The sequence below is a fragment of the Providencia sp. PROV209 genome (assembly GCF_028479485.1).
GTDB lineage: Bacteria > Pseudomonadota > Gammaproteobacteria > Enterobacterales > Enterobacteriaceae > Providencia > Providencia alcalifaciens.
This window is the reverse complement of the sequence record NZ_JAMPNR010000008.1, coordinates 1-57,671: the sequence shown is the minus strand read 5'-3', so window position 1 is coordinate 57,671 and position 57,671 is coordinate 1. Positions and strand designations below refer to the sequence as shown.

Annotated in this window: 37 protein-coding genes (1 of these 37 running past the window's edge); 11 read left to right on the top strand and 26 right to left on the bottom strand. The window is 41.3% G+C overall.

Annotated elements, in window-relative coordinates:
- Positions 1-565 carry the end of an MFS transporter gene (locus PR795_RS07450; protein ID WP_006661085.1) on the top strand. Its footprint begins 650 nt before the window's first position, so 565 of the gene's 1,215 nt are visible here — the last part of the coding sequence; its start codon lies beyond the left edge, outside the window; its stop codon occupies positions 563-565.
- A gap of 296 nt (positions 566-861) precedes the next feature.
- Positions 862-2,604: a YbaL family putative K(+) efflux transporter gene (gene ybaL, locus PR795_RS07445; protein ID WP_006661084.1), complete on the top strand. Its 1,743-nt coding sequence runs from the start codon at positions 862-864 to the stop codon at positions 2,602-2,604.
- A 55-nt stretch (positions 2,605-2,659) separates the two neighbouring features.
- On the opposite strand, the gene PR795_RS07440 is transcribed toward ybaL, so the two are convergent.
- From PR795_RS07440 to PR795_RS07425, 4 genes are all read right to left on the bottom strand, one after another.
- A complete protein-coding gene (locus PR795_RS07440; protein WP_006659279.1) occupies positions 2,660-3,013 on the bottom strand; it encodes a DUF1937 family protein in 354 nt (117 codons plus the stop codon).
- 114 nt (positions 3,014-3,127) lie between these two features.
- A complete protein-coding gene (locus PR795_RS07435) occupies positions 3,128-3,904 on the bottom strand; it encodes a DeoR/GlpR family DNA-binding transcription regulator (RefSeq protein ID WP_006661083.1) in 777 nt (258 codons plus the stop codon).
- A 35-nt stretch (positions 3,905-3,939) separates the two neighbouring features.
- Positions 3,940-5,169, bottom strand: coding sequence for an NAD(P)/FAD-dependent oxidoreductase (locus tag PR795_RS07430; RefSeq protein WP_036978644.1), 1,230 nt, complete (start codon positions 5,167-5,169; stop codon positions 3,940-3,942).
- Entirely contained in the window at positions 5,166-6,566 is a 1,401-nt protein-coding gene (locus tag PR795_RS07425) for an NAD(P)/FAD-dependent oxidoreductase (RefSeq protein ID WP_006661081.1), read from the bottom strand. The genes PR795_RS07430 and PR795_RS07425 overlap by 4 nt, the downstream gene beginning before the upstream one ends.
- A 242-nt stretch (positions 6,567-6,808) precedes the next feature.
- Between PR795_RS07425 and PR795_RS07420 the strand changes: the two genes are divergently transcribed.
- Together PR795_RS07420 and eutH are read left to right on the top strand one after the other, a co-directional pair.
- Positions 6,809-8,248 carry an FGGY family carbohydrate kinase gene (locus PR795_RS07420; RefSeq protein WP_272516767.1) on the top strand — a complete coding sequence of 480 codons (1,440 nt, stop codon included), beginning with the start codon at positions 6,809-6,811 and terminating at the stop codon, positions 8,246-8,248.
- Between the two features lie 34 nt (positions 8,249-8,282).
- On the top strand, positions 8,283-9,533 hold the full coding sequence (gene eutH, locus PR795_RS07415) for an ethanolamine utilization protein EutH (protein ID WP_006659284.1): 1,251 nt from the start codon (positions 8,283-8,285) through the stop codon (positions 9,531-9,533).
- Positions 9,534-9,606: 73 nt separating this feature from the next.
- On the opposite strand, the gene PR795_RS07410 is transcribed toward eutH, so the two are convergent.
- The 9 genes from PR795_RS07410 to apt form a co-directional block, all read right to left on the bottom strand.
- Complete coding sequence (locus tag PR795_RS07410; RefSeq protein WP_272516766.1) at positions 9,607-10,920, bottom strand: inosine/guanosine kinase; 1,314 nt, start codon at positions 10,918-10,920, stop codon at positions 9,607-9,609.
- 108 nt (positions 10,921-11,028) lie between these two features.
- Entirely contained in the window at positions 11,029-12,156 is a 1,128-nt protein-coding gene (gene wzz(fepE), locus PR795_RS07405; protein ID WP_036961615.1) for an LPS O-antigen length regulator Wzz(fepE), read from the bottom strand.
- Positions 12,157-12,267: 111 nt separating this feature from the next.
- Positions 12,268-13,242 carry a ferrochelatase gene (gene hemH, locus PR795_RS07400; RefSeq protein ID WP_006661077.1) on the bottom strand — a complete coding sequence of 325 codons (975 nt, stop codon included), beginning with the start codon at positions 13,240-13,242 and terminating at the stop codon, positions 12,268-12,270.
- A 125-nt stretch (positions 13,243-13,367) separates the two neighbouring features.
- Positions 13,368-14,012, bottom strand: coding sequence for an adenylate kinase (gene adk / locus PR795_RS07395; RefSeq protein WP_006659288.1), 645 nt, complete (start codon positions 14,010-14,012; stop codon positions 13,368-13,370).
- Between the two features lie 192 nt (positions 14,013-14,204).
- Positions 14,205-16,079 carry a molecular chaperone HtpG gene (htpG, locus tag PR795_RS07390; protein WP_036972518.1) on the bottom strand — a complete coding sequence of 625 codons (1,875 nt, stop codon included), beginning with the start codon at positions 16,077-16,079 and terminating at the stop codon, positions 14,205-14,207.
- Between the two features lie 318 nt (positions 16,080-16,397).
- Complete coding sequence (gene recR / locus PR795_RS07385; protein WP_006661075.1) at positions 16,398-16,997, bottom strand: recombination mediator RecR; 600 nt, start codon at positions 16,995-16,997, stop codon at positions 16,398-16,400.
- Positions 16,997-17,326 carry a YbaB/EbfC family nucleoid-associated protein gene (locus tag PR795_RS07380; protein WP_006659291.1) on the bottom strand — a complete coding sequence of 110 codons (330 nt, stop codon included), beginning with the start codon at positions 17,324-17,326 and terminating at the stop codon, positions 16,997-16,999. Before PR795_RS07380 ends, recR begins: the two co-directional genes overlap by 1 nt.
- Before the next feature lie 43 nt (positions 17,327-17,369).
- Positions 17,370-19,316 carry a DNA polymerase III subunit gamma/tau gene (gene dnaX / locus PR795_RS07375; RefSeq protein ID WP_036961613.1) on the bottom strand — a complete coding sequence of 649 codons (1,947 nt, stop codon included), beginning with the start codon at positions 19,314-19,316 and terminating at the stop codon, positions 17,370-17,372.
- Positions 19,317-19,434: 118 nt separating this feature from the next.
- Entirely contained in the window at positions 19,435-19,986 is a 552-nt protein-coding gene (gene apt, locus PR795_RS07370) for an adenine phosphoribosyltransferase (RefSeq protein ID WP_006659293.1), read from the bottom strand.
- 143 nt (positions 19,987-20,129) lie between these two features.
- Between apt and priC the strand changes: the two genes are divergently transcribed.
- A complete protein-coding gene (gene priC, locus PR795_RS07365) occupies positions 20,130-20,678 on the top strand; it encodes a primosomal replication protein PriC (protein ID WP_181480158.1) in 549 nt (182 codons plus the stop codon).
- A gap of 10 nt (positions 20,679-20,688) precedes the next feature.
- The gene (gene rsmS / locus PR795_RS07360) at positions 20,689-20,859 is read left to right on the top strand and encodes a pleiotropic regulatory protein RsmS (protein WP_006661072.1); all 171 of its coding nucleotides are present in this window, start codon (positions 20,689-20,691) and stop codon (positions 20,857-20,859) included.
- Positions 20,860-20,865: 6 nt separating this feature from the next.
- On the opposite strand, the gene mscK is transcribed toward rsmS, so the two are convergent.
- From mscK to acrR, 3 genes are all read right to left on the bottom strand, one after another.
- On the bottom strand, positions 20,866-24,249 hold the full coding sequence (mscK, locus tag PR795_RS07355) for a mechanosensitive channel MscK (protein WP_036975266.1): 3,384 nt from the start codon (positions 24,247-24,249) through the stop codon (positions 20,866-20,868).
- A gap of 98 nt (positions 24,250-24,347) precedes the next feature.
- The gene (locus PR795_RS07350) at positions 24,348-24,701 is read right to left on the bottom strand and encodes a DsrE/DsrF/TusD sulfur relay family protein (RefSeq protein ID WP_006659297.1); all 354 of its coding nucleotides are present in this window, start codon (positions 24,699-24,701) and stop codon (positions 24,348-24,350) included.
- A 12-nt stretch (positions 24,702-24,713) separates the two neighbouring features.
- Positions 24,714-25,364: a multidrug efflux transporter transcriptional repressor AcrR gene (acrR, locus tag PR795_RS07345; RefSeq protein ID WP_006659298.1), complete on the bottom strand. Its 651-nt coding sequence runs from the start codon at positions 25,362-25,364 to the stop codon at positions 24,714-24,716.
- A 134-nt stretch (positions 25,365-25,498) separates the two neighbouring features.
- On the opposite strand from acrR, the gene PR795_RS07340 reads away from it, so the two are divergent.
- A complete protein-coding gene (locus PR795_RS07340; RefSeq protein ID WP_006659299.1) occupies positions 25,499-26,689 on the top strand; it encodes an efflux RND transporter periplasmic adaptor subunit in 1,191 nt (396 codons plus the stop codon).
- A 15-nt stretch (positions 26,690-26,704) separates the two neighbouring features.
- Positions 26,705-29,863 carry an efflux RND transporter permease subunit gene (locus PR795_RS07335; RefSeq protein WP_006661069.1) on the top strand — a complete coding sequence of 1,053 codons (3,159 nt, stop codon included), beginning with the start codon at positions 26,705-26,707 and terminating at the stop codon, positions 29,861-29,863.
- A gap of 83 nt (positions 29,864-29,946) precedes the next feature.
- Here PR795_RS07335 and PR795_RS07330 read toward each other — a convergent pair whose 3' ends face one another.
- Positions 29,947-36,258: a TcdA/TcdB pore-forming domain-containing protein gene (locus tag PR795_RS07330; RefSeq protein WP_272516765.1), complete on the bottom strand. Its 6,312-nt coding sequence runs from the start codon at positions 36,256-36,258 to the stop codon at positions 29,947-29,949.
- A gap of 285 nt (positions 36,259-36,543) precedes the next feature.
- Here PR795_RS07330 and PR795_RS07325 point away from each other — a divergent pair, with 285 nt between their 5' ends.
- Positions 36,544-37,155 carry a hypothetical protein gene (locus PR795_RS07325; RefSeq protein ID WP_006661067.1) on the top strand — a complete coding sequence of 204 codons (612 nt, stop codon included), beginning with the start codon at positions 36,544-36,546 and terminating at the stop codon, positions 37,153-37,155.
- Between the two features lie 104 nt (positions 37,156-37,259).
- Here PR795_RS07325 and PR795_RS07320 read toward each other — a convergent pair whose 3' ends face one another.
- The 9 genes from PR795_RS07320 to dgt form a co-directional block, all read right to left on the bottom strand.
- Positions 37,260-38,645, bottom strand: coding sequence for a DASS family sodium-coupled anion symporter (locus PR795_RS07320; protein WP_006659303.1), 1,386 nt, complete (start codon positions 38,643-38,645; stop codon positions 37,260-37,262).
- A gap of 375 nt (positions 38,646-39,020) precedes the next feature.
- Positions 39,021-44,021, bottom strand: a complete 5,001-nt coding sequence (locus tag PR795_RS07315) for a TcdA/TcdB pore-forming domain-containing protein (protein ID WP_272516764.1) — start codon at positions 44,019-44,021, stop codon at positions 39,021-39,023.
- On the bottom strand, positions 44,018-45,784 hold the full coding sequence (locus PR795_RS07310) for a T3SS effector HopA1 family protein (RefSeq protein ID WP_272516763.1): 1,767 nt from the start codon (positions 45,782-45,784) through the stop codon (positions 44,018-44,020). The genes PR795_RS07315 and PR795_RS07310 overlap by 4 nt, the downstream gene beginning before the upstream one ends.
- Before the next feature lie 285 nt (positions 45,785-46,069).
- Positions 46,070-47,371: a phosphopyruvate hydratase gene (gene eno / locus PR795_RS07305; RefSeq protein ID WP_006659306.1), complete on the bottom strand. Its 1,302-nt coding sequence runs from the start codon at positions 47,369-47,371 to the stop codon at positions 46,070-46,072.
- A gap of 64 nt (positions 47,372-47,435) precedes the next feature.
- Positions 47,436-49,073: a glutamine hydrolyzing CTP synthase gene (gene pyrG / locus PR795_RS07300; RefSeq protein WP_006659307.1), complete on the bottom strand. Its 1,638-nt coding sequence runs from the start codon at positions 49,071-49,073 to the stop codon at positions 47,436-47,438.
- A gap of 333 nt (positions 49,074-49,406) precedes the next feature.
- The gene (gene mazG, locus PR795_RS07295; protein ID WP_181480160.1) at positions 49,407-50,201 is read right to left on the bottom strand and encodes a nucleoside triphosphate pyrophosphohydrolase; all 795 of its coding nucleotides are present in this window, start codon (positions 50,199-50,201) and stop codon (positions 49,407-49,409) included.
- A 323-nt stretch (positions 50,202-50,524) separates the two neighbouring features.
- Positions 50,525-52,756: a GTP diphosphokinase gene (gene relA / locus PR795_RS07290; protein WP_006659309.1), complete on the bottom strand. Its 2,232-nt coding sequence runs from the start codon at positions 52,754-52,756 to the stop codon at positions 50,525-50,527.
- Between the two features lie 16 nt (positions 52,757-52,772).
- Entirely contained in the window at positions 52,773-54,104 is a 1,332-nt protein-coding gene (gene rlmD, locus PR795_RS07285) for a 23S rRNA (uracil(1939)-C(5))-methyltransferase RlmD (protein ID WP_181480161.1), read from the bottom strand.
- Between the two features lie 191 nt (positions 54,105-54,295).
- On the bottom strand, positions 54,296-55,825 hold the full coding sequence (gene dgt, locus PR795_RS07280) for a dGTPase (protein ID WP_006661062.1): 1,530 nt from the start codon (positions 55,823-55,825) through the stop codon (positions 54,296-54,298).
- A gap of 131 nt (positions 55,826-55,956) precedes the next feature.
- Between dgt and mtnN the strand changes: the two genes are divergently transcribed.
- Complete coding sequence (gene mtnN / locus PR795_RS07275; protein ID WP_036961586.1) at positions 55,957-56,649, top strand: 5'-methylthioadenosine/S-adenosylhomocysteine nucleosidase; 693 nt, start codon at positions 55,957-55,959, stop codon at positions 56,647-56,649.
- Positions 56,650-56,726: 77 nt separating this feature from the next.
- Positions 56,727-57,560 carry a vitamin B12 ABC transporter substrate-binding protein BtuF gene (gene btuF / locus PR795_RS07270; RefSeq protein WP_036968064.1) on the top strand — a complete coding sequence of 278 codons (834 nt, stop codon included), beginning with the start codon at positions 56,727-56,729 and terminating at the stop codon, positions 57,558-57,560.
- The last annotated feature ends 111 nt before the right edge of the window (positions 57,561-57,671 follow it).

The window sequence follows — 57,671 nt, the reverse complement described above, 5'->3', positions numbered from 1 at the left end:
AGTCCTTCCTCGCAAAATCGTAATTGGGTCTCTCAGTATTTTGCTGATTCTAATTTTCTCAAAATATTTCTATTTAGCGAGTATCAGCAGCTACTACACGTTCTATTTAATCGATAAGTTTGGTGTTTCTGTACAAAATGCGCAAATTCACTTGTTTGTGTTTTTATTTGCAGTTGCCGCAGGCACCATGATTGGTGGACCGATTGGCGATAAAATCGGGCGTAAGTATGTTATCTGGTTTTCTATCCTTGGCGTTGCCCCGTTTACATTGATTTTGCCTCACGCTTCCTTGTTCTGGACGGGAGTTTTAACCGTGATCATTGGACTGATTTTAGCGTCAGCGTTCTCCGCCATTTTAGTTTATGCCCAAGAACTTATCCCTGGTAAGACTGGCATGGTTTCAGGACTATTCTTTGGACTCGCCTTTGGTATGGGTGGTGTTGGGGCTGCTGTGCTGGGCCAGATAGCGGATATGACTAGCATTGAGCAAGTTTACCAATACTGTGCATTTTTGCCGTTATTAGGCATTTTCACCGTATTGTTACCAAATATAAACAACAAATAGATTTATTATCTTATTTTATCCATACTTATGTTTTTATAAGTATGGATATCCCCTCTCTTATTTACCAAAAGATATGCATAAGAATCACTAAAATAAAAATCTTGTAACGATTTAGCTCTATCAGCTCGATTTTTTTTTAGAAACCTGACACTTTTTTAAAGAAATTTGTGTTCAAAACCGTTAAAATAAAAAAACAGGCAATTTGTATTTCAAAATGGTGATTAACGTCATCAACATTTTGAAAGCCAAAGGCATGTACCCACCTTTTTATTCATAAACAAACCAGAGGAGACTTAATGGAGCATTCAACGCCCTTAATTACAACCATTGTTGGTGGTCTCGCCCTTGCATATTTATTAGGCATGCTCGCACAGCGCTTAAAAATTTCTCCACTTGTCGGTTATCTTGCGGCAGGTGTATTAGCGGGTCCTTTTACCCCCGGTTTTGTTGCAGACACCACCCTCGCCCCTGAACTCGCTGAGATCGGGGTCATTCTTTTGATGTTTGGTGTTGGTCTACATTTCTCACTAAAAGATTTATTAGCCGTAAAAGCTATCGCTATTCCGGGAGCCATCGCACAAATAGCCGTTGCTACGTTGTTAGGTCTTGGCTTGTCGATGTTATTCGGATGGAGCGTATTTACAGGTATTGTCTTCGGTCTCTGTCTTTCAACAGCAAGTACTGTTGTCTTACTACGCGCACTCGAAGAGAGACAACTCATTGAAAGCCAACGTGGGCAAATCGCCATTGGCTGGCTGATCGTTGAAGATTTAGCCATGGTTCTCGCCTTAGTACTTTTACCGGCAGCCGCAGGCATCATGGATAGCAATGAAGCCAGTTTTGGCGAGTTAGCGATGAGCCTTGGATGGACGATAGGTAAAGTCGTTGCCTTTATTGTGATTATGATTGTTATCGGGCGAAAAGTTATCCCATGGATATTGTCTCGCACAGCATCCACCGGCTCCCGTGAACTGTTTACGCTGGCTGTTTTAGCACTTGCATTAGGTATCGCCTATGCTGCTGTCGCGATTTTTGACGCCTCCTTCGCGCTAGGTGCCTTCTTCGCAGGTATGGTGCTGAATGAATCAGAGCTTAGCCATCGTGCAGCTCAGGATACTTTACCACTACGAGATGCTTTTGCAGTCCTGTTCTTCGTCTCCGTCGGCATGCTATTCGATCCAGTGGTTCTCCTTGAGCAACCGTTAGGTATCCTCGCTGTTCTCGGTATCATTATCATCGGTAAATCGGCGGCGGCGCTGGTGCTCGTTCGTCTGTTTGGGCACTCACGGCGTACCGCATTAACGATTTCGGTCAGCTTAGCGCAAATTGGTGAGTTTGCCTTTATTCTGGCAGGCATGGGGCTCGCGCTCGGTGTCATGGATAAAGACGCGCAAAACTTAGTGTTAGCCGGTGCGATTGTCTCTATCATGTTAAACCCAGTGTTATTCAGCTTACTGGATAAATATCTGGAAAAAACCGAAACCATCGAAGAGCAACTTCTCGAGGAAACACTGGAAGAAGAAACGCAAATTCCAGTCGATATTTGTGGTCACGCAGTGATTGTAGGCTATGGTCGCGTTGGTGGAATGCTAGCAGATAAACTACGCCGCCGTGAAATTCCTCTGGTTGTGATTGAAGATACCCGCGCACGCTTTGAAGAACTCGCTGAAAATGGCTTCTGCGCAATCTTAGGCAATGGTGCAAGTAAAGACATTCTAAGCCTGGCGCGTATTGAATGTGCAAAATCCCTGTTACTGACCATTCCAAACGGTTATGAAGCCGGTGAAATTGTTGCGACAGCGAAAGAGCTGAACCCTGCTCTTACCGTGGTAGTTCGTGCACACTATGATGATGAAGTGAGCTTTATCAAAGAGCGTGGAGCCGACCATATTATTATTGGTGAGCATGAGATTGCGAAATCCATCACCACATTAATGTGCAATGATGTGGCAGAGTTCGGATGTGCGATCCCAGAAGATAATGATGGCAATAATGGTGAAGGTAAAAATTTAGATGAATATCTAAAACCGAGCCACTAAGACCACATTCTATTAGCACTAAAAAAAGCCGTAACTCATCGTTACGGCTTTTTCATTATGAATTCACGACCTGCTCTGCAAATTCCTTGTCAGTCCATACGGGCAAGCCTTTATCTTTGAAGAATTGAATTTCTGCAGCAACACCACCGCTTTTTTCCCATCCCGCTAGCGTCAGAACAATCAAACCATCACAGCGCTTTAAAAACTCCATATCAATCTCTGACCATGCCACTTTTTGCCCTTGAGAAGCTAAGTACTGGTTGATTGGATGAGTCATGGTAATTTGGCTATAAGTTGCAATTCCTTTAAGCGCTAATTCCGCGGCATATTGGGTACAAGCTTGGAAACGCATTTCCACAACATTACTATCAGGATCAGAGTATGGGCACGCAATAAAATAGAGTTTCATTTTAATTCCTAGTGTCGTATGTAACGAATTTTAAGCAAAGTAATCCTATGAAAAATAAATGAATTATTTTCCATAGGGTATAAATTAAATGAGTAATACTTTGATTTTTATGGCTTACAGAATATCTGCAATGATAATTTTGGTTTTCGGGCGTTTTTTATTTTCAGCTAATTTAAACTCTTTGCTGGTTGTAATGAGGTAATCAATATTTTCCCACCCTGCCACAAAGTTAATCGCATGTTTATGGGCTTTTGTTCCATCAGCTAACACCATTAACTTATCGCTGTTTTCCCGCATTTTTTGCGCAATGGCTGCCTCATCAACGTGTTGATCCATTACACCATGCTGAGGATGAAAAGCCCCTGCACCGATAACTGCATAGTCTGCATAAAATTCAGTAATATTTTTTAATGCGATTGCGCCTAAACAGGCATTTTGCGCCGCATTAAATTGCCCACCAATCAAAATTGTTTCGATAGAAGGGTTTTCCTGTAAGGTACTCGCTAACAATGGTGAGTTGGTGATCACGGTAATGTTATCTATCGATTTAATTCGTTGGCTAAACTCAAATGTTGTGGTCCCAAAATCAATAAACAGCGTGTCTCCAGGCTTAATTAACTCTGCGGCTTTTGCTGCTATCGCTTTCTTTTCATCGACAGCAGCTTGAGCTCGTTCGGTAAAATTACGCTCAAATTTTGACTGAATGTTGACAGCCCCACCGTGAACTTTCTTTAATAATTTTTGAGTTTCGAGTTTACTCAGATCACGACGGATAGTTTCTTGCGCGACATTAAAATGCGTTGCAAGCTCCTGCACATACACCTGACCTTGAGTTGATAACATCTCAATAATGGTTTGGTGTCGTACTTTTGAGGAGCGTCCCTCACACATAGTTTAATCCTTCTGACCATTTAACATTTCCAGCACTATACAACAGTGACAGTAATTTCAGTAGCACTCGCTTGGATTTTTGTTAAATCGATATTTTTCAGCAAAATACGACGCGTCGGTAAGCAACGATGGCGTTTTTCGTACAGCAATGTGTTTCCTGCCATCACTCGGATTGTACCGGTTATCGCCGTGTTGACTTTGATGTTGAAATCCACTTTTTCAGTCATACATTCGGACATATCGATACATGCAGGCACGGTAAAACGAATCGGCTCAGCAAATTGGATTGGTAATCTTTTTCCTTGAGATACACCCATTTGGTGATGATTCGCTAATAAATCATCCGCAATATATCCGCCCGTAATCACGCCTTCTTGGTAACATTGATCCCCCATATCTGCCGGATGTAGCATGTTACCTGCCGCATAATAACTAGCATCAGAGCAGCGGCTACGCTGGTCTGTCACCGGTTTCCCCGTACTGGCATCAAAATTCAAATGGCTCTTACGAATTAACGTATTTTCCCCCACAAACCCGCCAGTAAAAATCACGGAGTCACAAACAATTTTGCGAATTTCTCCTGCAGTTTCTACCATCACATACTCCACTCGATCTAAACCGCCAATTTCGGTGATTTTACTCTTCAGATACACTGGAGTGCCCATGGCTTTGGCAAACAGTGAAGCGGGTTTAAACGCCAGAATTCGTTCGCCACTTTCAATCATCGCTTTGGCTTTTACGCCTGCATTTTTTAATGTCCATAACGCGGAAAAGCTGACTAACTCACTACCAACAATCACGGGATTCAAACACGGTTTTTGCCCTTTCAAATAGACAAATTGCTGTAATGCGCCAGCAGTCAAAATACCTTGGGGACGCAAACCAGAAACCAATCGAGGATGGCGTGGTGTTTCGCGAACGCCCGTCGCAATTAAAATACGCTTAGCACGCATTTCGACAACGCCATCCGGTGTTGTCACCGTCAAGACACCATTCGGTTGTAATTGCGTAACCGTGCTACGTGTCAGTATGGGGGTATCGCCCAAATTTTTGACAATTCGCTCAGCAAACTGGTTGCCTTTCATTGGGCGCTTAAACGCGAGCAAGCCAAATGTCGGATGCTGGCAATGACGAGGAACGCCCCCCGCATGGGCTTCTCGCTCTAAAATCGCGATATTATGAATACCGCGGCGGCGTAACGTTTGTGCCGCCGCCATACCTGCGGGACCGGAGCCAATGATAATCACATCGTAATTTACACTCATTTCACTGCCTCCACCGCTAATGTATTGTCAAAGCGACCATTAATAATTTCAGCAACCTGACTACTACAATAAAAACCATTACAACGCCCCATCATGACTCGAGTTCGGCGACGAAGAGCCCCTAAACATTCAGGCGGAATATCAGAATCAAACGTCGCTTCAATTTCACGTTGAGTGACCAATTCACAATGGCACACAATCCCGCCATTATTTTTGCATTGATAATCGCGTTCTTCATATTCAGAAAGCATTGGCATTTTAGGCCAAATCAAGTCTGTTGGCGGAGATAGCTCAAATAACGCTTCAAAATTCTCTTGATACAGTTTCCCTAAATGATTGGCAACGCCCAGTGCTGCGGTTAAACCTGTTGAGCGAATTCCACCCGCGCAAATCCACTGTTTTTCGGGATAATCATTAATACGATAATATTTTTCTTCTGTTGCAGGGCGTAAGCCTGCATAGGTCGCTGTCACACTGTAGTTATGTAACGATGGCAACATACGGGAGCCTTGGTCAATTAAATCTTGTAGAACGTCCTGCTTCACCTCAGCCTTCCAACGGTCTTGTTGTTCTTCTGCCGTTGGACCTAACAATAAGTTACCGAAAATCGTTTTCGACAATAAAACACCTTTAGTGATCGCTGTCGGTACAGGCAGAATAATCGCATTGATATCCGCTGCCGCCGCTTTGTCATACACCAAAAATTGACCTTTACGCGGTTTAATTTCAAACGGGGAAGGATGGCAAATAGATTCCACAATATCGCCGTTAATACCAGCACAGTTAATCACTAATCGGGCCGAAAACTCACCTTTTGATGTGGATAATGTCCAAATTCCCGCATTTAACTCACCGGAAGTCACTTCACAGTGAAATTGATATTCTGCGCCATGCTTCACGGCTTGGGTTAAATACGCCAGTGGTGTGCTCCATGGGTCAATAACGGACTCCCCTGGAACTTCAACCGCGGCGAGTGCGCCTTGCGCCAAATGTGGCTCTCGACGATAAAGTTCTTCTTTATCTATCATTCCCACATCCATGACATTATTGGTATGTGCTTGGTCTACAATGCTCGGCAGCTTATTGAGCTGCTCTTCGTTCCAAGCCACAACCAACGCACCTGTTTTGAGTAACGGTAAATTCATTTTTTCTCTAATATCAATGAACTCCCGATACCCATCTTGCATACATTCCAATTCTAATGTCCCTGGTGTGGCATCAAAACCAGTATGTAACAACGCGCTATTTGCTTTACTTGCCCCTGATAAAATATCGCCGCCACGCTCTAATAGCAGCGTTTTAGCTCCCATCAATGTGAATTTTCGGGTCACTGCACAGCCAATGACACCACCGCCAATCACAATGACATCCCACATTTTTTTATTATTAGCATTCATGGCTGAAATCCTTAACATAAAACTTGAACACATAAAACCACATAATTCCCACAACCTCAACAAATAAAACAACACAAATCACAGCAACACACCAAAAACTTCTCACATTGTTATCTTATTGTGACAGTTATCACATTCACGAAACTTACTGTGAGTTTTTTGTGGATTTTATTTCCGTTTGAACGATAGTAGGCAAAAAAACAAACCAATTTACAACATTTATAACACTGGGAAATTCAGAGATGCTCAATCAACGTTATGCCGCTATCGATCAGGGAACAACGGGAACCCGGGTCGTCGTCTTTGAAGAAGGCGGTCATTATCACTCCCCGATGAGTATTCCGCACAAACAGATCACCTTAAATAGTGGTTGGGTTGAGCATGATCCAGAAGAGATCTTGGTAAATATCATCAAATGTCTGAATAGCTGTGAAGTCGTTGATGCTATTGGTATTTGTCACCAAGGTGAAAGTATTGTTGCGTGGGATGCTCAAACGAAGCGCCCCCTCTATAACGCAATTGTTTGGCAAGATCTCCGTACTGAAAAAGCTATCCAGCAACTTAAAAATGCGGGGTTAGAGCCCCTTGTACAATCCAAATCTGGCTTGCCATTAGATCCTTACTTTTCTGCCAGTAAGATGGGATGGATCATGGAGAATGTCGTTGGTGCTAAGTCTCTTGCAGATAAAAATCGCCTACGTATCGGCACCATGGACGCTTTTTTCCTTGATCGTTTATGCGACGTTTTCGTGACAGATTATAACTCCGCATCACGTACGTCTCTGCTCAATATTCATACTTTGGAGTGGGATCCCCAACTGTGTGAGATTTTTGGTGTCCCTATCCACTGTTTACCGCCACTACGCGATAACATCGGTGACTTTGGCGCCGTTAATCTCGATGGTCATCTCACCCCAGTGACCGCCATTATTGTCGATCAATTCGCCGGAACCTTTGGGCATGGCTGCCGCCAAAAAGGGGATGCAAAAATTACCTTTGGAACAGGTGCCTTTTTGCAGACATTGACGGGCAGCGATATTCCACAAACCCACCAAAGTGGATTACTACCAACCTTATGTTGGAAATTTCCAGGAGAAGCCCCTGTTTTTGGTTTAGATGGCGGCGTCTATAACGCTGCATCCGCAATCAATTGGGCACGCAAAATCGGTCTATTTGAGGATTTTGATGAGCTGGCTGATTTTCGTGATGAACCCGCCATTAAGCGCGGTTTGGCGTTTGTTCCTGCACTTTCAGGGCTAGGTTGTCCTTATTGGGATCGCAGCGCTGCCGGTCTATGGGCTGGGCTGTCTTTAGATACCGACAAGAAAGACATGATGCAGTCTGTTTTAGAAGGAATTGCCGCGCGTTCTGCCGAAGTTATTTTCGCAATGGAGAAGATATCTCCATTAGGTCAGTCCATTTCAGTCGATGGAGGGTTATCGTCAAATCAGTACTTTAAGCAGTTTTTGGCTAATTTATTGCAAAAAAATATTGAAGCACCAGCAAATCGTGAAGTCACAGCTCTCGGGGCAGCCTTGCTTGCACGTAAAGGTTTGGGAATAAGTCATGAAATGGCGATACGACGTAATACCAGCGTCACACGCCCTGATGGTACCAACATGCAAGGCATAATGGAACAGTATCGCGACATTATTGCCCGTTCTCGCCAGCTAAGAAATTAATTTTCCAACAATAAAAAAGAAAGGAAACCCTACTATGGCCGAATTCGGAAACTACATTATCTACTTAATTATGTGCGGAGCCGTCATCGGTGCCGTCGCATCGATTGTCAGACCTGCCAGTGACCTTGGAAAAGAGTTTGTAAACGGCATTTTTTCTATTGGTCCCGTGTTTCTCGCTCAAGCAGGGATCATGGCTGCCGTCCCGCTACTTTCACAATTAATCTCATACATTTTAGGACCGGTATTCAGTTCCGTCGGCTCTGATGTTTCTATTGCGGCACTGTCAATTATCGCCGTGGATATGGGTGGATATCAGTTAGCCGATGCCTTAACCACGAATCGCGATATGTGGATCACTGCGATGTTGATCGGTTATACCTCTGGCGCAACAATTGTTTACCTGATCCCCGTCGGTTTAACTATGTTAAATCGCAAAGATCACAAATACTTAGCCTTAGGCGCAATGGCTGGATTGATCTCTATTCCATTTGGGGTATTGGCATCATTACTGCTGATCACACTCAATAATATTCCGGTTCGCGATATTATCTCGACTAACTCCCCAGCAACGCATCAGCTAACCCTCGATTTTATGACGATGTTGCAGTATTTAATGCCTCTATTTGTCTTCTGTTTCTTACTTGCTGCGGGTTTAAAATATCGCCCAATGTTAATGGTTACAGGCTTTTTGATCTTCGGTAAGATCATGGATGCTTTCGTTAAACTCGTTTTAGCTTTCTCGATCGTCGAGCATTTTACCGGTGTGTTTAGTAAAGTATTCGGGGCATGGGGTTTCGATCCGTTGTTTGCAGACCAAAATGAGTTGTTCCGTGCCATCGAAATTGCGGGTTATATTGGGATTATGCTCGCAGGGACTTTCCCTATCTGTTACCTGTTCCAACGCTACTGCAAACCGTTAGTTAGTGCGCTTAGCCGTCGATTAAAACTGAGCGACACGGGTTCACTCGGATTTATTATGGTGATGGCAAATATTATTGCGACCTACCACTTATTCAAAGAGATGCGTGCTAGAGACAAGGTGTTGTGTGTGGCTTTCGGGGTATGCGCACAAGCGACGATTGGCGATCATTTAGCCTTTACCGCAAATTTCCAACCAACATTAGTGTTGCCAATCTTGTTAGGTAAATTAGTGGGTGGTTTCTTAGCGGTATTTATTGCGATTAAAATCTCTGTTCCACAAGCTATGCGCTATGAGCAAGAAGATGAGAAAGCGGTTGAGGCTGTTAAAGCTGAGCACCCTGCGGGGATCGCCAAAGAAGCTTAATAGCTCGCATCTTGATAAAAACAAAAACACCTCATTCGAGGTGTTTTTTTATTTCTACATTACCCATTTATATTTAGCGGTCCCAATAGGACTCTTCTAAGCTGTCTTCTTTTTCCGGTAATCCGCGTGTTAAGCGTGGAGAATGCTGGGAAAGGACTTGATAGCTTACACGGTTAGCATACTTACACACCTGCGCCAATGAGGAGTACGTGAGGTATTGACGTTCATGTTTACTGGAGTTAGGAACATTTGAGCGATGGTATGAATTCGCCGTAATATCATGCAGTAATGCCGATAATGCCCCATCGCCGGCCCCATTGGTATTCATGATTTTTTCAGGCCCCCCCATATAAGGCTCTATATGGGAGAAAATGCGACGAGGCTGTTGGCAATCCTGCATACGCATTGCACGGCTAAACTCATACAAATTAAATTCGGCAATCGCCCCTGGTAGTAATGGGTGCTGCGTTTTACGTTTATATTCTTCTTCAGTAAAGCCTGCCATATACAATCCAGAAGCTCCCGCAGTACACAGAACAAGGTCAACCCAATCCAGTGCCATATTGGAGGCTAATAATGGATCGCTAAAACCGGTTAGCTCCAAAGCTTCATCTTCGTTCATCGCAACCACAGAAACATGATCCTTAAGAAAATCACGCCAGAATTGTGGGTCTTGAGCAATAACAAACTTAGTTCCCAATGTTAATACCACGGGAACATTGTGTTTTTTCGCATAATGGATTGCCTGCATAGTGGCATCAGGCATGGTTTCCCCCGGCTTACAACGGACTAAGTAAGCGGTTAATACCAGTGCGGAAGCCCCTGCAATAATATCCTCAGGAATACTATCTGGATGCAAACGATTCATGTGCCCAGGGCTGATCGCAAAGGTACGTTCACCATTTTCAGTGATCAGCGTAAAGCAACGTCCAATTGGACCATCTACCCCTTGCAAGTAATTCAAATCCATACGACTTGAGGTATGACAGAGGTAGCGATATGCGTAGCTACCAATCTGAATGTTGTTGCACATGGTGCCCAATAAAACAGAGCGGTCATCCGCTAAAACAGAGTAATTGTGGAGGGTATTGCCGATTGTTCCACCCGCAAATTCATGGGTAATTAGCTTTTGTTCGGTAAGCTCTTTATAGAGTGCTTCTGCCGCATCATCTTCGATGACTAAGGAATGACCTTTACTTAATTGATAACGTTCAATAAATTCATCATCAATTTTCGCTTCAATATCAACTAGTGTTTGGTCGATACCCACAATATACGATTTGCAGTTTTCATCGTCAGACATCATCTCTTTCATGGGTTGCAAAAGAGGATCTCTCAGAGAGACAGGAAAGTAGTGTTTAGATTTGCGTTGACCGGGGAATTTCATATTGGGAACATTAAAAAAGGAACATTCCGGTATTCTATCACGATAAAAGAAAACCAGCACCCTTCGATAAAAAGGTGCTGGTTAGATATTTATTACACTCTTGAGGGATTACTTATGGCGAATATTTTGCTGATTATAGTTACGGTACAGGTCACGACCTAATACGAATGCACAGCTCATGATAAAGCCTAAAATAGCACCTAACGCAACGATAAGCATGGATTTAGGCGAATCTTTCGCAACAGGCAAATCCGGTGTCAGAATAAATCTAACTGGCTCAAAATCTAATTCTTTGGTAGTCAGTGAGTTTAAGTTATCAATATAAACTCTCGCATTTTGCAGTTTCTCACTGATCAGCGCTAAATCACGATTTTTTAACTCAATACCCAGTTTTTCTTCTAAGGCTTCAGAACCTAATGCAATTGGATAATCAGGGTCATCATTGATTGCGACCGAGTCTCTCGCAATCGGACGAGTAATTCCTGCCGCCTTCGCAATGGTAATTGCACGTTTCAATCGTTCAATTTTCACATCATAAGCAATCTGGATTTTTGTGGTGTCTTGCTTCAACGCTTCTACGCTATAAATCAATTGGCGTGAAATCGCATTATCCACTTCAGTTTTCATTCTTTTACGAACGAGTGTCGCGGTGTAACGAATATACCCATCCATTAAATCTTGCGCTTCAACTGCTGTTGGCGCCGTAAATGATAGAACGATATCGCTATCATCACTGTCTTTTTCTTTTCCGTTATATTTCAGTTTAATGGAATCGGCAATAATTCGATTAACCAAACGCTGAACGTCTAATGGATCATTTTTATTATCAAGCTTATCAAGCATCGCTTTGAAATAATCGGTGCTTTTTACAAATGCTTCTTGGTTAACTTTGGAACGGTATTGAATAATAAATTCGTTGTAAATACGTTGAGAGCCTAGGTCAACATCCATTCCCAGCGCACTTAAACGCGCAGAAAATTCATTGACTTCTTTTAGCTCTTCAGAGGTTGGCGGGATAATAATTGCTTCACTCGTCCACTTTTGAGGAAGCATTTTTACGACCCCAATACTCAATGCGGTAACAATGACTGTTGCAATAATAATCAGGAGTTTATTTTTAAACAGAACCGCGATTAGCGCCATGAGATCGATCTCATCATTTTGCTGTAATTTAAATTGCGGGTCTTGCTCTAACTGCTTTTTTAATTCTGAAGACAAATTGGTTTTTTCAGTCATGTTAATTCCGTACAACAAGCTCTAAATTATACTGTCGAATATTGAGGTCGTAATTATAGTCTAAATTTGAGTTTTGGATATAACCATTAGTCATCTTTATGATATTAATGGCTATACAACGCTTTTTACGTAATTTTTCAGAATTAACTGAATCATATTAATACTAATATCACTGTCATTCAGAGCAGGAATATAACGGTATTGTTCACCACCACTATGTAAAAAGAACTCTTTGTTCTGTTCACTAATTTCTTCTAACGTTTCTAAACAATCCACTGAAAAACCAGGGCAAACAACCTGAACAGATTTAACGCCCTCTGATGGCAGTTTTTTCATCGTCTGATCAGTGTATGGGCTTAACCATGGCTCGCGCCCAAATCGAGATTGGTAAGTCATAAGAACTCGGTCACTTGGAAATTTCAGCGCTTGCTTTAATAGTTCCGTCGTTTGCTCACACTCTTTGTCATAAATATCCCCAGAATCGCAGTAGCGCTGCGGAATACCGTGAAAAGAGAGAATGAGTCTATCCGGCTCACCATGCTCAGCAAAACTCGCCTCTATGGATTCAGCTAACGCTTGAATATACGCAGGGTGCGTCGCGTAGCTACGAATAAACTGCACAGACGGAATAGTCCGCATAGGTTTAAAAGCGCGAGTAATAGCTTCATAAACAGCTGCAGTCGTGGTGCAGGAATATTGTGGATACAGAGGTAAAACCACCAATTCCGTCACATCTTGAGCAATCAAACTGTCGATAGCGCTCTTTATTGACGGCGAGCCATAAGTCATTCCCAGTTCAATCGGCGTATTAGGAAAAAATGCAGATAATTTTTCTTTTTGACGCTGTGAATAAACTAATAATGGCGAGCCTTCATCCATCCAAATTGAGCCATAAAGTTTTGCCACTTTGGAAGCGCGAATTGGCAAAATAGCGCCATGTAAAATAGGCTTCCAGATCAATGGGGAAAGATCAATAACGCGGGGATCACTTAAGAATTCTGCTAAATAGCGTTTAACTGCTGATGTTGTTGGGGCATCGGGCGTTCCCAAATTTACCAATAGTATTCCATATTTTTTTTCTAACATTAGAACCACTCCTAATTGATAATTATTCCCAACAATAACAGATTTTGATAACTAATTTTGCCAACTTGTGGCACAAAAAGAAAGGCAGCGTTTTGCGCTGCCTTTTCAATTTAGCTCAGAGAAAATTAACCTAGAATTTTCGCTAACTCTGCGCTCACTTCAGCCACTTTGCGAGTACCATCTAATTTGAAGTACTGAGTGCTGCTCGCTTTCGCTTCGTTTTGATAGTAAGCAATCAATGGTGCAGTCAGTGCATGGTATTCAACTAAACGCTTACGAACTGTATCTTCTTGGTCATCTTTACGAATCGTTAGCTCTTCACCAGTCACATCATCTTTGTTTTCAACTTTAGGTGGGTTGAAAGTCACATGATATACGCGACCTGATGGTGCGTGAACGCGGCGACCAATAATACGTTCAACAATGATGTCATCTGGCACATCGAATTCTAAAACGTAATCAACATTGATGCCTGCTTCTTTCATTGCATCCGCTTGAGGAATGGTACGCGGGAACCCATCCAACAAGAAGCCATTGCGACAGTCATCTTGTTTGATGCGCTCTTTCACTAATGCGATAACCAGCTCATCAGTCACTAATTTGCCATTATCCATCAGCTCTTTAGCTTGTAAACCTAACTCGCTCCCTGATTTTACCGCGGCACGTAACATGTCGCCGGTTGAAATCTGAGGGATCCCAAACTTCTCCATAATAAATTGAGCTTGAGTGCCCTTACCAGCGCCCGGAGCGCCAAGCAGAATGATACGCATTGCGTAAACCCCTTGCTATTTAGTTTTTTATAATTTGAAAAGAAAACGCTCTACCATACCATTAGCATGGCACCTGACTCAAGAAGGCACGTAAACGTTTTCCCATTTATCTTTTTTCGTAAAAGAAAAAAACCACGCAAAAAATCGCATTTTTACGTGGTTTATGCTCGAAAACGAAAATAACTCAGCGAATTATTTTAAAAGTAATTCGTTGATTTTTTTGATGAATAAGTTTGGATCTTCCAATGTGCCGCGCTCTGCCAGTAAAGCCTGGTCGAGTAGGACATCAACCCAATCCGCAAACACACTTTCCTGTTCCACTTCAGCGGCTTTTTTCACCAGTGGGTGATTCGGATTCAGTTCAAAGTTATATTTTACTTCAGGCGCAGCTTGACCCGCAGCAGCGAACAGTTTCGCCATTTGGGTGCTCATTTCATCCGCATCCGTAGTTACAATCGCAGGAGTATCCGTTAAGCGATGAGTTAATTTCACCTCTTTCACACGGTCACCCAAGAAGGTTTTCACGCGTTCAACGAACGGCTCTAACTGTTTTTCTGCTTCTTCTTGTTCCGCTTTGTTTTCATCTGCTAACTTGTCTAATGACTCGTCCGCTTTGCTGACAGATTGGAATTGTTTACCATCAAATTCAGAAAGGTAGTTCATCATCCATTCGTCAATGCGGTCAGATAACAGCAGAACTTCAATTCCTTTTTTACGGAACAATTCTAAGTGCGGGCTGCTCTTCGCTGCGGCATAACTATCCGCAGTGATGTAGTAAATCTTATCTTGCCCTTCTACCATGCGGCTCACGTAATCTTCCAATGAGACATTTTGCACGTTGCTGTCGTTATGCGTGGTTGCAAAGCGTAGCAATTTCGCAATCGCTTCGCCGTTCCCCATATCTTCAGCAGGGCCTTCTTTCATCACCAGACCAAATTGCTGCCAGAATGTTTGGTATTTCTCAGCATCATTTTTCGCCAGTTTTTCCAGTGTTTGCAGAACACGTTTTGTCAGTGCGCTGCGTAAGTTACGCGTCAATGCGCTATCTTGCAGAATTTCACGGGAAACGTTCAACGGTAAATCGTTGGAATCCAATACCCCACGAACGAAGCGCAGGTAATTAGGCATAAACTGCTCTGCATCATCCATAATAAAGACACGTTGAACATACAGTTTTAAACCGTGGCGCTGGTCGCGGTTCCACAAATCAAATGGGGCTTGAGATGGAATATACAGCAGACTGGTATATTCCTGTTTCCCTTCCACACGGTTATGTGCCCACGTTAATGGATCTGCGTAGTCGTGGGAGATATGCTTGTAGAACTCAATATATTCTTCGTCTGAGATGTCAGATTTGCTGCGCGTCCACAGTGCTTTCGCTTGGTTGATTTTTTCCCAAGTCACAGTGCCGTCTTCTTCGTTTTTCTCTTCGATTTCAACAGGCAGAGCAATATGGTCAGAATACTTGCTGATAACAGAACGTAAACGCCAGTTATCTAAAAACTCTTTTTCATCATCACGTAAATGCAGAGTAATTTCGGTTCCACGATCGGCTTTTTCGATATCTGCGATAGTGTATTCACCTTCGCCAGCAGATTCCCAGAACACCCCTTCGCTCGCATCAGCACCCGCTGCACGGCTGCGTACGGTGACTTTATCGGCAACGATAAATGCGGAGTAGAAGCCCACACCGAATTGACCGATCATTTGGCTATCTTTGACTTGGTCGCTGCCTAATGATTCTAAGAATGATTTGGTGCCTGATTTAGCGATAGTACCTAAGTTTTCAATGACTTCTTCACGGCTCATACCGATGCCGTTGTCACTGATAGTTAGAGTACCTTTGTCTTTGTCTGCGCTAATACGCACACGCAGTTCGCCGTCATTTTCATACAGTTCAGGCTTAGATAATGCACGAAAACGCAGTTTATCCGCCGCATCGGATGCGTTGGAAATGAGCTCACGCAGAAAAATTTCTTTGTTTGAGTAAAGAGAGTGGATCATCAACTGTAGCAGTTGTTTGACTTCTGATTGAAACCCACGAGTTTCTTGTCCTTTCATACTCATTAATCGCCTCTATATCATCAATCTAATAGTTAGGTTTTGACTTATCGATGGAAACTAATCTGGGGACAAAAAAATAGAATTCAACCACTAACCACAAATTAGCAGCCAAATTAATATGAACGAAAGTAAATTATGGAAGACTACGAGAGTTTTGGCTTGAGGGTTTTGCTTTTATAAGGTAGCTACCTACCTTCCTCTAAATAGTTCAAAGTTGTAGGTAGGCGGCAAGCAAGCTTATCCCTAGGAGCATACTGAAGTATGTGACTAGGGTGAGGTTGTGCAGCCAACACCCCTACAATTTGAAATATGACGAGGATGCTACAACTTCGAGCGGCCTGACAACGAATGAGAAAGCGTCGTGCTATCAACCATCTCTAACTCCCCGCCGACAGGCACCCCATGCGCAATCCGGCTCGCCGCCACCCCATACTGCGCGCACATCTGCCCAATATAGTTTGCCGTCGCCTCCCCCTCTACTGTCGGGTTGGTCGCCAAAATCACTTCAGTGATGTTTTCCGATGCCAGTCGCTCTTCGAGCCTATCTAGCCCGATATCCATCGGTCCAATGCCATCTAATGGTGACAGATGCCCCATGAGTACGAAATAGCGACCTGAGAATTGACCAGTTTGCTCGATAGCGTAAATATCTGCGGGGCTTTCCACCACGCAAATCAGCCCATTTTGCTGACGGCGCGGGTTATCGCAGATATTGCAGGTGTCTTGCTCAGTAAATGTGCGGCAATCGCGGCAATGTCCGATTTCAGACATTGCCCGAGTCAGCGACTGAGCCAAACGCATTCCGCCACTACGGTCACGTTGCAGAAGATGAAAAGCCATTCGCTGCGCTGACTTAGGTCCCACACCAGGGAGACAGCGCAGCGCTTCCATCAATGATTCAAGAAGCGGACTCGTTTGCATTAGAATGGCATCTTAAAGCCTGGTGGCAGTTGCATACCGCTAGATACGCTAGCCATTTTCTCTTTTTGCGTCTCTTCGATACGACGCGCTGCATCATTGAATGCCGCAGCAATCAAGTCTTCCAGCATATCTTTGTCGTCTTCCAACAGGCTTGGATCGATTTCAACACGACGGCAGTTATGTGAGCCGTTGATAGTCACTTTGACTAAGCCAGCACCTGATTCACCAGTAGCTTCGAGTTGAGCGATTTCTTCCTGAACTTTCTGCATTTTATCTTGCATTTGCTGGGCCTGTTTCATCAGGTTACCCAATCCACCTTTACCAAACATAGTTTTCTCTCACAACTGAGGCTACAGATTCGCAACTGTAGCGTTAAACGGGGCGAATACTCTCTTCGTCCAACTGCGCATCAAACATTGAGCGCAATTTTTGAATTGTTTTATCCGCGATAATAGACTGACGGGCTTGCGCCAGCTTCTCTTCATAAATCGCCTGACGCCATTCCAACGGCGTTTTCACCGCCGTATTATCATCGTGAACAACGTTCAGTTCAACAGGGCGACCATAATGTTGACTCAACGCATCTTGTAATGCCTTTTGAGCATTCGGTTTGTCAAGATGACGTTGAGCTGAGCGCAAGTGCAATACAATTTGCGACTCGTCCAATTCTTCTTTATATGAATTCAAAGCCAATTGTTCAACTAGCTTAGGAATATTTAATTGTGCAATTTCCCCCGACCAGCTATCACGCTCACGACCTTCTTGCATGATTTTTATCGCTAATTCTGGGGTTTTCTCATATTCCAGCGCTTCTTTGATCTCGGTTGGCGTCGTGGCGGTATCTTTTGCCTCGAGCACCTCTTCATTTTGAGGCTTCCACTGATAAGGCTTTGGCTTCGCAGGTTTGGAACTGTGCGAGGCTTTTTCCATCATATTTTGTTGATGTTTGCTGGTCACCGCGGCCAGCCGCTCAAGTGCTGATACCGCCGGCTTAGCCCTATTGGACGTCACCGGATGAGTCTTTTTTGGACTCGGATCCTCACTTTGTGGTGTTTGTAATGCTTGTCTGGCTTTTAATAGCTGCAATGTGGGGCTATTTTCCGGCAAATTATCTGCGCTCACAGACGGTGGTGCTTGACGCGTCATATTCGACTGCGCTGGCTCTGGCTGAAAAACAGGGGCAGATACGCTCGGGGCTAATTTTGGCGGTAGCTCAACCTCGTCAATCACGCTCTTTGGGTGGAAGGCTAATGCTCTTAAGAGCGCCATTTCCACGCCCATCCGTCTTTCTGGCGCATAGGCTAATTCTTTTCTACCCACCAGCAAGGTTTGGTAGAACAGTTGAAGATCCGCAGGGGAAATCAAGCGAGCAGCTTGCCTTAGACGCCCTTCCGTAGAGGATGGATCGGTTTCTTGCTCCGCTGGTAACAGTTGAATCATCGCGATTCGGTGAAGCAAAGAGAGGATCTCAACCAATAGATTTTCCCAGTCCGCTCCTCGGGAAGCCGCTTGTTCCACTTGCGACATGACGGCAGCACCCTCCGCACGAATTAACGCTTCAATAATGGCGAGTGGCTGTTCATCATCAAGAGTGCCCAGCATTTGGCTCACGATATCCGCAGTTACCTTCCCCTGCCCCATGGCAATCGCTTGGTCAGTTAAGCTCAGCGCATCTCGTAAACTGCCATCGGCAGCGCGTGCGATCAGTTGGCGGGCTCGAGTATCATGCTCAATATTTTCTGCATTCAAGATAAGCTCAAGCTGTTCGCTAATTTGAGCCACATCCAGCGCTTTCAAATGGAATTGTAAGCAACGGGATAAAATGGTGACTGGCAGCTTTTGAGGATCAGTGGTTGCAAGCAGGAATTTGACGTGTTCAGGCGGCTCTTCCAGTGTTTTAAGCAACGCATTAAAACTGTGGCGCGACAACATGTGAACTTCATCAATGAGATAGACTTTAAAGCGACCACGGGCGGGTGCGTACTGAACGTTATCCAGTAATTCTCGCGTGTCTTCGACTTTTGTCCGTGATGCGGCATCAATCTCAATCAGATCGACAAATCGCCCCTGCTCAATTTCCAAACAGTTCGCGCATTTACCGCAAGGTGTTGCTGTGATCCCTGTTTCGCAGTTCAGCCCTTTGGCAAACAAACGTGCGATCGTGGTTTTCCCGACACCGCGGGTACCTGAGAAGAGATAAGCGTGATGAAGCCGTTGGTGCTCAAGCCCATTAGCAAGCGCAGTCAACACATGCTGCTGACCAACAACATCCGAAAATTTTTGGGGGCGCCACTTACGGGCAAGTACCTGATAGCTCATGGATTCCACTGTTATTCAACATGGGACATTGATAAATATAATAATAGTACCATGCTACCACAGCCTCAACCCATTGGGCGAGACTGCAGTAAAAATAGTAAGAAGAGTGCGGAGCAGATTAGTGACCAGGGAACTCAACAAGACTATAGGAAGTAACACCTTCTTTGGCTAAGCGCTCAACACCGCCTAAATCTGGCAGTCCGATCACGAAAGCTGCATCAACAACTTTTGCACCGAGTTGCTTAATCATTTTAACCGTCGCTTCGACAGTACCACCCGTTGCTAACAGATCATCCACGACTAACACATTATCTTGTGCACTAATGCTGTCTTTGTGAATTTCCAGTGTATCGGTACCGTATTCGAGGTCATACGTCATACTTAATACTTCACGCGGCAATTTGCCTTTTTTACGCACAGGTACAAAACCAACGCCTAAGCGTAATGCAACAGGAGCGCCGAACAGGAAACCACGGGCTTCAGTCCCCACAATTTTGGTCACACCTTTGTTTTGATAATGCTCAACTAGCATATCGATTGTTGCTTGATAAGCCGCAGGGTCATTTAACAGTGTGGTAATATCGCGAAATAGCACACCTTCTTTTGGATAATTAGGGATAGTCGCGATACTTTCTTTAATCAATTGCAGTTGTTGCTCTTTAGCGGTCATAATAAAAACCAATATAGTAAATACGAAAGGGTAGAATCTATGCAAACTACCATAAAAATGCAATAAGAAGCCGTCTTTTTGCGCTAAGTTTTGTTGTTGGATATCAATATTCAGCCACTTTTCACATTTATTGAGAATAAAAAATGAAAACACAGGCTCTTTTGGACGCATTAAAAAAGCAGATTGACGAATTAGCGGTACGTGTTGCTCCCATCAAAGACCATGAATTTTCTCACTCCCGATTTGATATGCAGCTGTTTAGTCATAAATCCACCAAACTGGGGGATTGCCAAAAAGAGCTCAACACGCTTTATCAGCAACTGTGCAATAGTGTTACGCTCAATCATACCCAACAAGTGACCTTTCTGACCGAAAAAATCGTCCATCAGATGCAAGCGATTTCTCGCGAGCTTTCAACACAAGGATTACGTGAAAAAGAAGATTCCTTTCGGACGAAAAAGGAACAAGTTGATTTATATGACCGTTTATCACAACATCAAGATTATGAACGCCGTTTACAGGCGATGGTGAGTGAAAAAGAACTCGACTTAAGTGGATTAACTGATTCGCACTTACAGCATCAGTGCCAAAAAGAGCTTGCAGCATTAGCAGGACGATTATATCGATGCAGACAAGCCTTGATGCGTATTGAAAAAGCTATCGAGCACCAAGAAAATCAATTTTTTGATTAAGGAAATGCACATGGAGCCCCTAGAGAATGCACCACCAGAAATACAGCTTGCGGTGGATTTAATCTACTTATTAGAGTCCTCTGAGATAAGCCCCGATATCGCTTTGAAAGCATTAGACATAGTGAAACGCGATTACCTTAGCAAACAGGCCGCCGAAGCAGCCTGTCAGAACAGTAATTAACACAGATTATTTTTCATCATCCGGTTTATCTTTGATGATTTTTGTCACTTCCTGCACTTCATCACCCTGATTATTATGCAAATGCACTTCCAATTGATTGAAGGCAATATTGATATCATTTTCACGGCACAACCGGTCAATTTCACGATTGACTTCATCACTGGTCATAGTGCGTTCACCAATTTGGCGAACATAAAAACGCAGCTCGTGATCTAACGTACTCGCCCCAAAACTTAAGAAGTATGCTGCCGGTGCAGGATCTGTCATTACTTTACTGTTCGATGTTGCCGCCTGCAGTAAAACACGCTTCACTTTTTCCAGATCCGAACCATACGCAACCCCTAAAGAAATCGTGATGCGCGTGACCGTATCGGAGAGTGACCAGTTGATCAATCGCTCAGTCACAAATGCCTTGTTTGGGATGATCACCTCTTTGCGATCAAAGTCCACAATGGTCGTCGCACGAATACGGATCTTACTGATAGTCCCCGAGTATGTACCAATCGTGACGGTATCCCCAATCCGAATCGGTCTTTCAAACAGCAAAATTATCCCCGAAACAAAGTTCGCAAAAATTTCCTGTAAACCAAAACCGAGACCAACCGTTAAGGCCGCGGCTAACCATTGCAACTGATTCCACGTCACGCCAATCATGCCAAGGGAGGCAATCGCCCCAATGCTGACAATCACATAGGTCAACATCGTCGTAATGGCGTAAGTGGAGCCTTGACGAAGTTTTAGGCGCGATAACACTAAAACTTCCAGTAACCCCGGAAGGTTACGCGTCATTATCCACGCGACCACGACAATCACCACGGCTAAAATCAGGTTAGCCAAGGTCACGTATTTCATGATGCTTGCCCCTTCCGCTGATGTCGCGCTATAGCTCCATAACTGAACGCTATCAAGGAAAGAGAAAATCGTAATAAAGTCGGACCAAATTGCGTAGAACGCAAAGGCGAAGATAATAAACAGCACCATGGTCGTTAAGCGCAATGACTGCTGGCTAATCAGCTCAATCGTCATTGGAGGTTCTTTGATTGGCTCATTTTCAGCTTCTTCTTGCTGTTTTGACTGAGCTCGGCGTTCCAATGCTCGCTTATAAGCCAGCTTTCTCGCCCCCAAACTTAAACCACGCAAACAGACATTATAAGTGATATACCAAAGCACCAGTAAATATAAGCTATCTAACCAACGGCTGGCTAAACGTAACGTAGTATAGTAATAACCTGCGAACATCAAACCAATTAAAATCAGCGGCGAAAATGTCAGTAAGGTAATTAAAATCGAACGGGTTAAGTGGCTGCCGGTTTCCTTCCAAACCTGTTTACAGAATGGAATCGTGAAAATACATAATAGTAATAAACAGATAGAGACCACTAACTGTCCAATCACATCTTCGGATACCTTCAGAGGGTTAATCATTCCGTAAGTAGAAAAGAAAATCAGTGGTAGCAGCGGTACCGATAAACGCACCATTCTACGACGCATACGCTGGGTATTTTCATGGTCAATATTGAAATGTTTTTCTGCGATACCTTGCGGCTTTAACACCCTAAATGTGAGTTCAAACAATGCCCAGAAAATGGCTAACTGCAAGCAATAGGACCAGATAAATTCCCCTTGCAGATTACCCGTCTTTAAGAACCAATAGCCAATTGCGATCACCACAAGAGAAATTGGGATGGTTTGCAATAAGGTTAGCAACAACGCCAACGGCGTATTTAATACGCTGTCGTTTCTGAGGCTGGATAAACGCAGATCAATTTCATGTAAGCGTTGGGTAATCTTGCGGTTAAACCAGATGAAAATCAGTGCTGCCAATAATAGAGGAACAGTAACCCACAGTGCGCTAATAAACCCTTTCTTCAAGCTTGAAAATGAAAAATCAAAATCCAGATGAGTCAGTTGGTTCGTTGCGGCTTCAGGGAAGGCTTTTAACCACTCGATATCCATCGGTTTATTGCTGTTCACCCAGAAAATTTGCTGCGCTAAAGTATGTTCGAGAGAACTGACCACACTCAATAATTGGTTTTGATCTAATTGTAAGTTAATAGCTTGGGATATTTGTCCGCCTAACTGTAGATTCAATTCATCCAGTAATTCACGGCGAACATCCAAAATTTTAACCAATGCCGCTTTATCTTCAGGCGTAAACAGCACGGCATTTTCTTGCTCACCCACTTTGACCGCTTGCTGATGCTCCAAATTATTAATGTAATCAGTAGGCTGGTACAGCGCATCACGCTGCTGGTTAATATCAAATTGTTCCAGACGCAGATCTGCAATGGTCACTGGTAGATTTTTGGTGAGAATATCTGCTGGTAAATCAATTTGTTGCTGAAAAAGAATCCGTGATAGTAATAAACTACCGCGTAATACGTTAATTTGCTCTTTTAGGTTACGTTCCGATTGTGTCGCACGCTCCAGCCACGTTTTCACTCGGATACCGTTTTGCACCATTCTATTGCCATCTTGCGTCACTTCAATCAAGCGGTTACTTAACTTGTTGTTAATTTCAATCTCTTTTTGAAGAATAGGATTTTGTTGTACCGCGTCATCGGTCGACGTGTTTTGCGCTTCACGCACCGTTGATTGCGAGTCATTGAGGCGTGCTTTGCTAATCGCATCTTGAATAATTTGGATACGAGCGTCCAATTGTTCAATATACGCTGCGGTGTAATCACGTTGTTTTTGTAAAACGTCCTGGAGTTGAGTATTCGCTTGTAAAACGCGCTTTTGAAACTCATTTTGTTGCTGAAGAAGGTATTGCTCAAGTTGCAACATGTTAGCTTGTGTGGTGCGCAATTTGCTGGAGTCAGTCAATGTGCTGTTAAGCTCATTGCGAATCTCTTGCAGTCGGCGGGCATTATCCAGCATGCTCGCTTGAGCTCGTTCAGGTTGGGTTTGTAGACCAATCAGTTGACTATTATAAGTAGCAAGATCATTTTGCTCAGCTTGCAGATTATCCAAATACGTCGCCAACATCGTTTCTAATTGTTCGAGGCTGCTATTTTCAATTTGATGTTGAAAATTAATATCTGGATTTTCATTCTGAACTTTTATTTGTAATAAACCCTGAACCGCTTTTCTCGATTCTTCACCTGAGTGATTTATTTTTTTTTGCAGCTCATCCGAACGCTGATCTAATTTTTCCAATTCATCATAGTAAGTTAATGATTTTTCCAGATCAGCAATGATAAGTTTATCTTCCTGCCCTGCACTGCTTTTTTTATTTAATGAATTAAGCTCTGTTTTTATCTCATTTTTACTGGGAAGATTATTAATTGTTGCCGCGGAAATTTGGAAAGAAAAAAAGGTGATGGCAAATACCAAAAATATTCTAACGGAATATAACCACGCTTTTTTATATTGCATCAGTGAGCCCATGATATTTCGTTGTGATCCTACTTTTATACTACATGCCCATTTTTAGCTGCAATTCCTGACGAACCGCAGCTCAGTTTTTAAATTAAACTGTTTTAACATTAAAATGTGAGAACTTTTTCAGCGGCTAGTGTCCATGCAGCTAAATCCACCAGCGTTCCAATTTCAACGCCATCAATCAATGGTAACTCACTGATACCACGCGCATCGGTGCAGGTTTTGCATAATTTTACTGGAACGTTTTGCGCGGTTAGGATCTCTAACATTTGCTGGAGGTTATATCCTTCTTTCGGCTTTTGTGCCGTAATTCCCGCCGTCACTGCATCAGACATTAAGAAGATTTTTAAGTCCGTTTGTGGATGTTGTTCTTTTAGTGTTATGGCTAGGCGCAAAGAGTTGAACAACATTTCACTTCCGTATGGCGCGCCATTCGCAATGATCAAAATAGATGACATGGTTTTCTCCGATTATTCGCTTGGCGTTGGTTTGATTCGTAGAGAGACGCTATTTTTAAGCGTTTCTAATAGAGTATCAACTAACGTCGTCGTATGTGCGTCTATCATAAAACTCTCTGGCTGTAATAACCAGTTTTCGAGTAAGCCTGACATTAATGATCGGATCATTACCGCACTGCATTCTAAATCTAAGTTGTCAGGAAGTTGTCCAGCCTCAATACAGTCACGTAAATTTCTCACTATTCTATGTTGGCTGGCCATATAATTTTCACGTTTAAAATCAACAACAGAAGCCATTTCACCAACTAATTCACATTTTAAGAAAAAGATTTCCATCAATGCACGATTTTTGGGGATACTAATAAAATCAGTAAGAATATAAATTAACAATTCTCTTAGTATTAAAAGTGGATCATTGGTATATTTCGAACGATAATAATCTTCAGCCTGAGTGATTTGATTATCGCTAAATTCGCAGGCTTGATGAAAGAGATCCACCTTATTCTTAAAGTGCCAGTATATAGCACCTCGGGTCACGCCCGCGGCTTTGGCTATATCGGCTAATGACGTAGCTGTCACTCCTCGTTCAGAAAATGTTTTGATAGCTGCATCGAGTATTTCCTGGCGGGTTTCTTCAGCCTGTTGTTTAGTTTTTCGTGCCATTGTCACCCATTTTTGTAGAAAGCTGATTTACATACATTAGTGTATGTTTGTACTATAGCATAGTGATAAATCATATAATTTGCTTTTTTTCTTAATTTTGTTTTGAACTCATATCGATTAATTGAGGTTAACTTATGCGAAAAAACAGAGGAGTGTTACCTCTGGCTCTGTTGGTCCTTTCAGGCGGCTTAGCGTTATCTGGTTGTAACGAAGAACAGAAAGGTGGCGGTGAACGCCCGGCGCCTGATGTAGGAATTGTTACGCTGAAAGCTGAACCTCTGACCATTAAGACCGAACTTCCAGGCCGTACATCTGCATATCGAGTTGCAGAAGTTCGTCCACAAGTTAGTGGCATCATCTTAAAACGTAACTACAAAGAAGGTAGCGATGTTGAAGCTGGCGTGTCGTTGTATCAAATCGATCCTGCGCCTTTCCAAGCAACCTATAATAGTGCTAAAGCAGAATTAGCCAAAGCGCAAGCAAATGCTAATCTCGCCGCATTAACTGTTAAACGTTATAAGCCACTGCTTGGTACCAACTACATTAGTCAACAAGAATACGACCAAGCGAATTCAACTTATGCACAATCTCTAGCTGCGGTAAAAGCAGCGGAAGCAGCCGTTGAAACCGCACGTATTAATTTGAATTACACGAAAGTGACATCGCCAATTAGTGGACGTACGGGTAAATCCAATGTCACGGAAGGTGCCTTAGTTTCTGCGGGTCAAACAACTGAACTAATGCGCGTTCAACAATTAGATCCAATCTACGTGGATGTGACGCAGTCGAGTGAAGATTTCTTACGCTTAAAAAATGAAATCGAACAAGGGGCACTGCAAAAAGAGCCCGGCAAAGCGCCAGTTAGCTTAGTGATTAATGGCGGGCAAGAATACGCACAGAAAGGGCAATTAGAGTTCTCTGATGTCACTGTTGATGAAACCACTGGTTCTATCACTATGCGTGCCGTGTTCCCTAACCCGAATAAAGAACTGATGCCAGGTATGTTTGTTCGCGCCATTCTAGAAGATGGTGTGAAAGAAAATGCGATTTTAGTTCCTCAACAGGGTGTTGCTCGTACTCCACAAGGTGACGCGCAGGTCATGGTTGTTGGCGCAGAAAACAAAGTTGAAGTGCGTAAAGTGAAAGCTGCACAAGCGATTGGCAACAACTGGTTAGTCACTGATGGCGTGAAAGATGGCGACCGTGTCATTGTAATTGGTTTGCAGAAAATCAAACCGGGAATGGTTGTTGTGCCAAAGCAAGCAAACTTAGAAACTCAATCCATTGTAGACACTCAGGCTAAACCTGAAACCGCGTCTAAATAAGGGAGCTATTGATTAATGCCTAAGTTTTTTATAGATAGACCAATTTTTGCATGGGTAATCGCGATTATTACCATGCTTGCAGGTCTGCTGGCAATTATCAAGTTACCTGTCGCTCAGTATCCGACGATTGCACCGCCGGCTGTTTCCATTTCAGCTAACTACCCTGGTGCAGATGCATCAACGGTACAAAATACGGTGACCCAAGTTATCGAACAGAACATGAACGGTATCGATAATTTGGTGTATATGTCGTCAACCAGTGATTCATCAGGTTCAGCAAGCATCACGCTGACTTTTGAAGCAGGTACTGATGGCGATATCGCTCAAGTACAGGTACAGAATAAGCTGCAATTGGCAATGCCACTTTTACCTCAAGAAGTACAGCAACAAGGTATTAGTGTCGATAAGTCCACCAGCTCATTCTTAATGGTTGCAGGCTTTATTTCGAAAAACGGTTCAATGGGGCAATATGACATTGCCGACTACGTAGGTTCAAATATTAAGGACCCACTGAGTCGTGTTAATGGTGTTGGTGAAACCCAGCTGTTTGGTACCCAATATGCAATGCGTATTTGGTTAAAACCAGAGCAACTCGTTAAGTACAACATGGCAACTTCGGATGTCATTAATGCAATTCGTGTACAAAACAACCAAGTTGCCGCCGGTCAGCTAGGGGGAACACCTCCTGTTGCCGGTCAGCGTTTGAACGTATCTATTATTGCTCAAACCCGTTTAAGTAACGTAGAAGAGTTTTCGAACATTTTATTACGTGTGAACCAAGACGGTTCCCAAGTTCGTTTGAAAGATGTCGCTACCGTTCAACTCGGTGCGGAAAACTACAGTACAGTTGCGCGCTTTAACGGTATGCCAGCGGCGGGTATCGGTATTAAACTCGCAACGGGCGCGAACGCATTAGATACAGCAAATAACGTCCGTGCAGCGTTAGCTGATATGGAACCCTTCTTCCCTGAAGGACTTGAAGTTGTTTATCCGTACGATACAACGCCATTCGTTAAAATCTCAATCAACGAAGTAGTTAAAACGCTGGTCGAAGCAATTATGTTGGTTGTTGTCGTTATGTATCTGTTCTTGCAGAACATCCGTGCAACATTGATCCCAACAATTGCAGTACCCGTAGTGCTATTAGGAACCTTTGCTATCTTGTCAGCCTTTGGCTACTCGATAAACACCTTAACCATGTTTGCGATGGTACTCGCCATCGGTCTTCTTGTGGATGACGCCATCGTTGTTGTTGAAAACGTTGAGCGTGTGATGCAAGAAGAAGGTCTGCCACCAAAAGAGGCGACCAAAAAATCCATGGGACAAATTCAAGGTGCACTGGTTGGTATCGCGATGGTGCTGTCCGCAGTATTTATCCCAATGGCCTTCTTTGGTGGGTCAACAGGGGCAATTTACCGTCAGTTCTCAATCACTATCGTGTCATCGATGCTGTTATCTGTATTAGTGGCGATGATTCTGACCCCTGCACTGTGTGCTACTATGTTGAAGCCGATTGAAAAAGGCAGCCATGGTTCCACTAAAGGGTTCTTTGGATGGTTTAACCGCGTATTTGAAAAACAAGCTCACCATTATACAGACAGCGTAAGCCGTATGTTGAATGGCACGGGTCGTTACCTTGTCATCTACGTGATTCTGGTTGTGGGCATGGCATTCATGTTTGTTCGTCTGCCATCCTCATTCTTACCAGCCGAAGACCAAGGGGTATTTTTATCCATGGTGCAATTGCCACCAGGATCAACCCAAGAGCAAACCGAAGTCATCTTAGATGAAGTCAGTGAATACTTCAGAGTAGATGAAGGTAAAAACGTTGAGTCTGTCTTTACCGTTGGTGGCTTTAGCTTTGCGGGTGCAGGGCAGAACATGGGTCTGGCGTTCGTCGTTCTTAAGAACTGGGATGAACGTAAAGGGAAAGAAAACCATGTTGATGCGATTGTTGCTCGAGCAAATGCGGCCTTATCGAAAAAACAAGGTGCCTTCATTTATGCCTTTAACTTACCTGCAATTGTTGAGTTAGGGACATCAAACGGCTTTGACTTTGAGTTGGTCGATAAAGGTGGCTTAGGTCATGAAAAACTGATGGCTGCACGTAATCAGTTACTCGGACTTGCTGCACAGCACCCTGAAATTTTGCAAGGTGTACGACCAAATGGTCAAGATGATACCTCACAGTATCGAATCTATATTGACCAGCAAAAAGCGCAGGCTCAAGGTGTTGCAATCAGTGATATCAACGCAACCCTCAGCTCAGTGTTTGGTGGTTCATACGTTAACGACTTTATCGACCGCGGTCGTGTGAAGAAAGTTTACGTACAAGGTGACGCGGAAAGCCGTATGTTACCATCCGATATCAGCAACCTGTATGTTCGTAATAACCAAGGGAAAATGGTGCCGTTCTCTGCATTCTTAGACGAATCCAAAGACCCATGGAAATTCGGTTCACCGCGTTTAGAGCGTTATAACGGTGTCCCTGCGATGAACATTCAAGGTCAAGCAACAGAAGGTCAAAGTACCGGTGCTGCGATGTTGATGATGGAAAAACTGACCACCGAAAACCTCCCAGCGGGAATTGGTTACGAATGGACAGGAATGTCATACCAAGAGCGTCTGTCTGGTAACCAGGCACCTGCCCTGTATGCGATTTCCTTGATTGTGGTTTTCCTGTGTCTAGCTGCACTGTATGAAAGCTGGTCTGTACCATTCTCAGTCATGTTAGTGGTACCACTTGGGGTTATCGGTGCGTTACTCTTCACTTCAGTACGAGGTTTAGATAACGACGTTTACTTCAAGGTAGGGCTGTTAACCACCATTGGGTTATCGGCGAAGAACGCAATCTTGATTGTTGAATTCGCCAAAGACTTGATGGAGAAAGAAGGTAAAGGATTGATTGAAGCAACATTGGATGCAGTAAAAATGCGTCTAAGACCAATCCTGATGACATCCTTAGCATTTATGTTGGGTGTTATCCCTCTGGTATTTAGTAATGGTGCAGGTTCTGCGGCACAGAACTCCGTCGGTACGGGTGTACTGGGGGGCATGTTCGCAGCAACATCACTGGCTATCTTCTTCGTTCCGGTATTCTTTGTGGTGATCCGTCGCCGCTTTGCAAAGACACCAGAACACGCTGATAACAACCAGCCACCAGCAGCTCATTAATTACGAATGAGTTAAAAAAAGACCCCCGATAGTTATCCAACTATTGGGGGTTTCTTCATTTATTTGGCATCGATTGACATCATCTAGTGTATTTGAGACTGAAGCGTATTGATTGGTATGATGTCTGAACTTGATGTGTTCCACCCTAGTTTTTCATTAGGCTGATAACTCACATTATTTGCCTGTGTTATCTGACTGCAACTCTCCGCTAAATATGCCAGATCTTCATTGCATTGTGGTTTCTCTTCAAAATAACTCGATAAATACATAGCACCACGGTGAACCGTAACCTCGTTTGCAAGCTCACTGATATTGAAAACGCCGTCGTCAAAATGAATCATCAAATGCTGGTGAGCTAATGAGTTTGTACCATAAACATTATGTAATACTAATGAGGTCTGATTAATGGAATCCGTGAGAATTAAATTATCATTAAATCGATTAACAAAAATAGAATTACCCTTAACGTTTATCGGTAATACAAGATGGTCAATGGCTAGATCTTGTGATTGATTCTCGATAATAATGTCTCGATAGTTTTGCCAATCCTCTAATCTCAAGTGATAGGTATCTTTACCTCCCCCACCACTGAGTATCAATGTCTTAGCCTCTTTTAAGTGCGTTGGCGCGAGAATATCATCATTATTTGTTCCTTTGATAATGAATGATGAGCCTAGTGGTTCATTCTTTGATAGCGGATGAAAAATAAGTTGCCCTTCCTTAGAAGACAGCATTAACCCTCCCCCTATTTTCCGTGCATTCTCAAGAGAAACGTCTGGATATAATTCAATCGGTTTTGGTAAATGTTCGGAGGGCTTTAAAGACTGATTGTCATCAAACATATTCGCTAACAGTGCACTCGAAATGGCGGTTTGTTGATATAGTTTTTTGGTTTTTGTATCAAAAATAACCCCACTACCCTCACTCGAATCAAAATCTAAAAAATGTAATGTATCTTCAGATGGTAAGGACTCACTAACAATAACTTTTCCTTTAAAATACCATGCTGGTAAAAATTGCTTGCCATCTTTTCCTTTCAGACCAAACAGTGTGATTGGATTTGGTTCATTAATAAAATCATTTAAATTACGCCAATTAAATGATTCATTTTCAAACCAGGTTTTATTTATCGCAATGATATCCGCGCTACCATTAACATTCAGCTGTTTCACAACGCCATTTTTTTGGATAATTAATATATTTCCATTCCAATTAAAAGCAGTGTCTATTTCACGAATACTTAATCGCTTAGCGGTTGGATTTTTAAGATCAATATCCTTCTGCCCTAACCCTTCTTGGCGGAAAATGGTATCGGACTCTTTGCTATAAAAGAAAAAGGCTTCCCCTCCATTGTCATCGAAGAGGCTACCGACCAATATAAGGTCGGCGGGTGGTTTCCAGTTCCACGTATCGGTAAGCGGATCAAACCGATTAAAGCAAGCTCCAACTATTTTTAATACTGTCGGCTCAGTGTTTACAATCCTAAAACGCCCTTCAATAGATAACAGTGTCGATTTATCTGTAAAACCAGCATAAGTAGGCTCTAATACATGCTCAAAAGGTTCCCCATTAGCGAGCCTATGATTCATATAAGCTAATTCATCAGGGTTAGTAGAAAACCAATATAATGTCCGAGACATCTCAGCCATTATCTTTTGGTCATAATCATCGGGTCTGGCTAAATTAGGTTTAATTAATACCCCATCACTGGTACGTAGCCAATAAATACTCTGGAAGCCTAAATAATTAGTATTTTTTATCATCACAATTGAGGCTAGTTTTGGTAATATTTTGACTGGAGAGACAATTGTAGGTAATGTATTTTTATTATTCTGATTCAATCTAATATAGTTTTCATTAACTAAATAATCGTGATTTAAGAAATACTTGTGTTTTTCAGATGGGGTAATAATGTCGAGTTTATTCAGTTTTTCCATTAAACGAAAATCATCAGAAATACTGACTAGCTCTAATTCACTTTTCTCGAAAGAGTAAACCAGATTCACTTCACTACTGTTTTTTCTATTTTTCAATTCAACAATGACTGTATTATTTTTTATTGAAAGTCTTTCAATACTTGAATACTCACCCAACAAATCATAAAAATTAAACTTAGCATAAATATCGCCATTATTAATATTGGTTGACCATAGAATATTTTCAATTTGAGAATAAAAATATGCAACACCTTCAATCGTCGTGATTAAAATTGCAGATTGATTTTCTTTATGCGATGAATTGGTATATAACATGCGCCTAGCAGCAACATCATAGAATGCTCTGCCAACATTTTTTTCATTAACTGAATAATCGTTAACAATAACATATTTTTTCTTTAACTCATTTTTATTCGCTAAATCATGAAGGAAATGTTCAATAGAATGCCTCTTTGAACCCCAGTTTTTTCCATTTATGCTAACAAGATCTATTGTTTTATTATTGAAGTTGACTTCTCTAATTTCATGTTCACTATCCATAATTAGAATTTTACTAGACGCTGCCGTCTCATCAACATAAACAACGGCATTACCAATTTGGATATTATCATCATTAACGTTAATGACCTGACCTTTCTGACCATCAATACTACTGGTATCGATAATCCAAGTGGATTGCTCAGTGGCTAATAAGGATTGCTTTAGCCTTAAAGAAGCCCCATGATTCATCGAAATTTGATATTCTCCACCATTTCCTGTCAGTGTATGCTCTATATAGTCATGCCAAGCTTCTGGGAGAGTAGGAACAATTAAATGCTTATTAGTTGAATCTAAAATAATCGAAACTGGAGTAAAAACATATTCAGCCTTAAGGTTTGACATCACATATTCTAGACCACAATAAAAATAATCAAAATAAAACTGGTAATTCTCTTCCATTTTTCTAAGAACTGAGAAACCATAATCACCACGAGTTGTACCACCAATAAGAGATGTATATTCGTAACGCAAATAACATTGAGGAATGACGGGTAGTACAATAATATTTGATTTATCCGAATCAAATGTCACTTTATCTTGTAAGACACCCACTGCTTCTCGAATATTAATCGCTTCATTTTTATTTATATCTGCTCGTGGACTTGATTGAAAATCACTTAAAGTACTATGTTTGAAAACCCATGTTCTTTTTTCACCACGATAAATATACTCGCTACCAAGCTTAAAGCTTGCATCTAAAAAATTAACTTCTTTAATCACAATACCTTCTGTTGGCATTAATAATTTTTTTTCTTCATCATAATGAATAGCCGCATTCTGATAATGCTCTTTGTAACGACCAAAAATAACACCAACCCCTATCGCTTCTTGTGCATGGCGCTCATTAATTTTGATTAATTCAGTAATACCAATTCCAAGACCTGTTAAAGGTACTGCTAATGGCATAGCAACGCCAGCAACAGTTTCAGCCCCCAATAGCGACGCCCCATATCCTACAATACTTGTTGTTAACGCAGCTGAATCAAACGCCAGCTGAGTGCCAATAACCGTTCTCTGTAGTTCATTCTCTGCATTCGCGAGTTCATAGATATCAAACCCGACCATAGCGCCTTGAAAAATCGCACCAACCCCTTCATTTGCAGTGCGTAAAATCGATGATGAGAAACTATTCATCTCAGTTTTGATAACATCAGATCCCTCTTTCCAAAGCACATTCACCAGTCGAGTGACTCGTGATATATCATTCACTGCCCCATGAACCATCATGGTATAACTCACATAGGCATGAATTTTCAATGCGGTATCTAGGTTAGAAGGATTACTTGAAGCAACTGATTGGCGATTACGATTTGCAGCCCATTCAATCAGTGCCTTAATACCTATCGCCGAATTTAGACCATCAACATGCTCAGTTTCAGTCCCTCTTCCTAAGGTATCCTCATGCTGTAGCGCTAAATCCTTAAACGTATAGTGTTGGCTAAAAGAGTCGATTGATTCACTAAAGTATTCTTTAAATTCAAAAAATGTTTTGTCATCTGTTTCAATCCAACGAGAAGATTCCTCATTGCCTTTATGAACGAACTGAATTTGATATCGTCCATTCTCTAATCGCTTTGTACTTGCAAAAACAGGTAGCCAATATTCATTTAACTGATACTTTTGAATCATCTTATCCAGTGATAATTCTAAACGGCTGCCCCATTGCTCTGCATTTAAAATACTCAAAGATGATTTTATTTGCCTATCTTTTGCTAATACGTTTTGGCTTTCGATGAAAGCTCTTGTTTTTTGGCGCCGTGGAATAACCTCAGATAACTCAGTTGAAGATACTAAATCTTCGACTCTTATCCCTGCACCAACATCTATATTCGCCATTTGCTCAATATCAATAGAAATGAGATCAAATATAGGTTTAGATTTCTCCGTTAGCGCATCATATTTAAATGCCATTTTCTCTTTCACTAAAAAATCATCTAAACACTTGGAAAATTTCTTGGGATTATCAAATATATACAATCCAAAATTAGGATCATAAAAACAGTAACGTACCTCACCATTATCAACTTTTTTTCCTATTAACATTGAATGGCTTTGAGTATTTAAGGCATACATCTGAGTTCCACTAGATTCAATGAGTTGCTTTTTTATCGACTTTAAATTCAGTAGACCAATTGAAGAAGATGCTCCTACCGCTTCCGTATTAAAATGTAAATTTTGCAGTGATGACCTCAATATAATTGAGCTTTTTTCTTCCGGAGATGCCGCAGCAATAAACAACTTATTGAAAAGCTCGTTGGCACTGCTAACACCATCATATTGAGCCAATGCAACTGACATCGCTCTCACTAATGGATAACAACGACCGCCCTCATAGTCGCCCATTAATGGTAAATAAAAGTCTTGAGGAGCAAGGTGTTGATAAATGCTTCCCCCATTCTGAAATAGGGTATTCATTTTTAACGTATGGTTTAAAATGTTTTCTATGTGTTCCGACTGATCCTTAATCCGAATATATTGAGATAGTGCACCACGCTCTTTAGCACTTAATCCTCCATGAATATAAAGCTCACGCATTTTTGATGCCGACATTCCTTCATCAAAACCTGCGATACTTAATTCTTTGTAATGCTTAACACCTTGATTAAAATCACCATGTTCATTCCATATATCCTTGTTTAATAGAACTGTATACCTTTCTCTATTGACTACAGATTTTGATTGAATACCTGATTTAATACTCGATTCATCTAATTTAAGAACCGCAGAAATTCCATGATTTTTTTTAATTTGTAACCATAACCAACTACGCTCAACAGATGCACTTTCAGATAAAATCACATCATATTTTTGTTTATAATATTCTTTTAAGTGTTTATTTAACTCAATTGTTTCTTTTAATTCGCCAATTCTAATTCTATCTTCTTCTGAGGGTCGCACTTTATTTAATTTATTTATTTTATCTTGTAATTCAATAAGCTCATCTCGCGCATTTTTTATTTTTATATCTATTTTTACCCTCTCAACACTGAGGTATTGTTTTATTTTATTTCGTAATTCTATCCAAGAAAGAATCGCTTGATGATCTAATGAAAAATCGCCCCCCGTATAAATACCTTGTCTGAAATTTTCAGTGTCAATATTAATCTCCCTCGCAAGATTAAATAATTCTTTATGGATATGACTACGGTATTGATTAAATTGTTCTAAACGTGATTGATAAAATGTATCATCCGGATATAGCAAGATAACGGATTCATCTTGTATTCGTCGTTGTGGAGTAGGAATGCCATTCATCACCTCATATTGTTGGCGCTGTAAAATTAATTCCCATTGGTCTTTGTGAAACCTCATGTAAACCATAGCAAGACCTTCATCAATACCTGCAACTTGGTAATCTTGAAAATCAAATGCCATAACCACATTGTCATAGAGCACTGAACTATTTACTCTTCCATCATGGTACACTCGATATGTTGTAGCATTATGTTTTGTAACAATAACTGAGCATCCCGTTAAAGAACCCGTAAAAAGAAAACTGTTTTCAGCTGCTTGTATAGGGATATCAATATAACCCGGGTTTGCACTTAATTGATTACCGCCGTTGTAACTTAGAAAGTAGGCATCAACCGTTAACTCTGGGTCAAGATTTGAAGTATTGGATATAGGATTAATGGCATAAGTATTAGGTGATTTTTTAACAAATTTAACTAAGCCATGTGAGGGTAATTTCCCATCATTAGTCATTTCGTCAGCGCTGATAGTATTGGCATGAGAAAACACTATCGTATTTTCCTTAAATAGCTTGATATCAGGACTTGCTGGCTTCTCTTTAGTTGATGTGCTCCACCATAAAGGGGATTTTAACTTCAAATCACGGAATGCTTGAGATATCACTCTAGGGTTAATGCTCTTTTTGTTAAACGAATTAAACGATGAATAATAAAAATCATTTTTCATTTCTATAACTCCATTTATTTAATAATAAACTCCTGAATAGTTTAAATGTCACTTCAAATATGATTATTTCACATCAAATTTAAATTAATAACAAAAAACACCCATGATTTTAATTTTAAGATTAAATATAGAGTAAAAATAATTCATTAGCATTGAAAAACAAAAAAATTATATATTATTAAATTTTTTAATATTTCCATCTCAATTTTTGATAGCTTCAGAATAAAAAAATAGCGTTATAGTCATTCTCGTTAAGGACATTTAATAGCAAGGAACTTATAATAGATGACTCACTCAATAATGCTAACTACACCATTTTTGCTCAGTGGAAATTTTCTTTCAACATCTGCTATTGAGCATGATTTTTTCTTGAGTAATGAAAATAATGATCAACGGAATTTGATCATCAAAATAGCCAAGATGATGTTGGCTCAAATCACTAAAATGGAGGATACTTCACAAGGACAACGAGTCATCAAACTAGCTAATACAATCACGGCTAGTCAATCCTCATCATTCTCACCTTTTCAATTAGCAACGCGTATCTCGTTTGCTAATCGCTTCAATCAACAAAATGCCCCTTATATCACATCTTCTATACACATTAACTTAGAACCATCAAGAAACTCCTCTAATCCCCCTCATGACGGTATTTTGAGCTCTGGTTGTTATACAAAAATCGAGATTTTTCATCAGCAAGTCTTTCTTTTAATAGTAGACAAGGACGTCGTGATTTTTGGTAAAACCTGCACTCTTGAAAGCCATCAAAAATTATGCAAAGTATGTTTTATTTGCCCGCTGGATACAATTGATATTAAAGGACTTATTCAAATTATGAATTTCTCACTACGTAATATGGGTGAGAACTCACTGACAAAACAGGAGCCTTTCAGCTAGAGAAGAACCAAAAAAGTGATTGTCTCATTGACAACACTAGAAATAAAAAAACGGCCTCATTCTCTGAGGCCGTTACTATTTTTAATTTATTTTTCTTAACGTTGTTATATCCAGAAAAACCAAGCAAATAAAGAGATAACAATAATACATGCCACGTTGAGTACAGCACCCACTCGAACCATCTCAATTTGGCGAATATAGCCAGAACCAAATACAATCGCATTCGGAGGTGTCGCGACAGGCAACATAAAGGCACAAGAAGCACCAATACCAATAATCATCGTTAATGCCATTACTGGCATACCTAATGCTTCAGCGACCGTCGCAAAAATTGGTACTAGCAGTGCGGCACTTGCTGTATTACTGGTAAATTCAGTCAGAACAATAATAAACGTTGTAACCGCAAGAATAATCACAAACCAATGGCTTTGCCCGAATGTCATTTGCATCCAATCCGCCATGATTTTACTAGCGCCTGATGAGCTTAAAATTGCACTCAGCGTTAAACCACCGCCAAATAACATTAATACGCCCCACTCAGTGTTTTTCTGGATCTGTGACCAGCTAGCTACTCCGGTGATCCCAATTAACACCGCCGCGCTCAGCGCGATGATAGTATCTAAATCTTTAACGCCGCCAAGCGCATCACTAATGAACGTACTGGTGATCCAACATACAACCGCTAACAAGAAAATACTCATCGCAGTAATACGTTTTCCATTCCATTCCACTTTTTCTAATTCAATTTCAAAACGGTGTTTTAAGTTAGGACGTAACATCATGTACATCAAGACAAACATCATTGGCAGTAAAACCACCATGATTGGGATGCCATATTTCATCCATGATAAGAAATCCAAACCTAGCGCGGAAGCTGCAATTGCGTTAGGCGGGCTACCAACAATTGTCCCTAAACCTCCGATACTCGCACTGTAAGCTACCCCTAATAACACGAAGACAAATGTATTACGTTCGTGTCGAACATCAAGGTTAGACAAGATCCCTAAAACTAACGGTAACATCATTGCGGCAGTTGCTGTATTACTGATCCACATAGATAAACCTGCAGTAACACCAAACAACAAAATGACAGCAACAGATAAACGCCCACGTGCAGCCATTAATAATCGGTTAGCGATCAGGCGATCAAGACCTTGAATATGCAGCGCGGTTGCTAACGCAAATCCACCGAAAAATAAGAAAATGATTGGGTTCGCGAAGGCTTTTAGCGCATCTCCCGTCCCCATCAAACCAAGCCCTACCGCCAACAATGGGATACAAAGTGCGGTAATTGTGACGTGAATCGCCTCAGTTAACCAAAGCACACCGACGAAAACCATTAAAGCCAGTCCAGCATTTGCTTTGTCATCAAAAGGCAAATATTTCAACAGCAAAATCAGCAGTACAATATCAACAGCCAAAATTATCCAACCACGCTTGTTAGAAGGGGTTGGAGGAACTGCTGGTGTCAAAGATTCAGAAGCATCCATGTTTACTCCATAGCTCGGAAGCAATTTAAGTTTTCAAGTAATTTTTGTTAATCTTTTTTTACAGGAAGTAAAATATAGAGTTAATTGAATGAGATGGAAATGTAGATAACCTAAAACTGCGATCTGCGCCCCGCAATTTACTTGTTTTAAAGCTAAAAACTTAAAAATCTCACTAGTCATTCACAAAAATAGCAATTTAATTACCTAAAATAAGATATAGGTAAGCATACTGACTGCTTTCACTCCTATAAATTATTCGCTATGAAAATATATAACAATTTGATAGTTCAGATAAATCATCCAATATTCATTTTGTGAGCTGTAAGCCAGCTCACTGTGTAATTTCAGCTAGCTTACATTTTTCTTGATTTACCCTTAAGAAAGATAACTTAGCAAGACATTATGGGTATTCACATTAGGTAAAAATGGAGAGTCCATTCCCGGCATGACCAATCCATCTTTTTTCGCAAATCCCGCTACGTGCTCAGACAGCAATGATGAGTGAACATCGTGTTCAATATGCTGATAATTGTTAAGTTCTATGTGAGTTTCAGCTAGATCAATCGCCAAATTCAATGAGTGATTCTGAATAAATTGTTCCAATGATACGTCTTGCGTTTGATCGACAAAACGTAACTGTAAATGCTGATGAGCTTGTTTTTGATCACCAAAAACTTTCCTAAAGACTAGCGTGGTATTTTGCTTCATATCGGTGATAAATAGATCGTCATTATGTTGGCTCACGGCCAACTCATCATTCTCTGAAACGGGTAGAATTAGCGTATCCATCAGTGAATCAAGCGCATTATTATCGATAATAATGGAGTGATAATGCCCCCACACTGCTTTCGAAATAGTATAAGTATCCTGCCCATTCCCTGCACTCAACACAATATTTTTCACAGACTGAATAACAACGGGAGATAACTTATCATTTTGATCACTCCCACGAATAATCAATGAAGAACCGAGGTGACTACTTGTCGTGTTGTCTTTATTCTGTAAAAGATCGACAAATAAAATTTCGCCACTTTTAGCAAACATCAGTACTCCATCACCAACCATTTTCACATTCAAAAATTGCAAATCCGGGTAAACATCGACAACGTTTGGTAATGCTGACTCATCAAGAAGCTCTCGTCCTTGTCCAAATGCGGAAGATAATTGATTCTCCGTCGCAAACTGTTGGCGATACAGTTTTTGAGTTGTCGGATCAAAAATTAATGCCCCCGAATTATCCGCATCTAATCCTAAAAGCTGGATATTATTTTCTAATGATAATTCATGAGCAATAATCACTTTCCCATTCAAAGACCAGGCTGGAATTGTTTTTTCGGCGCTTCCTTTATTAAGTCCAACCAAGGTTATTGTTTTGCAGCAATAGTAATCTCCTAATTCTCTCCACCAATTTGCACGTTCTTTGAACCAATTCTCAGTTAATGCAGATGGATGGTAATTTCCTTTATCATCAATTTGACAAATAACACCATCAATATTAGATATAAATAAATTACCTTGCCAAAAGGCAGCATTTTGCATGCCATACGGGGTATTTAAAAACCATGCAGTTGGCTTCGTGACATTTAAAATGTCCTGCCCAGGACCTTCTTGACGGTACAGTTCTTTATTTTTATGACTGTAAAAATAAAAAATTTCTGTTCCTTTTTCATCAAATAGGCTTCCCATTAATACTAAATCAGGTGGGATAGCCCAATGGCTCTGATGTAACCGGATATTGGTCGGGGTTTCTCCATAACCAAGAGAGGGGGATAAATTGGGCTTAATGAGTAGGCTGTCAGCCACTCTTAACCAATAACGATGCAGAGCTTGATTGCTATCTACACCTGAAATAGCCACCACTGACCCTAAATCTGCTTCAATCTGTACAGGTTGTTCACCATTTGTTTTGTAAGTGCTACTTAACATATAGTTTCGTAGGAACGCTTGAGGCGATATTGCTGAAAACTGGGTAGGTGTTTGAGCTAAGCGCTCTAATAACGTTGAATCTGCGTCTAAGCTAATTAATTTAATTATATTTTGTTCGATTTGAAAATTAACGACCTCATTGGTATCAGTATATCTGCATGAAAAATAAATATGTCCATAACCTTTCCACAATTGTAAGATTTCAAATGGTCGATTATTTGGATTTTCAAATTGATATTCAGAACTGATAGTGCCAGTCGCAATGTCCACCGCCCATATTTGCTTTTGTGTTGGCAAGTAGAAATACGCAACATCGCCTACCACTGAACTTAAAATAGCGTATTGCTTATTAGCATCCAGAGTATCGATAAAAATATATCGCTGATTGCTTACATCATAGAATGCTCGTCCCACATCCTTGCCGTTGTACTGGTGATTAGCGATAACAATGAACTGCCCATGTTTTTTATGCTGCTCTGCATAATGATTTAAATGTTGTGCTAGGACTTTTGCATCGCCTTGCCATAATTTTTCATCTTCGCTTAGAATCGTTGACTGAGCCGATGACAAATCAATTCTCTGCACTTCTTTATGTTTATTCACGACGATGATTTGACCTTGCACACTGTCAACATCAACGTCTATTTGAATATCACCGACAGTGAATTGATTATTTTGTATTTTGACTGTGCTGTTTTCCAGTTGGCTAGCATCTATAATCCACTTCGAATTTTGATTATTTTTTGTATCGTCCGTTAATTTGATACGAATACCGCTGTTTAAGCTGAGCTTATACGTTCCACCATTGCCTTTTATTTTATATTCAATTTTTCCATGCCACTCCCTCGCTAATTGGGGAACAATCAATGCGCGATTTTTTTCATCCAAAATAATCTCAATCGGCGTATCAACATATTCATGGAAAATCTGTGTAATCGTATTTTCGCTGGGGAAGATATAGAAATCATAATCAAAATTATCCTCCTGTTCTAATCGCCGAATGACATCAAAACCACTATCGTGGCGCAATGTACAACCAGGCCATAAATTATAACTGTATTTAATATAAGACTTAGGAATAACAGGTAGCATGAGTGTATCAGCATCAAAAAAATCTAATTTATGTATCGCTAATGGATAACCAATACCTTGGCGAATATTAATAGCTTGGGCTCGATTTTTAACCATTGTAGGGTTGTTTCCTGCCCAAAAAATATAATTACGGCGGCCACCACCCGATGAACGCTCACTCGTGCGATATATATACTGGCTATCAAATTGAATTTGATTATGTTTAAGATCAAGAGTGCTAAATATCGCACCAAATTTTGGAATCAGTATCTTTTGGTCTGGAATATAATTAAATCCATTTCCTTTATAAGCCTCATCGAGCGCGTAAAAATAGCGTCCAACTGCTTTTGCATCCTCTCCAATGATGGCAAAATTGCGAGCTAAACCAATAAATCCTATTCCAAGCCCCGCTACAAGAACACTGGCACCACCTAATGCGGTTGCCGCCCCCGCATACCCTGCGGCGCCTAACCCTATTCCACCTGAGACTGCGGCGAAACTCATAGAGTCAAAAGCGAGTTGAGTACCAAATATAATGCGTTCAGAGTCACTTTCCGCATTTGATAACTCATAAATATCAAACCCCACGAGTGCGCCACTAAAAATTACCGCCAACCCTTCATTCGCTGTTTTTGCCATTGATGAAAAGAAACTGTTCATCTCCGTAGCGGTGATTTCACGTCCAGTTTTTAAACCGATTTTAATAATTTGATTGATTTTCGCCATATCATTGGCGATTCCATACGCCATCATTGAATAATTCATATAAGTATGAATTTTTAGCGCTAACAACAAATTCGGGGAGTTTTTTTTCTCGGATGCCTCATTACGATTTTTATTTTCTACCCACTGAATAATCGATTGAATAGCTATACCCACATTCAAACCATCAACTGAGGCAGCATCAGCCTCATTAAGTTGCGCTTTTATTTTATTTTCTTCAAAACGATAATATCTGTTGAATAACTCCATTTGCTCGATCGAGTATTGGTGAAACTCAATAAATGTTTTGTCCGTAGTCTCAACCCAGCGAGTAAGATCGGGATTTTCAATATGAATAAATTTAATTCGATACAGGTTATCTGATGCTTGCTCTGCACTTGAAAATAGTGGAATCCATTTTCCATTAAAATGTTTTTCTGCTGAGAGTTTTAATGTGGCATCATTGACTCTCTCCCCCCATTGCTGAGCATCCAATATCGTCAATGAAGCTTTCAATCTTGTATCTTCAATAATTTCTTTTTGTTTAAAAAGCAATTGTTCAACTTTTTTTCCTCTTTCGCTTAAATCAGATAATTTTTCATCAATACTTAAATCATTAACTGATAGATAGTTGCCAATAGGCACCTTTGCCATTTCATCCGTATTAATAAAGACCAATTCAAATGCAGGTTTATTCTCAACTTCATAGGCTGAATAGTAATCAGCCATTTTCTTTTCCGTAAAAAATTTATTTAAAGATGAAAATAATCGCTTACTATTTTTAAATGAGAAAAGACCAAAATTAGGATCATAAAAATAATAAGTACTTTGCTCTCCACTTACAGTTTTACCTACTAACATTGAATGGCTTTTACTATTGATGGCAAACATCATGATTTCAGACTTTAACCCCAATAGAGTTTGGATCTTTTTCAGATCCATAATCCCATGGGAAAATGAAGCCTCTACCGCTTCAACATTAGAATGTAGTCTTTTCAGAGAATCTTGCAATAATAGGGAATCACGGCTATCAGGCGCTGCTGCTGCAATATATAGCTTATCAATGAGTTTATCCGCACCTAGGTGTCCTTCTCGCGCTAATCCCACGGACATACCTCTTACCAATGGGTAGCAGCGCCCGCCAGATTCACTTCTCACTAATGATAAGTAGAAGTCTTGAGGAATTAATCGATTCGTTTTACTACCAGCTTCAGAGAAGAATTCACTAATTTTTCCGGTTTGAGTTAATACATGACTAATATACTCTTCATACGTGGTTTCTTGAATGACACGATACAAAGCACCTCGTTCTCTCGCCGTATACTCGTTTGTGACATACATTTTTTTCAATAACTGTGAAGGCACTGTGTCATTCACATCCAGTATGCTAATTTCTTTATACTGTTTAATTCCCTCACTAAATTCATTTTTAAACCGTATATTTCGCGTTAATTTGTGCAGGTAAATTAAATTCTCATACCGTTCATTAATTGTTAAATGATAAGCATAAGGTGAATTTATTCCCATATTCGGATCAAACTCTTTAATCTTAACTACTGCACTCATGCCTTGATTCGCTTTAATACGTTGCCATAACCAACTGTATTCCACTTCACGTAAATGGTAAAAAAGCTCGCCATATTGTCTATTTTGCATTGAAATAATGATTTTATTCATTTCAATGGCATTTTCTTTTTGCGCGTTATGTCCGTAACGCCAATTAAGCTTTCCTCTAATATCTGCCGATTTTTTTTAAGCGCCTGAATTTGAATATCTAATTTTTGTTGTAATTGACTACCAATATCTAGCCATGTTTTTAATGATGAATGACTTTCCAGTAACTCTGAAGGCTGTGTTGCTGAATACTGGGATTCTGCTAGAAATACAGTTTCACTCGGGATATCACCAATTTTCACATTAACCTTTTTTGCCAGCATTTTTAATTCACGATGAACGCTATCCCTAGCATTTTCAAAACGTTGTGTTCTATCTGATAGATTGTAATCTCCCGCTTTTTGGACTTTAACGATGTTGTCCTCTGCACTTAGAGATATCCGATTACGTTGTGGCTGAACAATTAACTTCCATTCATCGCCATTAAAATGCATGAATGCATTAGCTTTGCTAATATTTTTCTCGGGGAGAATATAATCCCTTGCATCAACAGCCATCACTACATCGTCATAAAGTAATGAGGCGTCAGCGCGATTATCTCGATAGATCCGATAGTATTCGCTGTCTAATACAATCACCACAATCGATTCACCACGCAATAGTCCTGTAAATAGAAAATCTTTTTCGGGATGATCCTTAGGAATATCGACATATTCCACATATTTACTTTCTTTATTTCTCGCCTTTGAGTCTAAAAGATAGCAATCTATTATGTAACGCTGATGTTGTTCATCAGTTGAATCCACATATTCAACTTGATAACCTTTACCAAAATTTTTATTAAATAAAATTTTACCTTCCGCTGGTATTTGCAAAATAGAATTAAGTACTTTGGTATTAATATTGTAGTTACGGGCGAACTCAATTGGGTCTTGCTTAAACTTTTCAATATCAGGGCTAAAATGATTGCCTGAATTTGTGCCACTGCCTGTAATTGAAATATCAAAATAGGTTTCTTTGACTGATTGAGAAAGTAAAGCTGGCTGTTCTGCATCGTAACCATGAACCCTTAATACCTTAGTCAGGCTCAGCTCCAAGGGTTTATCTGAAATCAATGAAGATACAATCCCTTTAGCGATCATTTCTGCTCTTGACTCACCATGACTACTGGATTGTCCTTCAAGGGTTTCAGAATAAGAAAAACCTTTATCAACGCGGTGCATTCCCATAGGAACATGCTCAATCATCGCATCAGCAGGCAATAGCGTTTTTAGCTGCTGGCTAATTTCTGTAGCACTTTGTAAACTTGCTTCAGAGAAATAAATCACAGCTTGATCCGTTATTCGCCCTAATTTTTTAGGTCCCATGATCTTCGCTTGCATCACTTTTTTATTCGGATCATTTTCGTAGAGTTGCATTAATGCTTTAGCTAAATCTGCGAAATATTCTTTTTTCACATTGACTGTTAATCGAGACATTAACATTGATCGGCTATTATACCGCTCACGATAATTCTTCGGTAAAATTCGATACGCAGAACCATCTAATAATTCATCATCCGTGAGGGATGAAAATTTATTATCATTTTTCCCTTGAACTTTAACTTCAATATTTTTATTTTCTGAACGATATTTTTTAAAATCCGCTAAAAATTTTTTCTGCTCAATAATATTCAGACCGTCAATGCCAGCAGGAGTAGTACGGCTGTAATTCATATATATAATATCGGTAATTTTTTTTTCTAATGCCACTTTTTGATTCGTTAGCGATTCATTCCATTCACCATGACGTTTATACCCAGATTTAATATCACTAACTTTATTCATCAAATCCGCATCTTTTTTTATATGCGTATACACTTGTTTTGCCGCGGTAAATAATGACTCATGACTATCCTTGCCCATAATAATATCCTTATTTAATTTTCATGTTAATTATCTAAATAATCAATTTAGACTGGCGTTATATTAGTAGCATAAAAAATAAGAAGGGCTTGGTGGAGTTATTCCGCATTATTTATAGGATTTGAATACTTTGGAAGGTATTTATTTTAAATAAAAAAAGGGACGATTTCTCGTCCCTTTTTTCAATTTAATCTAAGCGAATATCAATTACGCTTGACCTTTAACTTCTTTCAGACCGTTGAATGGCGCGCTGTTACCCAGAGCTTCTTCAATACGGATCAGTTGGTTGTATTTAGCAACACGGTCAGAACGGCTCATAGAACCTGTTTTAATTTGACCTGCTGCAGTACCCACTGCTAAATCAGCAATCGTTGCATCTTCAGTTTCGCCTGAACGGTGAGAGATAACCGCTGTATAGCCAGCATCTTTCGCCATTTTAATCGCAGCTAACGTTTCAGTCAGAGAACCGATTTGGTTGAATTTGATCAGGATTGAGTTAGCGATGCCTTTCTCGATACCTTCTTTTAAGATCTTAGTGTTAGTTACAAATAAATCGTCACCAACTAATTGGATTTTGTCGCCAAGAACTTTAGTTTGGTATGCGAAACCATCCCAGTCAGATTCGTTTAAACCATCTTCGATAGAAACGATTGGGTATTGTTTGGTCAGCTCTTCTAAGTAATGAGTAAACTCTTGTGAAGTGAAGGTTTTACCTTCGCCTTTCAGCTCATAGTTGCCAGTTTCTTTGTTGTAGAACTCGGAAGCTGCACAGTCCATCGCCAGAGTCACATCTTTACCCAGAACGTAGCCCGCTTGCTCAACCGCTTCTTTGATAGCAGCCAGTGCAGCAGCGTTAGATTCTAAGTTAGGTGCATAACCACCTTCATCACCAACAGCCGTGTTCATACCTTTAGATTTCAGTACTTTTGCTAAGTGATGGAAAATTTCAGAACCCATACGTACCGCTTCTTTCAGAGTCGGTGCGCCAACTGGTTGAATCATGAATTCTTGGATATCAACGTTGTTATCTGCGTGCTCACCACCATTGATGATGTTCATCATTGGCAGAGGCATAGAGTATTGACCGTGAGTACCATTCAGATCAGAAATATGCTCATACAGAGGCATACCTTTTGCCGCAGCAGCCGCTTTCGCGTTTGCTAAAGATACTGCCAGAATTGCGTTTGCACCGAATTTAGATTTGTTTTCAGTACCATCTAAGTCAATCATGATTTTATCGATATTAGCTTGATCTTTAGCATCTTTACCGATAACTGCTTGAGCGATTGGACCGTTAACAGCGGCAACAGCTTTCAGAACACCTTTACCCAGAAAACGTGATTTATCACCATCACGCAATTCCAGAGCTTCACGAGAACCTGTAGATGCACCTGATGGAGCTGCGGCTAAACCAACAAAACCACCTTCTAAATGTACTTCAGCTTCAACAGTTGGGTTACCACGAGAATCAATGATTTCACGACCGATCACTTTAACAATTTTGGACATTAGGTTTTCCTCAGTACAAGTTAAATTTCGGGAAGTTGGCGAAAATTGCCGACTTCCCCGTATCTTATTTCAACTCACCTTTCTGGTACTTACCAGCGGCTTTAACAAAACCTGCAAACAATGGATGACCATCTCTTGGGGTCGAAGTGAATTCTGGGTGGAACTGGCAAGCCACAAACCATGGGTGGTTTGGATTTTCAATGATTTCAACCAGTTTATTATCCACAGAACGACCTGCAATGTTCAGACCCGCATCTTCGATACGTTTCAACAGCAGATTGTTCACTTCGTAACGGTGACGGTGACGCTCAACAATCGTTTCTGCGCCGTACATACCGCGCACTAAGCTTCCATCGGTTAAATGACATTGCTGACCACCAACACGCATTGTACCGCCAAGGTCGCTCTCTTCAGAACGCACTTCAACGTTGCCATCTTCGTCACGCCATTCAGTAATCAGCGCAACAACTGGGAATTTGCAATCTGCATCAAATTCAGTGGAGTTCGCGTCTTTCATATTCGCAACATTACGTGCGAACTCAATCAGCGCCACTTGCATTCCCAGACAAATACCTAAATAAGGGATTTTATTCTCACGCGCATATTGTGCCGTCAGAATTTTGCCTTCAATACCACGAGAACCGAACCCGCCTGGTACTAAAATCGCATCCAGACCTTTGAGCAGCTCAACCCCACGGGTTTCAATATCTTGAGAGTCAATTAACTTAATATTGACCGTTAAACGATTTTTCAAACCTGCATGTTTCAGTGCTTCGATAACTGACTTATATGCATCTGGTAATTCAACATATTTACCCACCATACCAATAGTGACTTCACCTGCTGGATTGGCTTCTTCGTAAATAACTTGTTCCCACTCAGATAAATCAGCTTCTTTGCATTCAAGACGGAAACGGTTACAGATGTATTCATCTAAACCTTGCGCCTTCAGCATGCCAGGGATTTTATAGATTGAATCTGCGTCTTTCAGAGAGATAACCGCTTTTTCTGGAACATTACAGAATAGGGCAATCTTCGCACGCTCATTCGCAGGAATCACGCGATCGGAACGGCAGATCAGTACATCTGGTTGAATACCAATCGACAGTAATTCTTTCACTGAATGCTGTGTTGGTTTCGTTTTCACTTCGCCCGCAGCCGCTAAGTATGGCACTAATGTTAAGTGCATATACAGCGTGTGTTCACGACCCACTTCAGCAGCCATTTGACGAATTGCTTCAAGGAATGGCAGAGACTCGATATCACCGACAGTACCGCCGATTTCGACTAATACAACATCATGACCTTCACCACCACGGATGATGCGATCTTTGATTTCATTAGTGATATGAGGAATAACTTGGATGGTCGCGCCTAAGTAGTCGCCACGACGCTCTTTGCGCAGGACTTCAGAATAAACACGTCCAGTCGTAAAGTTGTTGCGACGTGTCATTTTGGTACGAATAAAACGCTCATAATGACCTAAATCCAAGTCAGTTTCAGCGCCGTCTTCTGTAACGAAAACTTCCCCGTGTTGGGTTGGGCTCATTGTACCTGGATCTACGTTAATGTAGGGATCCAATTTCATAATGGTTACATTGAGTCCACGGGCTTCGAGTATAGCCGCCAAGGAGGCTGCGGCAATGCCTTTACCCAGAGAGGATACGACCCCGCCGGTCACAAAAATATAATTAGTTTTCATGCTGAACCTGAACGTTTAGGTTTAAAAGATGATGGATATAACAGGACGGGAAAACAGTATACCCGAACCTTAAATCTCCTACAAATGTTCTAAGCGCAATAAGGCTAGTTTTCATTAATACCTTAAATAAATCAGCAAGTTAAAAATAAAAATATTTATCGTTTGATAAATAGTCACTTTCTAGAGTGCTATTCAACTGTTTTGCAAGGTTAACACATTTTTACCTAAAAGCTAAATCCTTTCAGCTCAATCTATCACTGAAAAAACATCATTTCGCAGATTGTTTGATTTTGAATAACTATTTCAATCCGTGATTATCATCAAAGGCGAACCCTACTCACCTAATTTGATAGAAACCCATAAGGCTTCCATCTCTTCAAGTGTAGCAGTTTCTGTTGATTTGCCAGTTTTTGCTAATCTTCTTTCGATTTCACGAAAACGGCGTTCAAACTTATTGCAGGCTTTTTGCAACGCGAGCTCAGGCTTATGCCCTAAATGACGAGATAAATTCACCGTGGCAAACAGCAAATCGCCAATTTCTTCTTCAAGATGCTGTTCATCCACGACAACCTGAGTCGCTTCCTCCATCACCTCGGCGAGCTCTTCCGTCACTTTGTCAGCGACAGGTCCAAGGGTATCCCAATCAAAGCCCACTGAAGCGCAACGTTTTTGAATTTTATAGGCTTTCATTAATGCGGGAAGCGCGTTAGGAATATCATCTAAAACAGAATATTGGTCTTTCTCAGCACGTTCTTTGGCTTTACGTTGTTCCCAACCTGCAATCGCTTCTTGGCTACTGAGAGCGTTATTTTCGTCAAAAATATGTGGGTGGCGACGTTCAAGTTTGTCGCTAACGGCTTGGCAAATATCATCAAAATCAAATAGATTTTGCTCTTGCGCCATTTGTGCGTAGAACACAACTTGAAAGAGGAGATCCCCCAACTCGCCTTTTAAGTCGGTAAAATCTTCTCGTTCAATGGCGTCTAGAACTTCATAGGTTTCTTCTAGGGTATAAGGGGCAATGGTCTTAAACGTTTGCTGCGTATCCCACGGACAGCCATTTTGCGGGTCACGCAAACGCGCCATAATAGAGAGTAACCGTTCAATTTGTTTATTGCCCTGCTGCATATTTAACCCTTATCAAAAAATAATTACATGGTGATTTAATGAGGGTTATACCTTAACCAAATTAAATTGAATACGCTAAATCTTTCAAGCTTTTGTTATAGCAGCCGTCAAAAAGTATTTTCAAAATAGTTTGGATAAGCAGCTATGCGGTAAGTGAGCACAGCCAACAACGCTGCACGCCAAAATATGAAGAAAATGCATTTTCAAAATAGTTCGAGTTGTAGGTAGGCAGCAATTGAACTAATCCCTAGGAGCATACATAAGTATGTGACTAGGGTTAGTGAATGTAGCCAACACCCCTACAGCTCGAAATATGAAGAAAATCAGGAGGAGTGACGTTTCGCCTCGATAACATCCGGCAACTGATTCAATTTCGAAAGCACCCGACCCAGTACCTCGATATTGTACAGTTCGATAGTCATATCGATGGTCGCTAATTGCTGTTTCACATCGCTACGGCTACTTACCCCTAATACGTTCACTTTTTCGTTTGCGAGGATTGTGGTGATATCCCTTAATAATCCACTACGGTCATTCGCTATCACTCTGACGACTAATGAGTAACCGCTGGAGTAGTTTTCTCCCCAAACCGCATCGATGACACGCTCTGGTGCATGGCTTTGTAACTCTGCAAGCTGTTCACAATCGGCGCTGTGAATAGAGATCCCTCTACCTTTGGTAATAAATCCGACAATTTCATCACCGGGAATTGGCTGGCAACAACGGGCAATATGATGCATGAGGTTACCAACCCCTTCGACCACCACACGACCACTCCCGTGAGATGGTGCTCTCGGAACGCCTGATTTATTCTCTAGCGACTTCATCGCCGCGCGATCTTCTTCCTCTGCCGTCGCTTTATTAAACTTGGCTTGCAGGAAGTTAACTAACTGATTAATACGAATATCGCCGCCGCCAATTCCGGCTAACACTTCATCCAGTGAATGTACGTTATAACGCGCGATTAACTGCTTCTCCGCATCTCGTAAACTGATATCCAGATGGGATAATTCGCTGTCGAGAATTTGGCGTCCCGCCAGAATGTTTTTATCGCGGTCTTGTTTACGGAACCAGTTTTGAATTTTCGCCCGTCCGCGGCTGGTCGTCACGTAACCTAGGTTAGGATTAAGCCAGTCACGGCTCGGGTTTGGGTGTTTTTGGGTGATAATTTCAATTTGGTCACCCATCTGTAATTGGTAGCTAAATGGCACGATGCGCCCACCAATTTTCGCCCCAATACAGCGGTGTCCGACATCACTGTGAATATGATAAGCAAAATCGAGTGGTGTCGAACCTGTAGGTAAATCAACTACATCGCCTTTTGGCGTAAACACATACACACGGTCATCAAACACTTGGCTACGCACTTCATCCAGCATTTCGCCAGAATCTGCCATCTCTTCTTGCCATGAGATAAGTTTACGCAACCATGCAATTCGGTTTTCGTAGCTGCTGCCTTTGCCTACACCACTTGCGCCTTCTTTGTATTTCCAGTGCGCAGCAACGCCGAGTTCAGCATCTTCATGCATTTGGCGGGTGCGAATTTGGATTTCTAAGGTTTTACCGTTAGGACCTAAAACTACGGTGTGAATCGATTGATAACCATTCGGTTTCGGGTTCGCCACATAATCATCAAATTCATCGGGCAGATGACGGAAATGGGTGTGAACAATCCCTAACGCTGCATAGCAATCTTGCAGTCGCTCCACCACAATACGCACCGCACGCACATCGTATAACTCGCCAAATGCTAAGGACTTTTTCTGCATTTTGCGCCAAATACTGTAAATGTGTTTTGGTCGCCCATACACTTCGGCTTGGATTTGCTCTTTCAACATATATTTGCGCAGTGTACTGACAAAGTTATCAATATATTCTTCTCGGTCAATACGGCGCTCATGCAGCAATTTGGCTATTTTTTTGTATTCATCTGGATGCAAATAACGGAAACAGAAATCTTCTAATTCCCATTTTAATTGCCCAATTCCTAAGCGATTTGCTAAAGGTGCATAGATGTTAGAACACTCTTTTGCCGCTAAGACGCGTTCATCTTCACTGGCATCTTTTACTTCACGCAAATGCGCAATACGTTCCGCAAGTTTAATAACGACACAGCGAAAATCTTCCACCATCGACAATAGCATACGGCGGATATTATCCACCTGCACAGAGCTGGTTTCATTCGATTGAGTGGCTTTAAGTTCACGGATAGCATCCATCTCAATCACGCCTTTTACCAGCGCATGGATAGATTGCCCAAAATCATCGATAACGGATTGTTCATCCAATTTTCCCTCTTCAACCAGAGGGAACAATAATGCGGCTTGTAAGCTACCAATATCCATGCTGAGCGTGGATAAAATTTCGGTCATTTCTATGCCGCGCCACAGTAGCAAAGGCGCGATATCTTGCCCCGATAATTTATCGTGACAATACTGCCAGGTATGGATGAGTTTTTCTTCTGATTGTTTATTATTCAAACCCAAATCATTAACCCATTTTTCGGGGTCAAATTCACCTGCTGGGGTTAGATGTGCACTTCTTACTGCAACCATATATTCTCCCTACCTGTTACTCCTCTGGGCTACGAACAAATAACGCCATAGATTCCAGATGACTTGTTTGCGGAAACATATCCAACATCCGCAATTGAGATAACTGATACCCGCCTTCAAGCAAAACCTTACTGTCTCTTGCTAAGGTTGTTGGATTACAAGAAACATAGACAATTTTTTCTGGCATCAGTTTAATTAAATGTTCCATTACGCCGGCGGCACCTGCACGAGCCGGATCCAATAACACTTTATTGAAGCCTTCTTGTGCCCACGGCTGAGTGTGAATCTGCTCTTCCAAGTTTTCATTATAGAACGCAGCGTTCTCAATTGAGTTGCGCTGGGCGTTATTTTTCGCTTGAGTGACTAAATTTTCAACACCTTCAACACCCACGACCATTTTCGCTAAACGAGCTATCGGCAGGGTAAAGTTACCCATCCCGCAGAAAAGATCCAATACTCTATCTTCTGGGCTTAGATCTAACCATGCTATCGCTTGCGCGACCATTTGCTGGTTAATTTCCCCATTAACCTGAATAAAGTTAGCAGGACTAAACTGTAAAATTTCACCTGCCACCTGATATTCCGGTAACGTAGCATCAGCCTGAAGAGCCTGTAGTTGCCCATTATCGCCAGCCAACCAAATAGTGACTCCGTGAGATTGAGCAAATTCTAACAGCCGTTTTCTATCAGATGAGTCAACAGGGGCTAAATGACGTAACAGTATAAGGTTGCCGTTATCACCATGAATAAGCTCTACGTGCCCTAATTTACTGGCAATTGATAACTGATTTAAGCAGGTTGATAACGGTGCTAGCAGCGCATCGAGTTCTGCGTGTAATACAGAACAACTTTTAATGTCCACCAGCGTATTGGTTTGCGTTTGGCGAAACCCCATCATTAAATGATTGGATTTGTTTTGGTATTGCAGCCCTAAGCGGGCACGGCGGCGATAGCCATATTCTTTCCCACCTATCACCGAAATGGCGGGTAGCACAACACCTGTTTCTCGCTTCATTAAATGTTGTAAGGCTTGCGCTTTGCTTTCCCGTTGAAGTGCAATATCCACATGTTGCTGCTGGCAACCACCGCATTGGTTAAAATAACGGCAGTTCGGTTGCACACGTTGAGCGCTTGTACTGAGACGTTTAATGACTTTGGCTTTAGCAAAATGGCGTTTGTCTTCAGTTAATTCGACTTGCGCATCTTCCCCAGGCAATAACCCCGTAATAAATATGGCTTTGCCATCGTGGCGAGCAACGCCTTGCCCAGCGGCATCTAAACTATCGACATGAACCGTGATTTGACGGCGTTGGGTGGTACGGCGATTTGGCGAGTAAAATTGGGCCATAAAGTAGTCACTAAACAGGGTTAAATAAATTCTATTTTAAGTCGCTAGTGGGTAAGTGTTTACTCACATTAACACTGCAACTGCCAGATAATTAGAGAGACAAATTAACGGGCTATCATAGCATTTTTTTCCTAAAATTAGTGACCACTTAGTTTTTTTGTCACGCTATACACTAACTTTTTTTATCAGAACTAATTGGTGACCATAAATTTTCGATACTCTTCATATGCATAATGATCGGTCATCCCACTAATGTAATCCTGAATAAGTCTGGCGCGGTAATAAAACTCCAACATTGATTTATCGGCTTCATGAGTTGCAGATATTTTTTCTAAGGCTTCGTTATAAGACAGACGATGTTTATTGGATAATTTATGAAATAGGCGAGTTTCGATAAAAAAATGTTTATGGTAATTTTGTTCAACTAATGAGGCAAAATCGTCTCTATCCATCATTAATAGCGGACTATAAACATCCAATAATCCACTGATAATTCGGTAACCTTGTAGCTCTAACTCTTCCACCTCATGGTGGTTAAAGACATGTTTGAATGCCACGGTTTTCAAGGCTTTTAAGAGGCGATGTTCTTGGCTTTTATCTTCCAGTAACGCACTATTAAAACGACCGTGATAAATTTCAGGCAGATGTTGAATAAAACGCTGGGCGCTATAGTGAGCAAGTTTTCCCGTAATATTCACACGCAAGTACATAAAAAACTGGTCTTGCTGAATGCGTCTTGTATGGTTATCACTAATATTATTGAATGCGCGCAAGATGGTTTGCTCGAATAAATCGCCTGATTTTACCTCTCCCCATTCTGCTTTTAGGTATTCGATCAGCTGCTCAACAGTATAAATTCCCTTCTCTGCCGCATCATCCAAATCAGCAATACAATAGGAAATATCATCCGCTGCTTCCATGATATAAGTGAGTGGAAAGCGGCAATATTTGTCCATCTCTAGTTTTTTCGTTAATTCGCTAACAAAATCGACTTCAGACCAGTAATAGCCTGGTTTTTTCATTAAATAATCAAATTCTGACGGAATAGGTTCAAGGTCATAGGCGCCGCGAGTATATTTCAAAATCGAGCCAATTTGCGCGTAGGTTAAATTCAGCTTCAATAGACGATGAGCCATTCGCAGCCCTTGTGCATTTCCCTCGAACGAACATAAATCTCGCTTCAGCTGGCGACGAAATAAGTCTTGTTTTTCATTTCCCGTCAGTTGCAACGCTTTAATTTTACAAGGGTCAGGAGACTCAGGTGTGAACACGTAATCCGGTGCTAATAATTTACTAAACCAGCGCTGAATCGCAGCTTCACCAAAATGCCCAAATGGTGGGTTACCAATGTCGTGCATCAAACACGCCATCTCGACAAGGCTTTCAAACGCATCACAGCGTTCGGTCAGTCCATATTCATCCAATAATTTTTTCTTTTTAAGCTCACCCAGCACTGTTTTGCTGATGTAACGCCCGACTTGCTGGACTTCAAGAGAGTGAGTTAAACGGCTGCGTACTGCGGAATTTTGTTCGAGGGGAAAAACTTGGGTTTTCTGTTGTAAGCGACGGATTGCGGCAGAGTTAATGATACGTCCACGATCACTTTCAAATAAACGGTTTACCGCGTCTTCATCCTGTGCGGAAATTCGTTGGCTTTTGGCACTAATATAATTACGTTGAAAACTCAGTTTTCTAACAAAGTTAATCTCTTTTTCCGCCATGCTTACCTCTATACCTCGCCTTTTAATTCCAGAGTACCCAAAGAAAAGGCAGAGGAAAACCCACCTTTCGATGTTACACTTTAGCCATCTACAGCATAAGTGTCTAATTAATCAACAGTGAGTATGACATAATGAAAATCGGTATCATAGGTGCGATGGAGCAAGAAGTTGCGACCCTGCGCGAAAGAATTGAAGGCTGCCAAACATTGAGCCTTGCTGGCTGTGAAATTTATACAGGAAAAATGAACGGCGTTGATGTTGCCTTATTAAAATCAGGTATTGGTAAAGTGGCAGCCGCCATCGGCACCACGTTACTGTTAGAACACTGCAAGCCAGATGTGGTCATCAATACAGGTTCAGCGGGTGGTTTAGATCCGCGTTTAAATGTCGGTGATATTGTTGTCTCTACCGAGGTACGCTACCACGATGCCGATGTTACTGCATTCGGATATGAACCTGGTCAAATGGCACAGTGCCCACCTGCATTTATTGCAGATGCCAAATTAATTGAAACAACCGAACAATGTGTTAAAGCCTTAGATATGAACGCAGTGCGTGGTCTGATTTGCAGTGGTGACGCATTTATTAATGGCGCAGAGCCTTTAGCTCGCATCAAAGCTACCTTCCCGACCGTTGCTGCCGTTGAGATGGAAGCCGCTGCTATCGGTCATGTCTGCTACCAGTTTAACGTGCCTTTTGTGGTGGTCCGCGCAATTTCAGATGTGGCGGATAAAGAATCCCATACTAGCTTTGATGAATTTTTACCTGTTGCTGCACGCCAATCCTCATTGATGGTTTCCGCGATTGTCGCAGCATTAGCCTAATTCATTGTTAATCTTATTAAGGCATAATTGAGTCCCTTTTATGCCTTTTCTCTAATACCTATTTGTGAAGTAATGATATGAACTCAACCTCCAAATTCATGCGCTCACTAATTGGTTTTCTGCTTTTCTTTACCTTAGCAAGCCATGCATTCACCGCGCCAAAGTACCGAGTCATTAGCTTATCACCAGCCAATACCGAGCTCGCTTACGCAGCAGGATTAGAAGACAGCTTGGTTGCTGTTAGCGCTTATTCTGATTATCCAAAAGCTGCTCAAAAGCTTGAACAAGTGGCAGATTGGCAAGGTATGAATATTGAACGCATTGTTGCCTTAAAACCGGATTTAATCTTGGCATGGCGGGGTGGAAATCCACAGCGTCCGTTGGATCAACTGGCGTCGTTGGGCATTCCAATTATCTATTTTGACCCACAAACTATTGATGGCGTTATTTCGTCTCTAGAAGAGCTTTCACAATATAGCCCTCACCCAGAGATTGCTAAAAAAAATATTATGCAAATGCGCAGCCGTTTAGAAGCGCAAAAAAACACATTGGTGAATCATGAAAAACCTAAGCGGCTATTTATTCAATTAGGCACACAGCCTTTATTTAGCGCTGGCGATCAGACCATTCAAAATGATGTCGTGAAAACCTGCGGCGCTCAAAATATTTTTGAAAATAGCGCAGTTCAATGGCCTCAAGTCAGCCGTGAGCAAGTCCTTACTCGCAAACCCGACGCTATCATTATGACTGGCTCACCGGAGCAAGAAAAAACGGTAAAAGCCTTCTGGCATTCTCAACTCAACATCCCAATTATTCGCTTAAATGAGGATTGGTTCCACCGCGCTGGTCCCCGCATCATTAATGCTACCGAACAGCTGTGCGCTCAGTTAAATACACTTCCGAATAAATAATAAAGACAGGTATCCAAGAAGTAGAACTTAAGAATTAAGGATTGAATATCACGAAAGGGTTTTTCTAAATAGTTCGAGGTTGTAGGTAGGCGGCAAAGCAAAGATATCCCT

Excerpts from the sequence above, each read along its gene's own strand:
- acrR (WP_006659298.1), bottom strand. The coding sequence starts at position 25,364 with ATGGCACGAAAAACTAAACAACAGGCTGAAGAAACCCGCCAGGAAATA.
- dgt (WP_006661062.1), bottom strand. The coding sequence starts at position 55,825 with ATGGCGGAAAAAGAGATTAACTTTGTTAGAAAACTGAGTTTTCAACGT.
- recR (WP_006661075.1), bottom strand. The coding sequence starts at position 16,997 with ATGCAAACGAGTCCGCTTCTTGAATCATTGATGGAAGCGCTGCGCTGT.
- rsmS (WP_006661072.1), top strand. The coding sequence starts at position 20,689 with ATGGAGCCCCTAGAGAATGCACCACCAGAAATACAGCTTGCGGTGGAT.
- PR795_RS07440 (WP_006659279.1), bottom strand. The coding sequence starts at position 3,013 with ATGAAACTCTATTTTATTGCGTGCCCATACTCTGATCCTGATAGTAAT.
- eutH (WP_006659284.1), top strand. The coding sequence starts at position 8,283 with ATGGCCGAATTCGGAAACTACATTATCTACTTAATTATGTGCGGAGCC.
- PR795_RS07430 (WP_036978644.1), bottom strand. The coding sequence starts at position 5,169 with ATGAGTGTAAATTACGATGTGATTATCATTGGCTCCGGTCCCGCAGGT.
- PR795_RS07340 (WP_006659299.1), top strand. The coding sequence starts at position 25,499 with ATGCGAAAAAACAGAGGAGTGTTACCTCTGGCTCTGTTGGTCCTTTCA.
- PR795_RS07350 (WP_006659297.1), bottom strand. The coding sequence starts at position 24,701 with ATGTCATCTATTTTGATCATTGCGAATGGCGCGCCATACGGAAGTGAA.
- adk (WP_006659288.1), bottom strand. The coding sequence starts at position 14,012 with ATGCGTATCATTCTGCTTGGCGCTCCGGGCGCTGGTAAGGGCACTCAA.
- btuF (WP_036968064.1), top strand. The coding sequence starts at position 56,727 with ATGAACTCAACCTCCAAATTCATGCGCTCACTAATTGGTTTTCTGCTT.
- PR795_RS07330 (WP_272516765.1), bottom strand. The coding sequence starts at position 36,258 with ATGAAAAATGATTTTTATTATTCATCGTTTAATTCGTTTAACAAAAAG.
- priC (WP_181480158.1), top strand. The coding sequence starts at position 20,130 with ATGAAAACACAGGCTCTTTTGGACGCATTAAAAAAGCAGATTGACGAA.
- pyrG (WP_006659307.1), bottom strand. The coding sequence starts at position 49,073 with ATGAAAACTAATTATATTTTTGTGACCGGCGGGGTCGTATCCTCTCTG.
- hemH (WP_006661077.1), bottom strand. The coding sequence starts at position 13,242 with ATGTTAGAAAAAAAATATGGAATACTATTGGTAAATTTGGGAACGCCC.
- htpG (WP_036972518.1), bottom strand. The coding sequence starts at position 16,079 with ATGAGTATGAAAGGACAAGAAACTCGTGGGTTTCAATCAGAAGTCAAA.
- rlmD (WP_181480161.1), bottom strand. The coding sequence starts at position 54,104 with ATGGCCCAATTTTACTCGCCAAATCGCCGTACCACCCAACGCCGTCAA.
- PR795_RS07410 (WP_272516766.1), bottom strand. The coding sequence starts at position 10,920 with ATGAAATTCCCCGGTCAACGCAAATCTAAACACTACTTTCCTGTCTCT.
- mtnN (WP_036961586.1), top strand. The coding sequence starts at position 55,957 with ATGAAAATCGGTATCATAGGTGCGATGGAGCAAGAAGTTGCGACCCTG.
- PR795_RS07380 (WP_006659291.1), bottom strand. The coding sequence starts at position 17,326 with ATGTTTGGTAAAGGTGGATTGGGTAACCTGATGAAACAGGCCCAGCAA.
- PR795_RS07320 (WP_006659303.1), bottom strand. The coding sequence starts at position 38,645 with ATGGATGCTTCTGAATCTTTGACACCAGCAGTTCCTCCAACCCCTTCT.
- mazG (WP_181480160.1), bottom strand. The coding sequence starts at position 50,201 with ATGCAGCAGGGCAATAAACAAATTGAACGGTTACTCTCTATTATGGCG.
- PR795_RS07315 (WP_272516764.1), bottom strand. The coding sequence starts at position 44,021 with ATGAATAAAATCATTATTTCAATGCAAAATAGACAATATGGCGAGCTT.
- mscK (WP_036975266.1), bottom strand. The coding sequence starts at position 24,249 with ATGGGCTCACTGATGCAATATAAAAAAGCGTGGTTATATTCCGTTAGA.
- PR795_RS07325 (WP_006661067.1), top strand. The coding sequence starts at position 36,544 with ATGACTCACTCAATAATGCTAACTACACCATTTTTGCTCAGTGGAAAT.
- PR795_RS07435 (WP_006661083.1), bottom strand. The coding sequence starts at position 3,904 with ATGTGTGAGGGACGCTCCTCAAAAGTACGACACCAAACCATTATTGAG.
- PR795_RS07310 (WP_272516763.1), bottom strand. The coding sequence starts at position 45,784 with ATGAATAAAGTTAGTGATATTAAATCTGGGTATAAACGTCATGGTGAA.
- PR795_RS07425 (WP_006661081.1), bottom strand. The coding sequence starts at position 6,566 with ATGAATGCTAATAATAAAAAAATGTGGGATGTCATTGTGATTGGCGGT.
- relA (WP_006659309.1), bottom strand. The coding sequence starts at position 52,756 with ATGGTTGCAGTAAGAAGTGCACATCTAACCCCAGCAGGTGAATTTGAC.
- PR795_RS07420 (WP_272516767.1), top strand. The coding sequence starts at position 6,809 with ATGCTCAATCAACGTTATGCCGCTATCGATCAGGGAACAACGGGAACC.
- eno (WP_006659306.1), bottom strand. The coding sequence starts at position 47,371 with ATGTCCAAAATTGTTAAAGTGATCGGTCGTGAAATCATTGATTCTCGT.
- apt (WP_006659293.1), bottom strand. The coding sequence starts at position 19,986 with ATGACCGCTAAAGAGCAACAACTGCAATTGATTAAAGAAAGTATCGCG.
- dnaX (WP_036961613.1), bottom strand. The coding sequence starts at position 19,316 with ATGAGCTATCAGGTACTTGCCCGTAAGTGGCGCCCCCAAAAATTTTCG.
- PR795_RS07335 (WP_006661069.1), top strand. The coding sequence starts at position 26,705 with ATGCCTAAGTTTTTTATAGATAGACCAATTTTTGCATGGGTAATCGCG.
- ybaL (WP_006661084.1), top strand. The coding sequence starts at position 862 with ATGGAGCATTCAACGCCCTTAATTACAACCATTGTTGGTGGTCTCGCC.